47 protein-coding genes and 2 pseudogenes (1 of these 49 running past the window's edge) are annotated in these 57,671 nt (G+C 64.5%); 21 read left to right on the top strand and 28 right to left on the bottom strand.

The annotated features are described in order from the left end of the window. Positions 1 to 1,461, bottom strand: the 5' portion of a protein-coding gene (locus Q376_RS0107470) for a hypothetical protein (protein WP_027349794.1). The gene continues 1,236 nt to the left of window position 1, outside the view; only the first 1,461 of its 2,697 coding nucleotides appear in the window; the start codon lies at positions 1,459 to 1,461; the stop codon falls past the left edge of the window. Between the two features lie 1,025 nt (positions 1,462 to 2,486). Between Q376_RS0107470 and Q376_RS25340 the strand changes: the two are divergent. The 5 genes and pseudogenes from Q376_RS25340 to Q376_RS0107450 all read left to right on the top strand — a co-directional run. Then, a pseudogene (locus Q376_RS25340) lies at positions 2,487 to 2,774 on the top strand (transposase); the annotation flags it as partial. A 76-nt stretch (positions 2,775 to 2,850) separates the two neighbouring features. Further along, complete coding sequence (locus tag Q376_RS21775; protein WP_245598918.1) at positions 2,851 to 3,054, top strand: hypothetical protein; 204 nt, start codon at positions 2,851 to 2,853, stop codon at positions 3,052 to 3,054. Next, positions 3,029 to 3,154 carry a hypothetical protein gene (locus tag Q376_RS25515; RefSeq protein ID WP_281173351.1) on the top strand — a complete coding sequence of 42 codons (126 nt, stop codon included), beginning with the start codon at positions 3,029 to 3,031 and terminating at the stop codon, positions 3,152 to 3,154. Before Q376_RS21775 ends, Q376_RS25515 begins: the two co-directional genes overlap by 26 nt. Before the next feature lie 95 nt (positions 3,155 to 3,249). Then, the gene (locus tag Q376_RS25590) at positions 3,250 to 3,426 is read left to right on the top strand and encodes a helix-turn-helix domain-containing protein (RefSeq protein ID WP_342665962.1); all 177 of its coding nucleotides are present in this window, start codon (positions 3,250 to 3,252) and stop codon (positions 3,424 to 3,426) included. A gap of 157 nt (positions 3,427 to 3,583) precedes the next feature. After that, the gene (locus Q376_RS0107450; RefSeq protein WP_027349793.1) at positions 3,584 to 4,171 is read left to right on the top strand and encodes an NAD(P)H-dependent oxidoreductase; all 588 of its coding nucleotides are present in this window, start codon (positions 3,584 to 3,586) and stop codon (positions 4,169 to 4,171) included. Between the two features lie 37 nt (positions 4,172 to 4,208). Here Q376_RS0107450 and Q376_RS0107445 read toward each other — a convergent pair whose 3' ends face one another. Continuing rightward, on the bottom strand, positions 4,209 to 5,141 hold the full coding sequence (locus Q376_RS0107445) for an AraC family transcriptional regulator (RefSeq protein ID WP_027349792.1): 933 nt from the start codon (positions 5,139 to 5,141) through the stop codon (positions 4,209 to 4,211). A gap of 483 nt (positions 5,142 to 5,624) precedes the next feature. Between Q376_RS0107445 and Q376_RS21770 the strand changes: the two genes are divergently transcribed. From Q376_RS21770 to Q376_RS25505, 3 genes and pseudogenes are all read left to right on the top strand, one after another. After that, the gene (locus Q376_RS21770) at positions 5,625 to 6,791 is read left to right on the top strand and encodes an efflux RND transporter periplasmic adaptor subunit (RefSeq protein WP_081803445.1); all 1,167 of its coding nucleotides are present in this window, start codon (positions 5,625 to 5,627) and stop codon (positions 6,789 to 6,791) included. A 3-nt stretch (positions 6,792 to 6,794) separates the two neighbouring features. Beyond that, positions 6,795 to 8,486 (top strand): annotated as a pseudogene (locus tag Q376_RS25510) (efflux RND transporter permease subunit); the annotation flags it as partial. Positions 8,487 to 8,562: 76 nt separating this feature from the next. Continuing rightward, on the top strand, positions 8,563 to 9,933 hold the full coding sequence (locus Q376_RS25505; RefSeq protein ID WP_342665961.1) for an efflux RND transporter permease subunit: 1,371 nt from the start codon (positions 8,563 to 8,565) through the stop codon (positions 9,931 to 9,933). A 15-nt stretch (positions 9,934 to 9,948) separates the two neighbouring features. Here Q376_RS25505 and Q376_RS21760 read toward each other — a convergent pair whose 3' ends face one another. The 11 genes from Q376_RS21760 to Q376_RS0107380 form a co-directional block, all read right to left on the bottom strand. Continuing rightward, on the bottom strand, positions 9,949 to 11,301 hold the full coding sequence (locus Q376_RS21760) for an MmgE/PrpD family protein (RefSeq protein ID WP_052365046.1): 1,353 nt from the start codon (positions 11,299 to 11,301) through the stop codon (positions 9,949 to 9,951). Between the two features lie 91 nt (positions 11,302 to 11,392). Further along, positions 11,393 to 12,055, bottom strand: a complete 663-nt coding sequence (locus Q376_RS0107425; RefSeq protein WP_027349791.1) for an amino acid ABC transporter permease — start codon at positions 12,053 to 12,055, stop codon at positions 11,393 to 11,395. Positions 12,056 to 12,067: 12 nt separating this feature from the next. Next, complete coding sequence (locus tag Q376_RS0107420; RefSeq protein ID WP_027349790.1) at positions 12,068 to 12,739, bottom strand: amino acid ABC transporter permease; 672 nt, start codon at positions 12,737 to 12,739, stop codon at positions 12,068 to 12,070. Between the two features lie 53 nt (positions 12,740 to 12,792). Beyond that, positions 12,793 to 13,563, bottom strand: a complete 771-nt coding sequence (locus Q376_RS0107415) for a class II aldolase/adducin family protein (protein WP_027349789.1) — start codon at positions 13,561 to 13,563, stop codon at positions 12,793 to 12,795. Between the two features lie 24 nt (positions 13,564 to 13,587). After that, positions 13,588 to 14,343, bottom strand: coding sequence for an amino acid ABC transporter ATP-binding protein (locus Q376_RS0107410; protein ID WP_245598917.1), 756 nt, complete (start codon positions 14,341 to 14,343; stop codon positions 13,588 to 13,590). A gap of 31 nt (positions 14,344 to 14,374) precedes the next feature. Further along, positions 14,375 to 15,217, bottom strand: a complete 843-nt coding sequence (locus Q376_RS21755) for a substrate-binding periplasmic protein (RefSeq protein WP_052365045.1) — start codon at positions 15,215 to 15,217, stop codon at positions 14,375 to 14,377. Positions 15,218 to 15,310: 93 nt separating this feature from the next. Beyond that, complete coding sequence (locus tag Q376_RS21750; RefSeq protein ID WP_052365044.1) at positions 15,311 to 16,390, bottom strand: AbrB family transcriptional regulator; 1,080 nt, start codon at positions 16,388 to 16,390, stop codon at positions 15,311 to 15,313. Next, positions 16,374 to 17,669 carry a 4-aminobutyrate--2-oxoglutarate transaminase gene (gabT, locus tag Q376_RS21745; RefSeq protein WP_052365043.1) on the bottom strand — a complete coding sequence of 432 codons (1,296 nt, stop codon included), beginning with the start codon at positions 17,667 to 17,669 and terminating at the stop codon, positions 16,374 to 16,376. Before gabT ends, Q376_RS21750 begins: the two co-directional genes overlap by 17 nt. A gap of 17 nt (positions 17,670 to 17,686) precedes the next feature. Then, complete coding sequence (locus Q376_RS0107390; RefSeq protein ID WP_027349787.1) at positions 17,687 to 19,360, bottom strand: hydantoinase B/oxoprolinase family protein; 1,674 nt, start codon at positions 19,358 to 19,360, stop codon at positions 17,687 to 17,689. Beyond that, on the bottom strand, positions 19,350 to 21,425 hold the full coding sequence (locus Q376_RS0107385) for a hydantoinase/oxoprolinase family protein (protein ID WP_027349786.1): 2,076 nt from the start codon (positions 21,423 to 21,425) through the stop codon (positions 19,350 to 19,352). The genes Q376_RS0107390 and Q376_RS0107385 overlap by 11 nt, the downstream gene beginning before the upstream one ends. A gap of 15 nt (positions 21,426 to 21,440) precedes the next feature. Then, complete coding sequence (locus tag Q376_RS0107380; RefSeq protein WP_027349785.1) at positions 21,441 to 22,943, bottom strand: aldehyde dehydrogenase; 1,503 nt, start codon at positions 22,941 to 22,943, stop codon at positions 21,441 to 21,443. A gap of 334 nt (positions 22,944 to 23,277) precedes the next feature. Between Q376_RS0107380 and Q376_RS0107375 the strand changes: the two genes are divergently transcribed. Beyond that, the gene (locus tag Q376_RS0107375) at positions 23,278 to 25,548 is read left to right on the top strand and encodes a molybdopterin-dependent oxidoreductase (protein WP_211266618.1); all 2,271 of its coding nucleotides are present in this window, start codon (positions 23,278 to 23,280) and stop codon (positions 25,546 to 25,548) included. A gap of 68 nt (positions 25,549 to 25,616) precedes the next feature. After that, positions 25,617 to 26,387 carry an IclR family transcriptional regulator gene (locus Q376_RS0107370; RefSeq protein ID WP_027349783.1) on the top strand — a complete coding sequence of 257 codons (771 nt, stop codon included), beginning with the start codon at positions 25,617 to 25,619 and terminating at the stop codon, positions 26,385 to 26,387. Between the two features lie 184 nt (positions 26,388 to 26,571). Here Q376_RS0107370 and Q376_RS0107365 read toward each other — a convergent pair whose 3' ends face one another. Beyond that, a complete protein-coding gene (locus tag Q376_RS0107365; RefSeq protein WP_027349782.1) occupies positions 26,572 to 27,303 on the bottom strand; it encodes an IclR family transcriptional regulator in 732 nt (243 codons plus the stop codon). Positions 27,304 to 27,594: 291 nt separating this feature from the next. On the opposite strand from Q376_RS0107365, the gene Q376_RS0107360 reads away from it, so the two are divergent. The 5 genes from Q376_RS0107360 (at position 27,595) to Q376_RS0107340 (ending at position 33,260) form a co-directional block, all read left to right on the top strand. Next, positions 27,595 to 28,803 carry an extracellular solute-binding protein gene (locus Q376_RS0107360; protein WP_162177892.1) on the top strand — a complete coding sequence of 403 codons (1,209 nt, stop codon included), beginning with the start codon at positions 27,595 to 27,597 and terminating at the stop codon, positions 28,801 to 28,803. 101 nt (positions 28,804 to 28,904) lie between these two features. Beyond that, positions 28,905 to 29,975, top strand: a complete 1,071-nt coding sequence (locus Q376_RS0107355; RefSeq protein WP_027349780.1) for an ABC transporter ATP-binding protein — start codon at positions 28,905 to 28,907, stop codon at positions 29,973 to 29,975. Positions 29,976 to 29,987: 12 nt separating this feature from the next. Beyond that, positions 29,988 to 30,992, top strand: coding sequence for an ABC transporter permease (locus Q376_RS0107350; protein WP_081803443.1), 1,005 nt, complete (start codon positions 29,988 to 29,990; stop codon positions 30,990 to 30,992). Then, entirely contained in the window at positions 30,989 to 31,948 is a 960-nt protein-coding gene (locus Q376_RS21740; protein ID WP_081803442.1) for an ABC transporter permease, read from the top strand. The genes Q376_RS0107350 and Q376_RS21740 overlap by 4 nt, the downstream gene beginning before the upstream one ends. After that, positions 31,932 to 33,260 (top strand): NAD(P)/FAD-dependent oxidoreductase, encoded by a 1,329-nt coding sequence (locus Q376_RS0107340; protein WP_027349778.1) that lies wholly within the window; start codon positions 31,932 to 31,934, stop codon positions 33,258 to 33,260. The genes Q376_RS21740 and Q376_RS0107340 overlap by 17 nt, the downstream gene beginning before the upstream one ends. A 1-nt stretch (position 33,261) precedes the next feature. Here Q376_RS0107340 and Q376_RS0107335 read toward each other — a convergent pair whose 3' ends face one another. The 14 genes from Q376_RS0107335 to Q376_RS0107270 all read right to left on the bottom strand — a co-directional run bounded on the left by Q376_RS0107335 (position 33,262) and on the right by Q376_RS0107270 (position 51,053). After that, entirely contained in the window at positions 33,262 to 33,900 is a 639-nt protein-coding gene (locus Q376_RS0107335; protein WP_027349777.1) for an RraA family protein, read from the bottom strand. After that, positions 33,897 to 34,673 carry an IucA/IucC family C-terminal-domain containing protein gene (locus Q376_RS0107330; RefSeq protein ID WP_027349776.1) on the bottom strand — a complete coding sequence of 259 codons (777 nt, stop codon included), beginning with the start codon at positions 34,671 to 34,673 and terminating at the stop codon, positions 33,897 to 33,899. The genes Q376_RS0107335 and Q376_RS0107330 overlap by 4 nt, the downstream gene beginning before the upstream one ends. Then, positions 34,670 to 35,461, bottom strand: coding sequence for an ABC transporter ATP-binding protein (locus Q376_RS0107325; RefSeq protein WP_027349775.1), 792 nt, complete (start codon positions 35,459 to 35,461; stop codon positions 34,670 to 34,672). The genes Q376_RS0107330 and Q376_RS0107325 overlap by 4 nt, the downstream gene beginning before the upstream one ends. Positions 35,462 to 35,472: 11 nt before the next feature. Beyond that, entirely contained in the window at positions 35,473 to 36,441 is a 969-nt protein-coding gene (locus tag Q376_RS0107320) for a FecCD family ABC transporter permease (protein ID WP_245598916.1), read from the bottom strand. Between the two features lie 61 nt (positions 36,442 to 36,502). Further along, positions 36,503 to 37,492 carry a FecCD family ABC transporter permease gene (locus Q376_RS0107315; RefSeq protein WP_027349773.1) on the bottom strand — a complete coding sequence of 330 codons (990 nt, stop codon included), beginning with the start codon at positions 37,490 to 37,492 and terminating at the stop codon, positions 36,503 to 36,505. Further along, positions 37,489 to 38,406 (bottom strand): ABC transporter substrate-binding protein, encoded by a 918-nt coding sequence (locus Q376_RS0107310; protein ID WP_027349772.1) that lies wholly within the window; start codon positions 38,404 to 38,406, stop codon positions 37,489 to 37,491. Before Q376_RS0107310 ends, Q376_RS0107315 begins: the two co-directional genes overlap by 4 nt. After that, positions 38,396 to 40,261, bottom strand: coding sequence for an IucA/IucC family protein (locus Q376_RS0107305; RefSeq protein ID WP_027349771.1), 1,866 nt, complete (start codon positions 40,259 to 40,261; stop codon positions 38,396 to 38,398). Before Q376_RS0107305 ends, Q376_RS0107310 begins: the two co-directional genes overlap by 11 nt. Positions 40,262 to 40,265: 4 nt before the next feature. After that, positions 40,266 to 41,039, bottom strand: coding sequence for an HpcH/HpaI aldolase family protein (locus Q376_RS0107300; RefSeq protein ID WP_027349770.1), 774 nt, complete (start codon positions 41,037 to 41,039; stop codon positions 40,266 to 40,268). Continuing rightward, positions 41,033 to 42,901 carry an IucA/IucC family protein gene (locus tag Q376_RS0107295; protein ID WP_027349769.1) on the bottom strand — a complete coding sequence of 623 codons (1,869 nt, stop codon included), beginning with the start codon at positions 42,899 to 42,901 and terminating at the stop codon, positions 41,033 to 41,035. Before Q376_RS0107295 ends, Q376_RS0107300 begins: the two co-directional genes overlap by 7 nt. Positions 42,902 to 42,915: 14 nt before the next feature. Continuing rightward, on the bottom strand, positions 42,916 to 44,340 hold the full coding sequence (locus Q376_RS21735; RefSeq protein ID WP_043446688.1) for a DHA2 family efflux MFS transporter permease subunit: 1,425 nt from the start codon (positions 44,338 to 44,340) through the stop codon (positions 42,916 to 42,918). After that, on the bottom strand, positions 44,340 to 45,563 hold the full coding sequence (locus Q376_RS0107285; RefSeq protein WP_027349768.1) for a type III PLP-dependent enzyme: 1,224 nt from the start codon (positions 45,561 to 45,563) through the stop codon (positions 44,340 to 44,342). The genes Q376_RS21735 and Q376_RS0107285 overlap by 1 nt, the downstream gene beginning before the upstream one ends. Continuing rightward, positions 45,556 to 47,340 carry an IucA/IucC family protein gene (locus tag Q376_RS0107280; RefSeq protein ID WP_027349767.1) on the bottom strand — a complete coding sequence of 595 codons (1,785 nt, stop codon included), beginning with the start codon at positions 47,338 to 47,340 and terminating at the stop codon, positions 45,556 to 45,558. Before Q376_RS0107280 ends, Q376_RS0107285 begins: the two co-directional genes overlap by 8 nt. A 520-nt stretch (positions 47,341 to 47,860) precedes the next feature. Then, on the bottom strand, positions 47,861 to 49,963 hold the full coding sequence (locus tag Q376_RS0107275; protein ID WP_027349766.1) for a TonB-dependent receptor: 2,103 nt from the start codon (positions 49,961 to 49,963) through the stop codon (positions 47,861 to 47,863). Between the two features lie 256 nt (positions 49,964 to 50,219). Beyond that, positions 50,220 to 51,053, bottom strand: coding sequence for an AraC family transcriptional regulator (locus Q376_RS0107270; RefSeq protein ID WP_027349765.1), 834 nt, complete (start codon positions 51,051 to 51,053; stop codon positions 50,220 to 50,222). A 159-nt stretch (positions 51,054 to 51,212) separates the two neighbouring features. On the opposite strand from Q376_RS0107270, the gene Q376_RS21730 reads away from it, so the two are divergent. The 6 genes from Q376_RS21730 (at position 51,213) to Q376_RS0107240 (ending at position 57,454) form a co-directional block, all read left to right on the top strand. Then, positions 51,213 to 52,049, top strand: a complete 837-nt coding sequence (locus tag Q376_RS21730) for an alpha/beta fold hydrolase (RefSeq protein WP_081803441.1) — start codon at positions 51,213 to 51,215, stop codon at positions 52,047 to 52,049. Between the two features lie 287 nt (positions 52,050 to 52,336). Next, the gene (locus Q376_RS21725) at positions 52,337 to 52,840 is read left to right on the top strand and encodes a sterol desaturase family protein (RefSeq protein ID WP_211266617.1); all 504 of its coding nucleotides are present in this window, start codon (positions 52,337 to 52,339) and stop codon (positions 52,838 to 52,840) included. A 147-nt stretch (positions 52,841 to 52,987) separates the two neighbouring features. Further along, on the top strand, positions 52,988 to 53,899 hold the full coding sequence (locus Q376_RS23985; RefSeq protein ID WP_162177891.1) for a polyprenyl synthetase family protein: 912 nt from the start codon (positions 52,988 to 52,990) through the stop codon (positions 53,897 to 53,899). Next, positions 53,896 to 55,362: a phytoene desaturase family protein gene (crtI, locus tag Q376_RS0107250; protein WP_027349764.1), complete on the top strand. Its 1,467-nt coding sequence runs from the start codon at positions 53,896 to 53,898 to the stop codon at positions 55,360 to 55,362. Before Q376_RS23985 ends, crtI begins: the two co-directional genes overlap by 4 nt. Next, the gene (locus Q376_RS0107245; protein WP_043446683.1) at positions 55,359 to 56,300 is read left to right on the top strand and encodes a phytoene/squalene synthase family protein; all 942 of its coding nucleotides are present in this window, start codon (positions 55,359 to 55,361) and stop codon (positions 56,298 to 56,300) included. Before crtI ends, Q376_RS0107245 begins: the two co-directional genes overlap by 4 nt. Then, complete coding sequence (locus Q376_RS0107240; RefSeq protein ID WP_027349762.1) at positions 56,279 to 57,454, top strand: lycopene cyclase family protein; 1,176 nt, start codon at positions 56,279 to 56,281, stop codon at positions 57,452 to 57,454. Before Q376_RS0107245 ends, Q376_RS0107240 begins: the two co-directional genes overlap by 22 nt. The last annotated feature ends 217 nt before the right edge of the window (positions 57,455 to 57,671 follow it).

Below are 57,671 nucleotides of genomic sequence, written 5' to 3'. Positions count from 1 at the left end.
CCCCGAACCATGGTCCAGGATGTCCGCTACCCTGGGGTCCCCCCCAAATGAGTTCTTGGTGAAGGTAAAAGCGTCATTGAAGTTGCCTCCTCCTCCGCCAATGACCCCTCGCGCAGAATGCGTAATTTCTCGATAACTGTTCGAAAGGTTCAAAAGACCAATGCGAGCAAGGGTACCCGCTGCTCCCGAGAACATATTTTCGTTCCAGGACATAGCGATGTTGTTACAGCTTACGAAAGCAACTCTTGGATTCCCATTGAATTGGCACCACCGGGTCCTCACCCGGCCGCCGTTGGCGAGGAGGATGCAAACCCCATGAGCGGGCCCTTCGATCGCTATATTCTCCATGACTACGTCAGACCAGCCACCGGTTTCGGAGTTCTCGTTGAAATTACTGGAGACGAACCCGAACTGCACAGATGCTTCCTCATCCCTGGTATACAGGGATTCCATCTCACTGGTTGGGGTTCCCGTCGGCATCGTCGAAGGAAACACATCGGTCACCTTTCCAGCGTTCTGGAAAACGAAGGTCGATCTCCAAGGCCCAGCACCGATAAAGCCCTTGCATGCCCCTGGCAGTTCCCGATCCCTGATCGGTATTTTTCGATTGAGATAGTACGTCTTGAGATGGCAACCAATGATCCAGGCGGGGGTTCTAGCGAGATAGAATACTTCTCTGATAGCGGCCCAGTCGATCAGGTCGGTCAGCTCATAGGCATGGGGATACCTGACCCGCGCCTCTTTCAATGTGGCAAAGAAGGCACTGAGCGGGAGAGGCTGGCCAACCGCACCGAAGTATTCAGGCGATGCACACTTGAATTCCCTCTCCCAATATCCGTTGGCGCCCTCTGGCACTGCGATGGTGCCGTAGTCGGTGATGGCAGCCCCTTTTCTCCAAATGAAATTGCCGCCGGACTCCTTGACTGGATAGTCCTTCCAATAGGAGACAAGGTAGACGGCATCGCCATCGTATCGACCCGAGACCGCCAAGAGTTCATCGAAAGAGAAAAGCTGTCGCGACGCCCGGTAAACGATGCCCGCGCCTCGGGAGAGACTCAGCGCGGTATCCGAGAGGTCTTCCCGCGTGAGTCCCTGGAACACCCCCACGTGGCCCTCTGCCATGTCCTGGTCCAGCGATACACTGGTGTAATCGTGGACGACGACATAGACGATGCCACCGCTGACGAACAGGTCCCGAGCCTTGTATGCCTTCCCGATTTCATAATCCCCGGTGGGATTGACTACGCCGAGCCCGCCGATTGCCTTCTCCGCGAGCTGCCTCCAGCCTTTCGCCATCTTGGCCAGTGTCGGTAAAGGGCCGGATTCGGTCACCACGTCGGTCCCTTCATCCCCATGCACGAAGGTGTGCTGGAGGTCGCTGGCATCGTTTGAACGACGCGCGGCAAGCGATAGCTGTCCCGCATATTGCTCAAGGGCCTCGAGGGTGGTGCGGTCTGCCATGTGGGGTTTCTCCGTTATCAGCGGCGGTTAGTGCATGGTAATGGACCGTGTAGAGAATCTGGCCGGCTGAATCACCGAACATATGAGCGATGCTCTCTCTCCATGGCCTATAGCGACATCGGTGTGACCGGGTGGGTCAGCCATCACCCGATGCTCGGGCATCGATCACGTCAAGACCCTGCGCCGATGCATCGACGCGCCAGCCGATGATGGGCGTCGCGGTAATGAGCGGATCAGGCATAATGGCTCATCGCGAAGCTGGCCCGATATCCTCGATTCACTGAGCCAAGCTGCCAGCATAGACTGGCAGGATGGGGCAAATATGAAATCTGAAAGCAGTGAAAGCACAGCGCGTTTTAGTCGTCGCCAGTTTTTCGGGCTGGCGACGGCATCTCTAGCGGCAGCCTACGCCTGGCCAACGGTACAGCCGGAGGAATGGTCAGGGCTGGCCTTTCGGGCGAGGGATGTCACCGATCGACTCACCCTCGCTGCCGAACAGCTGCACCGCAGTATCCATGTCGTGGTACCCCGCATTTTTCGGGATACAGATTGATCTAGGCCACTGCGACCGAGGCACCTAGGCCAGATGAAGACCGCCGCGGCCCAGTTCCAGCGCCGCACGTCGAATGCGAGCCGCCTGACACTCCATCCTCCGACAAACCTCCAAGAATTGCTCTTCCATACGTCAAAGACGTATCAGATTAATGACAAACCCCTTTTGACCCAGCGACGCTCTCGATCCTGGCGAGTCGAGAACCGTTTGGGCCCTAACCCACCTCTTGCTCGCTTAGATGCGAGGGGCGGCCCCACTCGCGCTCCCCCTGAAAGGGGACGCGCCGCCACGAGATCGCGAAACCCTGGCCGATCAATCGCTTGCCCTCGGGTCGGCGCGCATGGACATCCCTGTCCGGGCGCGCCTTTTGCGACATCCATGTCGCAAACCCCGGTGCAATCGATTGCCGGCCAGCGCGCTCTCGGAGGCGGCTGGAAACCATCGTGGCATCTTCAAATATTTTGTCAGCAGTCTGTACAAGCGACGAAAGGAGACGGTGGAGCGAAGCTTCGCCGATGCCAAACAGCTACACGGCCATCGCTACGCTCGGATGCGGGGACTGGCTCGGGTGAGAGAGCAGTGTCTGCTTGCCGCAGCCTGCCAAAACCTGAAGAAGATGGCCCTGGCGCGGATGCGCCGGCTATTTTCATCCATTTTTGGGGCCTGGAGCGTTGTTCAACGGCGCTGTGAGGCGTTGATGAGCGCCATGACCGTCATCTACCGATTCCCTGGGTATCTGCACGCAAAGTGGGTGGCGTGAACTGAAATGACGAACCCTGCCTGTAAAAGCAGGGTTCGTCAGCAGTCTGATACGTCAAAGACGTATGGTCGATGGCATGTACACAATCATCGAAACCGCCACGTTCAGGCGCTATGCCACCGGCATCTGGCAAGAAGACGAGCGTTTGGCGTTCTTCTCGTGGTTGGCGGCCAATTCATTGACCGGCGATGTGATTCCCGCAACGAGCGGTCTGCGCAAGATTCGCTGGAGTCGCTCGGGGATGGGAAAGCCGGGTGATCTACTACAACACCCTGGATGACGGCACCATCTGGCTGCTGATCGTCTATACCAAGGCCAAATTCGACAACCTGCCTGCTACCTTGCTCAATCAGCTGAAGGAGGAGATCGAACATGGATAAGGAAATGGAACAGTTCGGACGTGACCTGCTGCAATCCGTACGCGAGATGAAGGCCGGCAAGGCGGCACGCGTTACGCGCGTGGAGGTGTCGGAGGCTGCCTCACGCGCGCCAGCGGGTCGGCGCTTCACAGTCAGAGTTCGCCAAGCTGATCGGCGTCAGCGTGCGTACCCTGCAGGAATGGGAGCAGGGGCGGCGCGGGCCCACCGGCGCCGCTCGTACGCTGCTACGCGTCGCCGTACAGCATCCCGAAGCGCTGCGAGATCTGTCGTAAGTACTTGCCGGAGCATCGGGTGATGGGGCCGACATAGGGAGCCGAGGTCGGCTGTTCGCCGCTTGACATGGTTATCTACCATAAGTAGCTTTGCCAACAAACCTACCAAAAGTAGGAAAGGTCTGACTATCTTCTCAACCATGGCAGGAGCTTCACCATGCATGCGCTCATCGTCGTCTCTCACCCCGAGCCCGAGTCACTCACCCATAGCATCGCTCTGCGTATCGCCGAGGGCGTGAGCATCTCGGCGCAGGGCAACTCGTTCGAGATCGCGGATCTCGCCGCGGAGGCTTTCGATCCTAGATTCAGCGCAGCGGATCTTGCCGCTAGCCGCGGCCAGGCAGCACTCTCCGCCGATGTCATCGCCGAACAGGCGAGGATCGATCGCGCCGATGCCCTGGTGCTGGTCTATCCCGTCTACTGGTGGTCGATGCCGGGGCTGCTCAAGGGCTGGATCGATCGCGTGTTCGTCAGCGGCTGGGCGTTCGACTTCGATGCGGATGCCCAGCTAGTGAAGAAGCTCGGCCACCTCAGTGTTCATCTCGTCGGTATCGGTGGAGCCGATAGGGAGACCTACACACGGCACGGCTACGCCGACGCGATGAAGACGCAGATCGATCATGGGATTTTCGACTACTGCGGTGCCCAGGTCCCGACCTCCATGCTGCTGCTGGAATCGGAAACGCGCCCGCCGGATGCCCACCTGGCATCCGCCCATGCCATCGGGCGAAATCTCTTCGACTGATCCCAGCAGTGCCCGACCGCAGCCGCGCCGGGGTGGGTCACCCCTCAGCGGAAACCAAACGCTGCCCGCGACCGTACCTCCGTGGCGAGGCACCCATGACTCTCTTGAACGCCGTGCTGAAGGCGCTTTCGGATTCGTAGCCGAGCGACAAGGCTATGGTGGAGATTGAGTCGTTGGAGTTCTCCAGCCGGTCGCCGGCGAGCAGCATTCGCCAGCGCGTCAGGTATTCCATCGGCGAGGCCCCGACCGTCTCTTTGAATCTCTGCGCGAAGGCCGATCGCGACATGCAGGCACGTTCCGCCAGTTCGTGCAGCTTCCAACGATGCGCAGGATTGGCATGGATCGCGTTGATCGCGGCGCCCAGCTGCTTGTCCGCCACGCCGAGCAGCCATCCCACCCCGCCCATCGTCGACGCTTGCTCCACATGCAGCCGCAGCGCCTGGACCAGCATCATCTGGGCGAGGTGCTGCAGCACCAGGAAGCTGCCCGGCTGCTGCTCGCGCAGCTCCTGCATCATCCGCTCGACCGACCAGCGCAGCGCCGACTGACCCGCCTCGCTGCGGATATGCCCGATGGGCGGCAGCAGTCCCATCAAGGTGCTTGCATGACTGCCGCTGACAGCGAAACGACTGCCGACGAGAAAGAAGTCCCCGCCGCCGTTGATGGTCACGACCCCGCCGGCGCGGGCCGGAGGGAAGAAGTCGCTGGCCGCGGCGGGCGTCACCGCCATATCGCTCGCGAGACGGAATGGACGCCCGCTCGGCAGTACGAAGCAGTCCCCCTGGGTCAAACGCACCGCCTCGGGAATGCCCTCCACAGCGAGCCAGCATCCGCCGGAAACCACCGCATAGCACTTGATGAGCTGGTGCTGGGCGGCGAACTGAACCGACCATTCACCACCTGCGTCGAAGCCGGAGGACACGTAGCTGCGCGGCTTCAGCAACGAAAGTACGTCTGAGAGCGGATCCATAAACTTTCCTGGACGATGGCAAGAACAGCTCGGACACCAAGCCCTGGATCGTACTATCGGGCTCGGCGGCCTTACCTGTCATGAAACCTCGCCGTTCCTTTCCACCGACTTACCATGTTCTCTCGATGGACATGTTCTTTCGAGGGAAAGGAACCGCCCGATCACCGCGCACGCCAGTGGCTGGACACGCAGCGAGAATGTCCCGCTCCTCGTCTGGATGATCGCAAATACAAGCAGGACTACCCCGCATAGACCCTGGCCGGTGCAACCACCTATCTTCGGCCCGGTCGCAAGACAAGGCGGCTACTCGGCCAAGCCCATGGCCCGCCTCGATTAGGATCGACGCCGCTTGCTCGGCAACCCGGTGCGCAAGCCACAAGCGTTGCAGGGATGCTTTTGATCCTCGCGCGCCGGTATGCAGTGAACACCCGTTTCATAGCTAAAAGAACGACGCCGCACAGCGCCATACAGGAACATGGATTCATGCATCCAATCCTCACCCGCCCCCTCACCCGCCCCCTCCACCGCTTCATCATCCGCGGTTTCACATGCCACCTCGTCGAGCTCCTCCGCTCAGTACGCGTCGCTCCCCTCCTGCTGCTCGCCGCCTGCGGCGCGCCGTCCGGTGATAGCGCAGAGGACCCGAGGGCCGAGGCGGTCCGGGTCTCCGTGGCGCTGGTGGAAGCCGCTGCGTTCGGCGAACGTTTCTCGCTTTCCGGCACCCTGACCGCCGAGCGCGAGGCGGGGCTATCTCCCCGCGTCGACGGACTGGTGGCGCGCGTGCACGTCGATGCCGGTGATCATGTCGAGGCCGGGCAGGTGCTGATCGAGCTCGATCCCGCCATCGCCCGCCAGGGGCTGCTGCGCGCCCAGGCCCAAACGGAAGAGGCCGAAGCCGCCTTGCGCGAGGCGCAGCGCCTGCACACCGAGGCGCAGCGTCTCGGCGCTGGCAGGAGCATTGCCGCCACCCAGATCGAAGCACGCGCCGCGGCACTGCAGCTAGCCCGAGCGGTAGCGGACTCGGCCCGGGCCAATGCGCGCGAACAGGCGGAGCAGGTCGAGCGGCATACGCTGCCGGCGCCGTTCGATGGCGTGGTGGCCGAGAAGCTCACCGAGGCCGGTGAATGGGTACAGCGCGGCACCCCGGTGCTGACCCTGGTCGCGACCGAGCGCGTGCGCCTCGATTTGCGTGTACCGCAGGAGCGCTTCTCCCAGCTGGACGGGAATGCGCAAATCCGCGTGTTCGCCGATGCGCTGGGCGACACGACGCTACCGGCGACCATCGGCGCGCGGGTGCCGGTCACCGATCCCCGTGCGCGTGCCTTCCTGCTGCGCCTGCTGGTGGAAGACCCCGAGGGCCGATTGCTCCCGGGTACCTCGGCTCGCGCCGAGATCGATCTCATCGCGCAAACGCCCGCGCTTGCGATCAGTCGCGACGCCCTGCTCCGCCAGCCCGACGGCGGCTACAGCGTATTCATCGTGGAGGACGATGGCGATGCAACGGTCGCTCGCCAGCGCAGCGTGCGGATCCTGCACGAACGCGATGGCCAGGTCGCCGTGGCTGCCGGCCTCAGCCGCGGCCAGCGCGTCGTGGTACGCGGCAATGAGGCCCTCGATGAAGGCCGCCCCGTCGAAGTGATGGAGCGCTGAGCGATGGGCTTCGATCGCATTCTCCGTCATGGCACCCTGATCGCGGTCGCGGTCCTGATCCTCTGCGTGCTGGGGATCAGCGCCGCGCTGCGGGTGCCGGTGCAGATGATCCCCGATCTGGAAGTGCGCACCATCAGCGTCGACACGAGCTGGCCCGGCGCCTCGCCGCAGGACGTGGAGAAGGAGATCCTGATCGAGCAGGAGCAGTACCTGCGCACGCTGCCCGGCCTGCGTCGCATGGTGTCGACCGCCAGCATCGGGGAAGCCAGCATCGTGCTGGAGTTCCCCTTCGGCGTCGACATCAACGAGGCGCTGGTCCGCACCAACAACGCGCTCAGTCAGGTCTCCGATTATCCGGAGAACGTCGACGCACCGGCATTGACCACGGTCTCGGTCTCCGAAGAGCCGTTCATGTACTTCCGCGTCGGCCCGAGCGCCGACAGCGGCGCAAACCTCGACCTGGCGATGATGCGCGACTTCCTGGAGGACGAGGTGCGGCCCCGCCTCGAGCGTGTCGACGGGGTCTCGCTGGTCGAGGTCAATGGCGCGGCCGAACGCCAGGTCCGCATCGAGATCGACCCATACCGCCTGGCCGAACGCGGATTGGACATGACCGATGTGCGCGATGCGCTGCGGGCACGCAACGTCGACCGCTCCGCCGGCGACCTGGACGACGGCAAGCGCAGCGTGCTGGTGCGCACGATCGGGCGCTTCCGCACGCCTGCCGAGATCGGCGAGCTGATCGTCGCCGAGCACGAGGGCGCCCTGATGCGCCTGTCCGATCTGGCCGAGATCCGGCTCAGCCACCACGAGCTGCGCGAAAGCGCCTACTACAACGGCCTGCCGACGCTGTTCCTGGCGGTGCGCCGCGAGACCGGCTCGAACGTGATCCAGACCAAGTACGCGGTGCTGCCAGAGGTCGAGGCGATCAACCAAGAGATAATGGCGCCGCTGGGGCTCGAGATCACGCTGGTCAGCGAGGATGCGCGCTACGTCGAGGAGTCGGTGGCCAACGTCTGGACCAACCTGCTCCTCGGCGCACTGCTCGCGACCCTGGTGATGTTCGCTTTCCTGCGTTCGGCGCACAGCACCTTCATCGGCGTGATCGCGATTCCGATCTGCACCATCGCCGCCTTCATCGGCCTGCTGCTGGCCGGGCGCACGCTGAACGTGATTTCCATGGCCGGCGTGGCCTTTGCCATCGGCATGACCCTGGACAACACCATCGTGGTGCTGGAAAGCATCGACCAGGCGCGGCGCCGCGGACTGGACCGCTTCGAGGCCGCCCTGGCCGGCGTACGCCGGGTCTGGCCCGCGGTGCTGGCCTGCACCCTGACCACCGTGCTGGTGTTCGCACCGACCCTGTTCGTCGAGGAAGAGGCGGGCCAGCTCTACTCGGACATCGCGATCGCCATCTCCGCCGCGATCCTGGCCTCGATGGTGGTGGCGGTCACGGTGCTGCCCGCGCTGGCCACGCGGCTGATGCCGCCACCGGGCGCGGGGAACGCAGCCGGCGGCGATGTGTTCGACCGCATCGGCCAGCGCCTCGGCGTGCTCCACGTCACCTGGCCGCGTCGCGTCGCGGTGCTGGCCAGCACGCTGGTCGCCTCCGTGCTGGCCGTGGCACTGCTGACGCCGCCGGCCGAGTACCTGCCCGAGGGCGAGGAGGCGCGAGTGTTCTCGCGCATGATCGCGCCGCCCGGCTACAATTTGTCCGAGATGGAGGGCATCGCCCAGGAGTTGATCACCGAACTGCGCCCGCGGCTCGACGATGCGCCCGAGCGCTATTGCCCGTGGCGAGACGGACATACCGGCGCTGCGCATCTTCGCCATGTTCGTGGATCCGCAGGGCATCAGCATCATGACCGACCCGAAGAACCCGGCCGAGGTCGACGCGCTGATAGGCGCCCTGGAGAGGCTCTACACCTCCTGGCCCGGCATGCGTGCCTTCGCCTCGCGCGGCTCGATCATTTCCAACGACGAAGGCGGCACCCGCAGCATCAATCTGGACATCGCCGGTACCGACCTGGCGCAGATCTATCGCGTCGCGGGCTTGGCCTATACCCGCGCCGCGACCCTGTTCGAAGGCGCCCAGATCGGCTCCGAGCCGAACGCGCTGAGCCTCGACCAGCCGATGCTCGAAGTCGTGCCGCGCTGGGAGCGTCTGGTCGAGGTCGGCCTCGACGGCGAGCGCTTCGGCTATTCGGTCGCCGCGCTCAGCGATGGCGCATTCGCCGACGAAATGATCCTGGACGACCGCCGCATCGACATCTATCTGTTCAGCAGCGCCGGCAGCGGGCAGCGCGTCGACCGCCTGCCCGATCTGCCGATCGCCACGCCGTCCGGCGCGGTGCTGCCGCTATCCGCACTGGGCGAACTACGCGAGTCCGTCGATACCGACAGCATCCGCCGGCTGGACGGCCGCCGCACCGTCACGCTGAACATCGTGCCGCCGCGCTCGGTGGCGCTGGAGACCGGCGTTGCGCGCGTGCGCAACGAGCTGATCGAATCGATGCGCACCGCCGGTGAGATTCCGCACGACGTGTCGGTGGACATCACCGGCGCCAGCGACCAGCTGCAGGCCACCCGCGAAGCCGTCTCGGGCAATTTCCTCATCGCCGTGCTGCTGTGCTACCTGGTGCTGGTGGTGGTCTTGCGCCATTGGGGACGGCCGCTGTTCGTCATGGCCACGATCCCGGTCGGCCTGGCCGGCGGCATCATCGGGCTGGCGCTGCTCAACGGCGTGGGCGCCGGGTTCGGCATTCACCAACCGTTCGACATGATCACGCTGCTGGGCTTCCTGGTGCTGCTGGGCGCAGTGGTCAACAACCCGATCCTGATCGTGCAGGAAGCGTACAAGCGTCTCGAGGAGGGGGCCGAATCGATTGCGGCGGCGGTGGACGACGCGGTGCGCATCCGCTTGCGCGCGATCCTGATGTCCAGCCTGACCACTATCTTCGGCGTGGCGCCGCTGGTACTGATCCCCGGGGCGGGCACCGAGCTCTATCGCGGCCTGGGCGCCATCGTGATGTTCGGCATCGCCTTCTCCACCCTGGTCACACTGACCTTCCTGCCGAGCCTGATGGTGGCGGCGCTTACGCTGCACGAGCGAGCCGGCGGGCTGCTGCGCAGGGCCCAATGAAACACCAACAAGGCCTCAGTTTCTCCGAATCCCCTCCAACAACGCATCGAGGCAGGAAACGTCCGCCAGCCGGCGCAGGCGCTCGAGCATCGCCACTGTGCGCTCCCTGGGCAGATTCGATGCTGCGCTGGCAAGAAACTTCGCCTCCAGCTCCGCATCGCTGAGCGGATCCTCCGGGTCGCCCTTGCGATGTGGCTGGAAATGCTCGAGAACTCGACCGTCCGATAGCTGGATCCTGATCCGTGCACTGCGCTTGGCCGGAAACGAGGCATCGATGGCGGCATCGACCTGCATTCGTACGCGCGGCATCAGCCTGCGTACCGCGGGATCATTGATCCGCCCGGACTCGAATGCGCTCATCCCGACATCGCCGTGGTGGAGCGCACGGGCGAGCACGTAGGCCATGCTGAAGCGTGCAGCCAGCGGATCGGCTGGCGCGGCGTTCGCGGTCATCGCCAGGGTCCGCTGATTGGTGAATACATCGATGCGTTCGATACGCTCCAGCGCACTGAACAATTCGGGGCGAAGCGCGAGCACCGCATCCACCGCCGAGAAGGTTTGCCCGCAGCATGCGTGGCGCTTGAAGGTGATGCTGGCGGTATTGCACACCTGCCCCAGATCGGCGAGCGCCAGCCGCCAGTCGGGCGATCCCCCCATCGCCGAGCCGAATCCTGCATCGCCCTCGAGGATATCCAGCGCCCCGGTCACACCGCGGCGGGCCGCGAGCGCCGTCCACACGCCAGTGTCGGCGGCGTGGCCAGCGTGCAGCGGCTTGGTCATCGCAGCGCTGCGGAAAGCTTGCTGCAGGCCGCTGGCGAACGTGGTCGCATTCGCCAGCGCGTGGGCGAACTGCTCCTCGTCGCATTTCAGCAGCATCGCGGCCGCCGCTGCCGCACCGATGCAGCCGACGGTGCCTGTGGTATGCCAGAAACGGTAGTGGCCCGGGTTGATCACGGTGGCGATGCGCGTGGAGATTTCGTAGCCCACCAGGATCGCCATCAGCAGCTCGTCGATGCTGGCGCCCCGGGACTCGGCGACGGCAAGTGCCGCGGCGATCACCGGGGCTCCTGGGTGGAAGAGCCCTTCCTTGTAGATGTCGTCCAGCTCCAATGCGTGGGCGGCTACCGCGTTGACCATCGCCGCGGAACGCATGCCGAGCTGCCTGCTGTCGAGTACCAGGGCGTCCGCGGCAGGCCCTTCCAGTTCCAGAGAGTCCTTCAGCAGGACGACGACCTCGGCATGCGCGCCCGCGATGGCGCAGCCCAGCCAATCCATCAATACCCGCCGCAAGGCGATTCGCTGCGCATCGCTCAGCGACTGCGCATGCTGGCCCAAGGCGTAGTGGGCGAATTGCTGACAAAGAGTCATGAGGAAGCCGCAGATCAGGGACGAAGGCCTAGCCTACTCAATCGACGGGAGCTCTGCACATGGAGAAATGAGGCCCCCTCCTCCCGGCTCGTCAGCTCTCGCGACTTTCCAGGCGATTGAGCAATTTGACGATCGGCAGCAGGATGATCAGATAGATCAGCGCGGCTGCGATCAAAGGCGTCGGACTGTAGGTATTACCCTGGGCGATACGGGCCATGCGCAGCAGCTCGGGCAGAGTCACCACACTGGCGATCGACGTCACCTTGATGGTTTCGAGGATGTTGGTGATCAGATCCGGCGCCATGTTGCGCACCGCCTGCGGAATGACGATGTAGCGCTGGACCTGGATGAAGCCGAGCCCGGTGGAGCGCCCCGCCTCGACCTGGCCCTTGGGCAGGCTGTCGATGCCTGCGCGGAACACTTCGGCGAAATAGCTCGATACGTTCAGCGTCAGCGCCAGGATCACCGAGCTGCGGGTGCCGATCTCCACACCGAAGAACGGCAGTCCGTAGTAGATCAGGATCAGCAGCACCAGCGAGGCGAAGGTGCGGAAGAAGTCGACGTAGAGGGTGATCAGCAGGCTCAGCCAGCCTATTCCCAACGCCCGCGCGCAGGCCAGCAAAAGGCCGACACCGATGCCCAACGGCACGATGATCGCCGATAGCAGCAGGGTCTCCTTCAGACCCTGCAACAGCATCGGGTAGATGGCGACGATGATGTCGATATTGAAAAAAGTCTGCTGGAAGCTACCCATCGTACGCGCTCCTCACTTGGCCCACTGACTGCGGTGTTCGAGCAACTTACTGGCGAATACCAGCGGATAGATCATGATCAGGTAGCCGATCGCGGCCATCATCAGCGGGGTGGTATTGGCCGCGCTGCTTTGCACGGTGATGGCGGTGCCCAGCAGCTCCGGCACCGCGATCGCCGAGGCCAAGGCGGTATTCTTGGTCACCGCGATCAGGCGTCCGGTCAGCGGTGGGATGGAGATGCGCATCGCCTGCGGCAGCAGCACGTGCTGCATGGCCTGGGCGAACGTCAGCCCGGTGGAGCGTGCCGCTTCGAACTGTCCCTTGTGGATGGCGCGAATGCTGGCCCAGAAGATCTCTTCGGCGAATGCCATCAGCACCAGTGAAAGAGACAGCCAGGCCACGGTGAATCCGCTCAGCCGCATCCCCGTATAGGGCAGGCCGAAATAGAGCACGATCATCAGCACCAGCGGAGGCAGGGCGCGGATGACGTCGATCGTCTGCTTGATGATGAAGTTCAGCGGACGAAAACCGAGACAGCGAGACAGCGCAAGCAGCAGGCCGCTGAGCACACCGGTGACGATGACCAACAGCGCAAGCCAGAGGGTCTTGGCGAATCCGACGCTCAATTCGGGCGCGTACCTGATCATTACGTCCCAATTGAAAAAGTTGTAGATGAACGCTTCCACGGGGCGGTTCTCTCGAATCGGATCGAAATAGCGAAAACCAACGATCGTTACGCTCAGCGCTCGTAGCTCTCGCGCTGTGCGGATATCTCACGCAGGGCCGCGGCCCATGCGGGTTCGATCCAGGGCGCGTACTCCTCTTCCCGATACTGCTTGGCGACGTGCGAACAGATGGCATCGGACGGTACATGCAGCTCGGCACCGCCGGACTGCGCCGCGAGCTGCGCCTGGCAGGCACGTTCGAGAAAGTAGATCTGGTCGAAAGCTTCCGGGATGGTCCTGCCGCCGACGAGCAGCCCGTGATTGATCAGGATCATGGCCTTGTTGGTCGGGCCCAGATCGGCGGCCAGGCGCTCGCGCTCGGCATGGTCCAGGGCGATCCCCTCGTATGGGTGATAAGAGAGACGGCCATAGAACTTCAGCGCATGCTGGCTGATCGGCAGCAGCCCCTGCTTCTGTGCCGACACCGCGATCCCGGCTGCCGTATGGGTATGGACGATGCAGGTCAGATCGGGGCGCGCCTTGTGCAGGGCGGAATGGATAGTGAAGCCGGCCGGATTGATCCAGCGGTTGCCGAGGCCCTCGGTCTCGATCACCTCGCCCGCCAGATCGACCTTCACCAGGCTCCCGGCAGTGATCTCGCTGAACAGCGAACCATAGGGGTTGATCAGGAAGTGCTCCTCCGGCCCCGGCACCCGAGCGCTGATGTGGGTGTAGATCAGGTCGGTCATGCGGAAATGGGCAACCAGCCGGTACAGCGCCGCCAGCTCCACGCGCACTTGCCACTCGCTCTTGCCCGCGTGCTGGTACTCGATAGGGATGGTCATGGGACTGCCTCCTGGACAATGGACTCAGCGATTGATCTGGGAGAGGAACTCGCGCAGCCGCGGGTGCCTGGGCCGCGCGAAGATCTCCTCGGCGGTGTCCTGCTCGACGATGCGGCCATCGGCCATGAAGATCACCCGATCGGCCGCTTCGCGGGCGAAGCGCATCTCGTGGCTGACCACCACCATGGTCATGCCCGACTCACGCAGCTCACGCATGGTGTTGAGCACGCCGCCCACCAGTTCGGGGTCCAGCGCACTGGTCGGCTCGTCGAACAGCACCACCTTGGGTTCGAGCGCCAGCGCACGGGCGATCGCCACCCGCTGCTGCTGCCCTCCGGACAGCTGCCCGGGATAATGCTCGCAGCGCTCCGCCAGCCCGACCCGCGCCAGCATCGCCAGGCCGATCTCACGTGCTTCCGCCTTGCCCTTTCCCGCTACCTTGCGCAGCGCCAGCATCACGTTCTCCAGCGCCGTCATGTGCGGATACAGGTTGAAGGACTGGAACACCATGCCGATCTTGGTGCGCAGCAGGTTGACGTTGACCTTCGGCGAGCCGATGTTGACGCCCTCGAACAGGATGTCGCCCGAGGTCGCCTCCTCCAGCCGGTTGCAGCAGCGCAGCAAGGTACTCTTGCCCGAGCCGGAAGGCCCGATCAGGAAGATCAGCTCCTGCGGCATCACCCTCAGGTCGATCCCGCTGAGGATCTCGAGCTGACCGAAGGATTTACTCAGCCCGACGACTTCCAGGATGGGTTTGTCGGTGATGGTCGCGGTAGTCATGGCGGCACTCTCGTGGCTGGAAAAAGAGCGCTCAGCGGCAGTTCGGGGTATGTTCGGTGGGGTCGTAGTTCGGGTATCCCGGTGCGCCGTAGCCGGGGTACACGGTCATCACAGCGCCGCCTTCGAGGGGTTCGAGCCCGGTCCACTTACGGTAGATATCCGCAAGCTCTCCGCTTCGCTTGATGCACTCCAGCGCCTCGTCCAACTCGTTGCGCAGTTCAACATCGTCGCGGCGGACCGAATAGCCGTAGACCTCGCCGTTGTCGATGACGAAACCGGACACCATCAGCATCGGCGCCTTCTTCGCCGCGTCCCCGGCCGAAGCGCTGTATACCAGCGCCGCATCCGCCTGGCCGCTGACCACCGCCTGGATGGCGTCGCTGTTCTTGTCGTAGCGATTGATGCTCCATCCATACTGGTCCTGCCGCTCGGTCAGCCACCTGTCGAACAGGTTGCCGCGATTGACCGCCACCACTTTGTCCCTCAGGTCCTCGGGCGAGGCGATCTTGTCGTCGGATGCGCGCTGCACGAACTGATAGGTCGCGTCGCCATAGGGTTCGACGAAGAGCATGCTCTGCGCCCGCTCCTCGGTGATCATCGCGGCGGACAGCACCATGTCGAACTTGCCGGCGTTCAACCCCGCGTAGGTGGTCGACCAGGCCTGGTCGATGATCTTGATCTCGGTGCCCATCTGCCGGCTCAGCGCCTTGGCTACATCCACGTCCATGCCCTCGAACTCGCCTGACGCGCCGACCGAAGCGAAAGGTGGATAGCCGACGTCGGCCGCGGCGGTGATGGTCTCGGCGGCCTGGGCGGAGAAAGCGCAGGCCAGCGCCAGCCCTGCGATGGTTAAGCGCGATCCTTGGATGATCATCGACGAATGCTCCTAGTTATTGTTGGGTAAGCCACGAATTGATCAACCGGCTCGATTGGAAAACGACTGCCGTTGGCGAGTGAGCCGATCGGCTCACAGCTTCTCCTTCACGCTGGCCGCCTTGTGAATCCCGCTGCGCCGCAGCCAATACAGCCAGAGCGGTGCGACCAGCATCAGCGAGATCAGTCTCAGCAGATGGTGGAAGGTGACGAACACCGGATCGATGTTCAGCGTCATCGCCAGGATCGCCATCTCGCCGATACCTCCCGGCGCGAAGGCAAGAATCGCGATGTGCAGCGGAACGCCCAGCAGCCGGTGGATCAGGTAGGCGAAGCTGGCCAGTACCGAAAGCGTCAACGCCGTCGCCACCAGGGTCTGGAGGGCGTAGCGCAGCAGCTGGGCCAGTTTCACCCCGGAAAACCGGGCGCCGATCGCGCTGCCGAGCACCCAGAGCATCACCTCGACTCCCCAGTACGGCAGGTGCAGCCGGGCCAGGTCGGCGGCGCCCAGTCCGGCCGCGATCAGCATCGAGGCGAGCAGCGCCGGGTTGGGCAGGCACAGCCATCTTCCCAGCGCGATGAACGCCGGCAGTGCCGCCAGCAGCCAGAGGCCCTCCACCCCCTCGGCCGTGGCCACCACCCCGGCCGGTGCGCTGGCGTACTGGACGAAGAACGGTGGCAGCACCAAGACGATGATCAGCGCGCGCAGCGACTGCGCCACCGCGATCCTCGGCGGATCCCCGCCGGCCTTGTCGCCCATCATGATCATCGCGGTCATCGCTCCGGGCGCGGAGGAGAACCAGGCACTGACCTTGTCGAAGCCGCAGCGTCGGTACCACCAGGCACCCACCAGGGTCGACACCCCGACGCCCACCAGCAGCGCCGCCGCCGATACCGGCCAATCGAGCATCCGGCCGGTAAGCTGGGGAGTCACTTGGCCGCCCAGCAGCAGGCCAAGCACCCCCAGGAAGTACTCCCGCAGGCGGTCCGGCACCGCGACGTCTCCGCCGCCGACGGCCAGCAGCAGGTTCGCCAGCAGCGGGCCGAGCATCCAGGCCAACGGCAGGTTCAGCGCATCGAACAGCATCCCGCCCAGCGCACCAACCGACAGCGCGCGCAGCAGCATCGACGGCCAGCGGCCGCCACGCACGAATCTGTCAGCGAGCCAGGGCATCGCCGCTGCTTTTCGCGTGCTCACGAACGGCAGCGGAAAACTTCTCCATTCCCTCATCCAATACGTCCAGCGGCATGGTCAACGGATGAAGGAAGCGAATCACGTTGCCATAGAAGCCACAGACCAGCGTCAGCACACCGTTTCTCAACGCCGCGGCCTGGATCGACTGGGCCATGGCCGGGGCCGGCTGGCCGGCATCGTCGAGCAACTCCATCGCAATCATGCTGCCCTTGCCGCGCACTTCGGCGATGTTGGGCAGCACGTCGCGCAGCGCCTCCAGCGCAGCGACGAGCCTGCTGCCGATCAGGTTGGCGCGCTCGACCAGGCCCTCCTCCTCGATCACCTCGAGCACGGCATGAGCGGCGGCGATCGCCAGCGGATTGCCGGCGAAGGTGCCGCCGAGGCCGCCGGGGCCCGGGCCATCCATGATCTCGGCCCTGCCGCAGACCGCCGAGAGCGGCACCCCACCGGCGATGCTCTTGGCCATGGTCATCAGGTCCGGCGCGACGCCGTAGTGCTCCATCGCGAACAGCTTGCCGGTACGGCCGAAGCCGGTCTGGATCTCGTCGGCGATCAGCACGATGCCGTGCTGGTCGCACAGCGCGCGCAGCCCCTGGACGAACTCCAGCGGCGCCGGAACGAAGCCGCCCTCACCCTGCACCGGCTCGAAGATGATCGCCGCCACCTGGCTTGCATCCACTTCGGTCTTGAACAGGCGCTGCAGCTCACCCAGCGCGTCTTCGGTACTGATGCCGTGCAGCGCGTTCGGATAGGCGACGTGATAGACCTCGGTCGGAAACGGACCGAAGCCGGTACGATACGGCTGCGCCTTGCCGGTCAGGGCGATACCCATCATGGTGCGGCCGTGAAAGCCGCCAGAGAAGGCGACGATCGCGCGCCGGCCGGTGCTGGCGCGGGCGATCTTCACCGCGTTCTCCACCGCCTCCGCACCAGAGGAGAAAAAGGTGGTCTTCTTGGGATAGTCACCAGGGGTGAGCCTGTTCAACTTCTCGGCCAGCTCGACGTAGGATGCGTAGGGGGTGACCTGGAAACCGCAGTGGATCACCTGGTCCAGCTGCGCCTTGATCGCGGCGACGACTTTCGGGTGGCGATGTCCGACGTTGTTCACCGACACACCGCTGACGAAATCGATGTAGCGGTTGCCTTCGATATCCCAGATCTCGGCGTTTTCCGCGCGCGCTACGTAGAACTCGCACCTGACCCCGACGCCACGGGGTGTGGCGGCGTTCTTGCGGGCGACCCACTCTGCGTTGCTCATCTGCTGCTCCTGTTGATTCAACTGTCGATACGAATGCCGTAGCGGCGCAGTGCCGCTTCGGGACTGACGAAACCGTCGCTGACGTCACGACGCACCGCCGCCGGGTCGCGCTCGGTGACCGGGCCGTAGCCGCCGCCGCCGGCGAGGCGAAGGCTGAGCACGTCGCCGCGCTTCAAGGTGCAGGTCTGCTTGGAATGCAGCGCGATCGCCTCGCCATCCGGATTGAGAATCGAGGCGGCCAGAGCGCCGGACTCGGCGCCGAACAGGCCGTAGGGTGCGCGAGCGTGGCGATCGCCCAGCAGCGAAAGCTGGACCTCGGCGGTACGGATCTCGATGTCCTTGCGCAGCCCGCAGCCGCCGCGGAACTTGCCCGCGCCGCCGGAATCCTGGATCAGCTCCAGGCGGTTGATCTTGATCGGGTTGTAGGTTTCATGGACCTCGACGGGGATGTTCGCGCAGTTGATCACCGGGGCGAGCCCTTCGACACCGTCGGCGTAGGCTCTGGCGCCGAAGCCGGCGAACACCAGGTCGTAGTAGATGAAGGCGTGGCCAGTACGCTCGTCGATGCCGCCGATGATCGGGTTGCTCCAGTGCGAGAAGCCGCCCATCGCCTTGTCCTTCAGCAGCGGCGCCAGCGCGCCGTTGATGACTTCGAAAATGCGCACCTGAATCGCCGCGCGCCCGCCGCTGGGCGCCGGGAACACCGGGTTGAAGAACGAGCCCTGGCGGCCGATGACCGCGACGGGGCGTATCGAGCCGTCGTTTTGCGGCATGAACGGATCGGTGAAGGCCCGCACCGCGAACATCGCGTGCGCGCGGGTAAAGTTCTGATAGGCGTTGATCGCCGCTGGCACCTGGTCGCTGCTGCGGGAGAAATCCACCACCACCTCGTCATCGATGATGGTCACGTCGACCGCCACGCGGATGGGCTCGCCGCCGATCTCGTAGCTATCGAGGCAGTCCTCGAAGCTGTAGACCCCATTGGGGATCTCGCGAATCAAGGCGCGCATCTTGGCCTCGGACCGATCGAAGATCTCCTCGATGCCGGCGGCGACGCCCTCGACGCCGAACTTGTCGAATATCGCCTGCACCCGCAGAACGCCTAAGTGGTTGGCATTGCGCTGCGCGCTCAGATCACCGCGGACATGCTCGGGCATCCGCACGTTGGCGCAGATGAGGCGCATGATCTGCTGGTCGAACTCGCCCTCGACGATCACCTTGACCGGAAGGATGCGAATGCCCTCCTGATAGGCCTCGGTGACGCCGATGACCTTCTGCGAACCCGGGGCGGCGCCGCCGACGTCGATCTGGTGCGCGATGTTGCAGACGAAACCGACCAACTCACCCTCGAAGAACACCGGGGAGACCAAAAAGAAGTCCGGAAAGTGGCCGGAGCCCATCGCCGAGTCGTTGAGCAGCACGCCGTCGCCGGGCTTGAAGGTTTCCAACGGGTAGTAGTCGATCACCGTACGTACCACGTAAGGCATCGCACCGAGGTGTCCAGGGGTGAAGTTGCCCTGCGCGATCAGGCGGCCTTGGCGATCGAAGATGCCGGTGGAGAAGTCGTCGGCCTCGCGCACCGCCTGCGAGAACGCGGTCTTGCGTAAGGTACTGCCCATTTCATCGGTGACCGAGACGAAGCTGCCCCAGAGCAGCGACAGCGCGATCGGATCGAGTGCGCTATGCGCCATCGCCCGCCCCTCCCAGGATCTCGATGACCAGGTTGCCGGCGGTCGACAGCGCAGCCGTGGTGCCAGGCGGCAGCACGGTGGTGGATTCGGCCTCCTCAATGATCGCCGGCCCCTCCACGCGCTGACCGGTACGCAGCGCCGAGCGCCTGAACACCGGGGTGTCGATGTAGCCGCCGGATTCGGGAAAGTAGGCCCTGCGGCCGTGCACGATGCTTTCGGTGCGAAGCTGTGCCTGCGCGCGCGCGGCCGTGCGGCCGTCTCGGGTCACCGTCAGGTGCCAGTCGGTAGCCTCGACCGGCGCATCGCCCTCGTCGTAGCCGTAGGTCCGCCGGTAGGCCGCGGCGAAGTTGCGCCGGGTGGCGGCCAGATCCGCCGCGCTATCGGCCGAGATCGCTACCGCCACCCGCAGTTCGGAGCCCTGGCCGAGGTAGCGGGCATTGACGAAGTAGCGATGCTCCAGATCCGCGCGCGCCAGCTTGCGGATATCGTCCACCGCCTGAGCGCGCAGGTTCTCCAGCAGCGCCGCGACCGCCTCCCGGACGCCGTCGGCCAGGATCAGCGGCTTGCTGATCGAATAGTCGAGACGTGGCTCGGCCACCAGCAGGCCGATCGCCGAACCAACGCCCGCGCCGACCGGTACGATCACCCGCGGGATGCCCACCGCCATCGCCAGGCGCACCGCATGCAGCGGGCCGGCACCGCCGAAGGCGACCATGGTGTACTGGCGTGGGTCACGGCCGCGCTCGACCGATACGATGCGGGTCGCCCGTTCCATGTTCGCATTGGCCAGGGTATGGATGCCCCAGGCCGCCTGCTCGACGCCCACGCCCAAAGGCTTAGCGATGTGCCGGCGAATGCCCTCGGCCGCCCGCTGATCCTGCAGCGCCATGGCGCCACCGTTGAAAAAGCCCGGGTCGAGATAGCCCAGGGTCAGGTTGGCGTCGGTCACCGTCGGCAGCTCGCCGCCGTTGCCATAGCAGATCGGGCCTGGGCTGGAACCCGCGCTCTCGGGCCCGATCTTGAGCAGGCCCATGTCGAGATGGGCGATGCTGCCGCCGCCGGCGCCTATCTCCAGCAGCTCGATGGCGGAGATGTTCAGCGGCAGTCCGCTGCCGGGCTTGTAGCGCAGCTGATCCACCTCGAAGGTGGAGAGAATCGCCGGTTCGCCACGCTCGATCGCACCGAGCTTGGCGGTGGTGCCGCCCATGTCGAAAGACAGCACATGGTCGGCGTCCTCCTGCTTGCCGATCGCCGCGCACATCAGCACACCCGCCGCCGGCCCGGACTCGACGATGTTGATCGGCTTGTCGATCGCCAGCTGCGGGGTGATCAGTCCCCCATTCGACTGAATGATCGCCAGTGGCGCCGCGATCCCGGCATCGCGCAGCTTGGCGCCAAGCTCGTCCACGTAGCGCCGCACGATCGGCTTGATGTAGGCATCCGCCACGGTGGTGCTGGTACGCTCGTACTCGCGGATACGCGGTGAGATGACCGAGGAGAGCGTCACCGACATCTTCGATCCACGCTCGGCGATCCGGCGCGCGATCGCTCGCTCGTGAACGGGATTGACGTAGGCGTGCAGCAGACAGACGGCGACGGAGAGATAACCCGCCGCCTGCAGCGCCTCCAGCAGCGTGTCGAGCTCGGCGATGTCGAGCGGCTGCTCGACGCTGCCGTCGAACAGCACCCGCTCGCTCACTTCATGGATGTCGCGGCGCGCGATCAAGGGCTTCGGCTTGTCGAGATGCAGGTCGAAGGTCTCGTAGCGCTTCTGCCGGCCGAGCAGCAGCACATCGCGAAACCCTCGCGTGGTCAGCAACGCCGTGCGGCTGCCCTTGCGCTCGATGATCGCATTGGTGGCGACGGTGGTCGCGTGCAGCACGGCCTCGACCTGGCCCGCCTCGATACCGGCCTCGTCCAGCAGGGTCCTGATCCCCTGCAGCACCGCCTTGGAGGGCTCATGGTGGGTGGACAGCACCTTGGCGAAGCGCCGCTCCCCGGTGTCGGCATGCTCCAGGACGAAGTCCGTGAAGGTCCCGCCGATATCGAAAGTGACTCTGTACATGCCCGGGACACCTGCTCAGCGGCGCACGAAGGGATTGGCGACCTGCAGGTCGCTCGAGATCCATACGCACTTGGTTTCCACGAACTCATGGATGGCCTGGATGCCCGACTCGCGCCCGACGCCGGAGCCTTTGTAGCCGCCGAAAGGCGAGGTGAAACTGGTGGCGCGATAGTTGTTGACCCACACGGTGCCGGCCTTCAGCCGCTCGACCATGTACAGCGTACGGTGCAGGTCCCGGGTCCAGACCCCGGCCGCCAGGCCATAGGCGGTGTCGTTGGCGATGCGCAGGGCGTCGTCGGCATCCTCGAACGGCATCACCACCAGCACCGGGCCGAAGACCTCCTCCTGGGCGATACGCATGTCGTTGCGCACGTGGGTGAAGATGGTCGGCTCGACGAAGCGCCCGGCGCCCAGCTCCGGGCGGGACCTGCCGCCCAGCGCGCAGACCGCGCCCTCCGCCTTGGCGATCTCGATGTAGTCGAGGATCTTGCGGAACTGACCGGGCGTGGCGATCGGGCCGACCTGGGTGCCCTCCTGGGTCGGATCGCCCAGCACCGCATCGGCGACGAACGCCACCAGACGCTCGACCAGTTGGTCATGGATCGAGCGCTGCACCAAAAGGCGCGAACCGGCCAGGCAGGTCTGCCCGGAGGCCGCGAAGATGCCCGACACCACGCCCTTGACCGCCTGATCGAGGTCGGCGTCGTCGAACACGATGTTCGGCGACTTGCCGCCCAACTCGAGGGTAACGGTCTTCAGCTGTTTCGCCGCCAACTCGTAGATCCGCCGCCCCGCGGCGTCACCGCCGGTGAAACCGATGTGCGAGACCAGCGGATGGGTCACCAGCGGCTCACCGACCTCCTCACCGAAGCCACAGACGACGTTGACGACCCCTTTTGGGAACCCCGCCAGCTCGAACAGCTTGGCGAACTCGATCATCGACGCCGAGGTGAACTCGGAAGGCTTGATCACCACCGTGCAGCCAGCAGCCAGCGCAGGGGCCAATTTCCAGGTGGTGAGCGACAGCGGCGAGTTCCATGGCGTGATGATTGCAACCACTCCCTTGGACTCGTATCGGGTGTAGGCGAACACCCCTTTCTTGTCGGTGGGGATGACCGAGCTCTCCACCTTGTCCGCCAGGCCGCCGTAGTAGCGGTAGTACTCGGCGGTATAGCGCACCTGGCCGGTCACCTCGGTGGCCAGCTTGCCGTTGTCGCGCATCTCGATCTCGGCGATTCGCGCCGCGTGCTCGACGATCAGGTCGGCCAGACGCATTAGGCACCGTCCCCGCTCGGTGGCGCTCATCGCAGGCCAGGCGCCCTCGCTGTGGGCACGATGCGCGGCCTGCACGGCAAGCTCGACATCCGCCGCGCCGCCGCGCGCGACTCTTGCCCACGGCTTGCCATCGAAGGGGTTGTCCGAGCTGAACCAAGCATCATCCAGTGACGGGCGCTCCTCACCGTCGATGAACAGGCCATAGCGTGGAAGGAGATCGGCAGAGGTCGAGTCACTGGGCATGACGGAGATTTCCTCTTCATCGGCGGCCGCTTCGAGTCATTCGAAGCGGATCAATGTGTTCCAAATATAGAAACGTGTTTTCAAATTAAGAGATGGCGAAGTAAGGCGTCAAGCACTTCCAGGCTACTTTTCTCCAATTCAATCGACGCCCGATTAATGTGCAAAAAACGCAGTGTTAGCACGATTTTGGCGCATCTTGTTTTTCCCCTGCCCTCTTGTCTTGGACTTCATCGCTGGATAACGTGGAACCAGGTTTCAAATAAAAAGGGGCAGGATCATGTCGTCCACAAGCTACATGGCGTTTCACTGGGGTCTGTACGAGGTGGAAAACGCCATGACCGATGGGTTGAGGGTGCGCCCTTTCCACCGCGATCCTGCCCCCTCTCCCATCGGCCTTCACGCAGCCGACCCTACCTTGTCCCGCGCGCGTATCCGCAGGCCAGCGATCCGCCGGGGCTGGCTCGAGGCCAAGCGCGGCGGCCGCGACGATGGCTTCCGCGGCCAGGACGCTTTCGTCGAAGTGGAATGGGACGAGGCACTGGATCTGGCCGCCTCCGAGCTCGACCGGGTGCGTGAGACCTTCGGCAACGAGGCGATCTTCGGAGGCTCCTACGGCTGGTCCAGCGCCGGGCGCTTCCACCATGCGCAGAGCCAGGTCCATCGCTTCCTCAACACCATTGGCGGCTACGTGCGTCACATGGACTCCTACAGCCTCGGTGCGGCGAGGGCGTTGATGCCCTATCTGGTGGCGCCGATGGACCGGCTGATGTCCGAGCACACCGACTGGGCGACCATGGCGGCCCACACCAGGCTGTTTCTGACCTTCGGCGGAGTACCGGCGAAGAACGCCCAGATCAGCGCCGGTGGAACTTCCGCTCATCGGATCCCGGGCGGCCTGCGCGCCATGGCGGAGGCAGGCGTACGTTTCGTCAACGTCAGCCCGGTACGCAGCGATCTCGACACCGGCGCCGATTTCGAGTGGTGGCCGATCAGGCCGAATACCGACACCGCGCTGATTCTCGGCATGTGCCATACGCTGCTGGCCGAGGAGCTCTACGATCGCGATTTCCTCGAGCGCTACTGCGTCGGCTTCGAGGTGTTCCGTGACTATCTCGACGGTACCCGCGACGGTGAGGCCAAGACCGCCGACTGGGCCGCAACGATCACTGGCCTGCCAGCCGGGGATATCCGCCAGCTCGCTCGGGATCTCTACGCCACCCGCAGCATGATCAACATGGCTTGGTCGCTGCAGCGCGCGCACCACGGCGAGCAGCCGTTCTGGGCGCTGATCGCACTGGCCTCGATGATCGGCCAGATCGGCCTGCCCGGGGGTGGCTTCGGCGTCTGCTACGGCGCTGAGAACCTGATGGGCAGCCCGCACCGCAGGATCAAGGGGCCGACACTCGCCCAGGGCCACAACCCGGTCGGTGGCTTCATCCCGGTGGCGCGTATCGCCGACATGCTGCTGCACCCTGGCGGGAGCTTCTCCTACCGGGGTGAAGACCACCGTTATCCCGACATCCGGCTGATCTACTGGGCCGGCGGCAATCCTTTTCACCATCACCAGGATCTCAACCGCCTGATGCGTGCCTGGCAGAAGCCGGAGACCATCATCGTCAACGAGATCTACTGGACGCCGCTGGCCAAGGCCGCCGACATCATCTTCCCGGCGACCTCTCCGATGGAGCGCAACGACATCTTCCATGCCACCCGCGAACCCTGCATCGCCGCGATGAAGCGAGCCCAGCCGGTGTTCGGCGAAGCGCGCGATGACTACGCGATCTTCAGCGCCCTGGCCGAGCGCCTGGGAGTCGCGGACGCTTTTTGCGAGGGCCGGAGCGCCGATCAATGGCTCAGGCACCTTTATGAAAACTGGCGCCGGCAGCTCGTCGACGACGACATCGAACTGCCCGACTTCGATACCTTCTGGGACACCGGGATCATCGAGCTCCCCCAGACCGGGGAGCCTGTGGTCATGCTCGCCGGGTTCCGTGACGACCCTCGGGCAAACGCGCTCGAGACCCCCTCCGGCAGGATCGAGATCTTCAGCCAGCGCATCGCCGGATACGGCTATGCCGACTGCCCCGGCCATCCCTGCTGGCTGCCGCCCGAGGAGTATCTCGGCAGCCCGGTGGCCGAACGCTATCCGCTGCATCTGATCACCGACCAACCGGCGACCCGCCTGCACAGCCAGCTCGACCACAGCCCCAACAGCCTCGATAGCAAGATCAGCGGGCGCGAGCCCATCTGGCTCCATCCGGACGATGCCGCCGAGCGCGGTATCGTCGACGCCAGCCTGGTGCGGGTATTCAACGATCGCGGCAGCTGTCTCGCCGGCGCGGTGGTGACGGATGCGATCCGCCGCGGCGTGGCCAAGCTCTCCACCGGCGCCTGGTTCGACCCGACCACCTGGTCGGCCGAGGGGTCGCTCGAGAAGCACGGCAATCCCAACGTACTCACCATCGACCTGCCGGCGTCCGCCTTCTCCCAAGGCTGCAGCGCGCAGAGCTGCCTGGTGCAGATCGAGGCATTCCTCGCGCCAACGCCTGAGCTCAGCGCGCATCTTCCACCGCGAGGGATTGAAAACTTCACCGAACCCCAATAGCCTGCGCGGCTCGATAGCCTGGACGAACGCTCGATGCCCATGCTCAAGACAACTGGGATGCAAGGTTCATGGACAAGGTTTTCCTGAAAGGTCTTGCCCTGCTCGAGACGCTGGCCAATCACGACGAGCCGCGCGGGATCACCGAACTCGCCAACGAGCTGGGGCTGACCAAGAGCAATGTGCACCGCCTGCTGCAGGCGCTGATCCACTGCGGCTTCGCCTACCAGGACGAAGATAGCCTCCGCTATGCCTGCACCTTCAAGATGTGGCAGCTGGGCACCCAGGTATGGAACCGTACCGACATCAAGCCCATCGCCCGCCCTCACTTGCTGGAGCTGAACAGGCTGACCCAGGAGACCGTGCATCTGTCGGTGCGCGAAGGCACCGACGTGATCTACGTCGACAAGGTCAACTGCGCGCATCCGATCGGCACCTTCACCCGGATCGGCGGACGCGCACCGGCCTACTGCACCGCTACCGGTAAGGCGCTGCTTTCGACCCTGCCGGATGCGGAAGTCGAATCTCTCGGCATCCAGTTCAAGCCCCATACCGACAAGACCCTGCTGACCCTGGAGCAGCTTAAGGCCGAGCTGGCGCGCATCCGTCGGCAGGGCTTCAGCACCAACCGGGGCGAATGGAACCAGGGCGTCGGCGGCGTCGCCGCCCCGGTATTCAACGCCACGCAGACCGCCTGCGCGGCGATCGGCATATCGGGCCCGCTGGAGCGGCTGACGCCGAAGATCCGCAAGGCCTATACCCAGCTGGTTCTCGACGCGGCGAGCGCGATCTCCGAGAGCTTGGGCAGAGGACCGCTGAACGGCGCAGCCAGAACGCCTTGATCCAGTTCTTCCATCCCGACATCTGAAACATGGATGAGCGAAGCGCATCGAGGGGCACGAACGGGCCAACAAGCCCGTTCGTGCCGAGCGGCGCCCATACGCGCCAAGGCCGAGTATCGGCTTGGCAATGAAGGGCGCCAGTCGAGGGATCGAGCGGCATGGCGTTGGTCGGATCCGGATCGTTTCAGCCATCGAGCAGGTCATAGAACGGGGAGCGCAGCGCCTTGCTCACCTCCCGTGCACTCTGCACCACCAAGGGCTTCATCTGCTCGATTCGCGCCTCGGTGAAGCGGGTGCGCGGCCCCGACAGCGCCAGGGCACCGATCAGCCCCTGGTCCAATGCGAAGACCGGCGCGGAGATACCCGCGATCCCAGGCCCCCGCTCCCCCAGGGAAACGATCGGCAGCGCCAGCAGGCGATCGGTGTCGGCGGGCCGGTCGCCGTCCTCGTTCTCGAACTCCTCGAAGACGTGGCCCGCCGCGCCCTTATTGACCTCCACCGCGTCGCCCTCGGCCACGTGCTCGCGCAGCAGCTGGTCGGTGTCTTCGCGAAACAGGCAGATACGCCGGTGCCCTTCGCGCCGGAAAAAGGAGCCGCTTTCCCCGGTCGCCGATACCAGCTGCCTCAGCGCCGGGCGGATCAACTCCTCGAGGCCGAGGTTCTGCCGATAGGCACAGCTGATGCGAAACGCCTCGGCGCCCACGGTGTAGCGCTTGTCGGGCATCATCGCAACGAACCCGGCATCGCGCAGCGAGACCAGAAGGCGCAGCGCCGAACTCTTCACCAGCCCGCTGCGACCGCTGATCTCGTGCAGGGAAAGAATCGACGTGCGGCTGTCGAAAAGCGACAGGATCCGCAGTGCTTTGTCCACCGCCTCGACCCCTTTCGTCTTCAACCTAGGGGTTTCTCCAGCCATCTCGTTCACTCCTCAGCGAGAACGGGAAAAAGCGGCACTTTACCCGCGCTCGTCGCTTGACGTTTCGTATTTGGTCGTAGATCATTCTACTCAATGATATTGCATTTCGCACAATGGAACAAATCGAACCAGCTACCGCTGGTCGATACCGACTCAACGAGGAATCAAGCCGCAGCATGAAGAGGTCGCGCATCGCTAAGCGATGAGACTTCAGAGGGCGAAGGCAAAAAAGGCAAAAGACCAAGACGCATGGCACGAGATACGCAGCACCACTTAACAAGGAGAATAATCGTGGCCTGTACTGACGAACTCGAATTGCAATGTGACATCCGCGCGCAGGACGACAATCCTGGCGAGGCAATCTCTCCAGTCTCCAACCGCGCAGCGGGATTCACCCGTCGAACCCTGCTCAAGACGGCCGCCGCCGGCACCGTTCTGGCCGCCGCGCCTTTCTATGTGAGGAATGCCTTTTCCTCTTCGGGCGAGCTCAACATCATGTGCTGGTCGGGGGAACTACCCGACGATGTGATGGCGGATTTCACCGCGGCGACCGGCATCCGGGTCAACAGAACGCCGTTCTCGTCGAACGAAGAGCTGATCAATAAATTGCAGGCGACCTTCGGCGAAGGTTTCGACCTGGTCATGCCCTCGTTCAATCGCGCACCGGAGTTCCAGTTCCTCGAGCTGCTGGCGCCTTTCGATACCAATCGCCTGAACATGGAGGCTTTCCTGCCTGCCATGCTGGAGGCCTCCAGCAATCTCTGGACCTGGGAAGGCGAGCTTCATCACCTCCCCCATTTGTGGGGCTCCGAAGGGCTGTCCTGGCGCAGCGACAAACTGGAGCTCAGTTACGAAGAGGCCAGCTACGGACTGCTCTGGGATCCACGCTTCGATCGCCAGGTCCAGATGCGCCCGGTCTCCGGTCTGCTGGGACTTGGGCTGTGGCTCGATGCGACCGGGAAGCTTCCGACCAATCGAATGCTCGACAGCTACAAAGACGAAGCGACGATGCGCAAGATCTACGACGAGCTGCTGGCCTACGCCGTAGCGCACAAATCGCAGATCAAGCAGTTCTGGGATTCGAGCGACAACGCCAAATCCGGCTATATCGAAAACGGCTGCGTGATTGGCCAGACCTGGGACGGTCCGGCGTTGGACCTGGCCAAATCCAACCAGCCAGTAAAATTCATTGCCCCTCAGGAAGGCGCGCTGGCGTGGATCGATGGCTTCTCATTGACCAGCGCGGCGAGAAACATCGAACAGATCTATGCCTTCCTCGACTACATCACCCAACCCGAAGTCGCAGGAAAAATCGCCACCGGCTCCAGCTACAACTCAAGCATCAAGGGTGCCGAGGCCTACGTTCCCGAGGCCGACAGGGCGCTGTTCTCCCAATCCTATCCTGCGAATGCGTTGGAAAGACTCTGGCGCTATCCATCGAGCCCCGCTTGGTTCATTTCGGCTAGAAATGAATACGCGGAGAAATTCAAGGTAGCTTGAAGGCGAAGAATCGCCCTCTCGATTGAGCTCGCGCGGAGCCTCTCCGACGCACCTGATCATTCTCGAGTTATCGATATGCCTTTTGCATAAAGGGATACGCCATGACTATTGCAGTCGAGTTGGAAAAAGTCAGCATCCAGTTCGGGAGCTTCACCGCGGTCGAAGAAACCGATCTCGAGATTCAGGAGGGAGAGTTCTTCAGCTTCCTAGGCCCTTCCGGCTGCGGCAAGACCACCCTCCTGCGCACGATTTCCGGTTTCACTCACCCGAGCTATGGAAAGGTTCGCATCGGCGGGGTCGATATGGCCGGGATCGGTCCCAACAAGCGCCCCACTGCGCTCATTTTCCAGAATCTGGCGCTGTTTCCGATGATGTCGGTGGCCGAAAACGTCGGCTACGGCCTGCGCGTGCGCGGCGTGGCACGCGGCGTGCGCGATGCCAAGGTCGCCAGGCTGCTCGACCAGGTGGCGCTGTCGCCGCACGCCGACAAGAAGATCAACGAGCTGTCGGGTGGTCAGAAGCAGCGTGTGGCGATCGCCCGGGCGCTGGCAGTGGAGCCCAAGGTGCTGCTGCTCGACGAGCCGCTCTCGGCGCTGGATCTCAAGCTGCGCCAGCACATGAGACGCGAGCTCCGGGAAATCCAGCAGCGCGTCGGTATCACGTTCATCTACATCACCCACGACCAGGGCGAAGCCTTGACCATGTCCGACCGTGTCGCGGTGATGAACGCAGGACGCATCGAGCAGGTCGGCGATGGACGCAGCATCTATGCCCAGCCCAAAACCTCCTTCGTCGCCTCCTTCGTCGGTGAGAACAACGCCATCCCCGGCACCATCCTTGCGACCGAGGGCGAGCTCGCGACGCTCGATACCCCAGTGGGCGTGTTGAGCGGGCGCAATCCCACCCGGCTCGGCGCAGGCGGGGAAGCGACGCTGTTCATTCGCCCGGAGCTGCTGCGCCTGAGCGATGGCACGCCGAGCGAGTGCGCGATTCCGACTCGGGTCGGCAGTGCAGCCTATGAGGGCTCGATGACCCATCTGCAGCTCGACGCGGCCGCCGGCACCCGGATCATGGCCTCGGTCATCGCCGCGCACGCATCCGCTCATCCGCAGGTCGGCCAGCCCTTGAGCGCGGGTTTCGACCCCCACCACGCCGTCGTACTGGCCGGCTGAGGAGACGATGCGATGAAAGGGCTCTCGATCACCTTCGCCGCCACGCTGATCGTGGTCGCGATATTCCTGCTGCTGATGATGCTCGAGCGCAAGAAAGGCGGGCGCGGGATGTCTTTCTTCGAGCGCAACGGCGTCTTGATCGGCACCTACCTGATCCTCGCCGTCGGCTTCTGGACCATCGTCACCATCATCATGCCGATGGTCTTCATGGTCGATCTCTCGTTCCGGCCGAAGCTGCCTCCTTCGCAGGTGGGCGGACCGCTCGACGAGTACACGCTCAAGAACTACCGGTACTTTCTCTTCGGCAGCTCGACCAGCGCTGAAGCATGGAACACCGTCCATATCCGCGCCTTCTTCGTCACCATCGTGGCCAGCATCATCCTGACCCTGGTGAACTTCGCGATCTGCTACCCGATCGCCTACTACATGGCCCAGGCGGCCACGCTGAAGAAACTGCGCATCGTATTGCTGCTGTTGATCATTCCCTACTGGGTCAACGACATCCTGCGCGCCTTCGCTTTTCGCATCCTGCTATCGGAAAACGGCTTCGTGAACGGCGTGCTCGACTGGATGGGCCTGGCGGGCGCTCCGTTCGACTTCCTCGGTGCGAACGTAGGGCTCTACATGGCCCTGTGCTACTCGCATCTGCTGATCATGATCTTCCCGCTCTACAACGCGATCGAGAGCCAGGATCACAATCAGATAGAAGCCGCCCGAGATCTCGGCGCGCCCTGGTGGCACATCCATCTCTTCGTGGTCATGCCCCATGCCAAGCCCGGCATCGCCTCGGGCATGACCCTGTGCTTCATGCTCACCGCTGGTGCGGTGGCGACGCCGATGGTGCTCGGTGGACCTCGCTCTCTATGGTTCACCCCGATCGTCTACGACCGCTTCTACCAGCTCTTCGACTGGCCCCAGGGCGCCGCCTACGCCTTCATCCTGCTGCTGGCCTGCATCGTGTTCGTGCTCACCGTGCTCAAGATCTCGGGCCTCAAACTGGGGGAAATCACGCGATGAAATCAGCCATGCTCAATCGCTTCATCGTCGCCGTCTACATGGTCTCCTTCTTCACCTTCCTGCTGGGCCCTTTGGCGGTGATGGTGGTGTCCGCGTTCAATACCCCCGCCTATCCGCAGGTGTGGCCGATCGAGGGCTTGACCCTCGAGTGGTTCCAAAGGCTCGCCAGCGATGCCGAAATACTGGAAGGCCTGAAAACCAGCGTGATCATCGGCATCTTCGTGGTGCTGGTGTCAGTGCCGGTGGGCCTGGCGGGCGCCATCTGCATGACCCAGATCTTCCGCTCGGCCCGCTCGTTCTACTACTTCGTGGTGGTGGCGCCGGTGCTCACCCCAGGGATCGTGATCGGGATCAGCACCGTCGTGTTCTGGCGTGACTTCAGCGGCCTGGCCGGCCTGCGGGAGCTGATGTACGACGGCATCGTACTGACCGTACTGGGCCAGTCGAGCTTCATTTCCTCCTACTGCATGCTGATCATCATGGCGCGTCTGCAGCGCTTCGAATCGGCCCAGGAAGAGGCCGCGCTCGATCTCGGCGCGAGCTTTCCGCAGGCCTTCCGGCACATCCTGCTGCCCTTCCTGCGCCCAGCGATCCTATCCGCGGCGGTGCTTGCGTTCCTGACCTCGTTCGAGAACTACAACACCACCACCTTCTCGATCCTGGCGGACAAGACGCTGACCACGGTCCTCGCCGGCCGGGTGCGGCTGGGCTCTTCGCCGGTGATCAGCGCACTCGCCACCATCATCGTGATGCTCACCCTCGTCGCCGCGCTTGCCTACGAGCTCATCAAGCGACGGGAGGACCGCCGCAACGCGCGCCGCAAGAAGACCGCCATGGCCGCGGAGGACGCGGAGCTCTCCCCGGGCGCCCCACGCCCTGCGCCCAAGTCCACTGACACTCCCCCCCTTCGCCCGTCACCATCGCCAAGGAATGCCATCCATGTCTCCTCGCGTTGAAGCTCTCCATTCGAACGACGCCCTGCCCGCTCGAGCCGATGTGGTCATCGTCGGCGGTGGGATCGTCGGCGTCTGCGCGGCACTTGCGCTGAGAAAGCGCGGCCTGTCGGTCGCGGTGCTGGAGAAAGGCGTGATCGCGGGGGAGCAATCCAGCCGTAACTGGGGCTGGTGCCGTGAACAGCTGCGTTCACTGCCGGAAGTGCCGCTGGCGATGAAAAGCATGGCGCTGTGGCGCAACATGAGCGACGCGATCGGCGAGGACAGCGGCTTTCGCCAAACCGGCATGATGGTAGTGACCAAGGATCCCAGCGAAGTGGCACGCTGGGAGGGTTGGCTGCGGAGCACCAAGGCGTACGGCATGGAGGGCGGCCTGCTCTCAGCGTCCGAGACACATGCCGCGCTGCCCGCCACCAGCGAGCGCTGGATCGGCGCGATCCACTCGCCGGTCGACGGTTGGGCGGAGCCTGCGATCGCGGCCCCCGCGATCGCGCGCAGCGCTCAACGACAGGGGGTGACGATCCACCAGCAATGCGCGGTGCGCGGGTGGGAAACCTCCGCGGGACGGATATCCCACGTGGTCACCGAGCGCGGTGAAATCCGCACCCAGGCCGTGCTGTGCGCGGCAGGCGCTTGGTCGACGATGCTATTGCGCCGCCACGGCATCGACTTTCCGCAATCGGGGGTGTATGCCACCGCCTTTCGCACCACGGCCGCGGCGCAAATCCACCCGGGTGGCGTCGGCAGCCCGAAGTTCTCCTATCGTCGCCGCATCGATGGCGGATACACCATTGGCCTGCGTGGGCGCGGACGGATAGAGCTGACCCCGATGGGCTTGCGCCAGGCGCGCCACTTCGCCCCACTGTTCATCCGTCGCCGGGGCGAGCTCACCATCCGCATCGGCAAGTCGTTCCTGAGCGGTCCCGGCGCCTGGAGTAGCTGGCAGCTCGATCGTCCATCACCGTTCGAGCGCCACCGCATCTACGATCCGAGCCCCGATCCGAAGCTCATCGAAGCCGGGCTCGCAGCCTTCCATGCGGCCTATCCGAGCATGGCCCACACCCGCGTGGCCGAGAGCTGGGGCGGGTTGATCGATGCGACGCCGGACATGGTCCCGGTGATCTCGCCAGTGGATGGCGTGCCCGGCTGCTATCTCGCCAGCGGCTTCAGCGGCCACGGATTCGCCATCGGCCCGGGAGCCGGCTTTCTCGCCGCCGAGATGATCGCGGGCGAGGTGCCCTCGGTCGACCCGACGCCGTTCCGGCTCGAGCGTTTCTTCGATGGAACGCAGCACCGGATTCATCAATGGGTATGAGCTAGCGCTTCGCCCCGGGGCCGTCGCGCTCGGCGAGCCTCGAGGCGAATTTCGCCCGGGATGCCTGGTCCTGCGCTTCCTTCGCCAGCAGTTCGGGCAAAAGCGCCTCGGCAAGGCTCGGGCCGAGGATGAACACGCCGTCATCGTCGCCGACGGCGAGGTCCCCAGGTGCCACATCCACACCGGCGATTTCTATCGCGCCGTTGACCTCCCCGCTCAGCCCGATCTTGCGCGTGGTCACCGCACTCACGCCCTGGCAGAACACCGGCAATCGCAGCCGGCGCAGGGCGCGCGCGTCGGTGACCGGACCCGCCACCACCACCCCTGCGAGGCCTTTGATCAGCCCAGCCATGGTGCGCAGCTCCCCCCAGCATGCGTAGTCGTCACCGACGCACTCGATCACCAGCACATCTCCCGGCCGGCTCGATAGCAGCGCCTCGCGCAGTACGCTGCCGTCGGGGGGAAAGACCTTGGCCGTCACCACGTTGCCGACCATGTGCAGGTCATCGAACAGCGCCTCGATACCGCGCAGGTAGCCTTGGCTGTTGAGGTGGCCGATGGTCGACGAGCCGATCCCCTGGTAGCGGCGGATCGACTCCTCGCCCATCCCTTGGCGACGTGGCGCGATGCGATAGCTCATCGTTTTTTCCTCGGCCGCAGCAGCGGGCAGGTAGAACAGTATTGCGCAGGCTCGGTGGCCTGGTAATAGAAGCAGCAGGTCCGGCGAAATCGAATGCTTCGCCGGCCGTCGTCGAGCGGCGTCGGTGGCCTACGGAAATGGCCCAGCGGGTTGTAGTCGAGGCCGAACATGGCGGCAGGCGCTTGTCTCAGCAACCAGTCGAAGTCCGTAGCGCAGCGCGCTCGGGTCGCCTCGTCGTCAAGATTTGCCATCCGCTTTTCGTAAAGCGAGTAGACCCGCACCGCAGTGTTCTCCCAGAGGATCCGCCGCGGCAGGCCGGTGACCCCGTAGAACGTCTGCCACAGCGGCTGCAGCAGCCCGGCGAACAGCGTGCCGGCGATCTCCTCGCGCCAGGCGTCCCGCTGGCCCTCGGGGTAACGGGAGGCCCGCAGTCGCTCGAGCGGCATGGATGAGGTCCAGCGTCCCGCGTCATGGCCGTATTCGATGATCGCGTTGTCCAGCGACAGGGTCAGCCCCTTGTCGAAGACCGACATCGCATAGAGGCAGGCGCCGGTGGCGAGAAAGGAGATCCGCTTGGCCAAAAGCGAAGCGGTGATCCGACGCGAGGGCGAGCCGATGATCGGCGCCAGGCGGTCCAGCACTTGCGTGCAGCTCTCTTCACGCAACAGCGAACGCGCCTCCAGCGAGCGCGCGCGGTCCCGCTCGCTGGCGGCCTTCAGCCGCAGCGTGCCGCTCAGCACCGCCCACTCCTCGGCGGTGAACGCCGCATTCACGGCGGTGCCTCCCGCCCGAACGGGATGCACAGGGGGGTGCCGAAGAACGGATCGGGGATCACCCGGCAGTCGAGATCGAACACGGTCTTGACCAGCGCCTCGGTGAGGATGTCATCAGGGCGTCCCTGGGCGAAGACGGTGCGCTGGTGGACGGCGACCATGTGGTCCGCGTAGCGACAGGCCAGGTTGAGATCGTGCAGCACCATGATGATGGTCTTGCCCTCGCCCCGGTTGAGCTCGCGCAGCAGGTCCAGCACTTCGATCTGGTAGGCAAGGTCAAGGAAGGTGGTCGGCTCGTCGAGCAGCACGATCCCGGTGTCCTGCGCCAGGGTCATGGCGATCCATGCACGCTGGCGCTGACCGCCGGAAAGCGAATCCACCGGGCGCTCGGCCAGCGCCTCCAGACCTGTACGCGCCAGCGCCCGAGCGACCATCGCTTCGTCCTCGCTCGACCACTGCTGCATCCAGTTCTGGTAGGGATAACGCCCCAGGCTCACCAGCTGCCGGACGCTGATTCCCTCCGGCGCGACCGGCATCTGCGGCAGGATCGCAAGCTCGCGCGCCACTACCGCGGTGGGCTTTTGCTGGATGTCCGCGCCATTCAGCAGCACCACACCCTGCACCGGCTTGAGCAGCCGGGCGAAGGACTTGAGCAAGGTGCTCTTGCCGCAGCCGTTACCGCCGATCAGCACCGAGACCTCGCCATAGGGCAGCTCGATGTCCAGCCCCTCGATGATCGTCTGGCGCTGATAGCCCAGTGTCAGGCCACGACTCGCGATGGCGCTCATGCCTTGACTCCTCAATGACGCTGCCTGATCAGCAGGTACAGGAAAAACGGTGTGCCCAGCACGGCGACGAAGATACCGGCGGGCAGGTCCAACGGCAAAAACAGCGTGCGCCCGGCCAGGTCGGCCAGCATCAAGAGGCTTGCGCCGCTCAGCGCCGACATCGCCGCCTGCCCGGCGAAGCCCGCGGCGACCAGCCGCTTGGCGATATGGGGGGCGATCAGCCCGACGAAGGCCATTGCGCCTCCCCAGGCGATGGCCGCGCCGGCCAGCGCCACGCTCACCATCAGCAAGGCGGCCCGCAGCCACTCGACCCGCACCCCGATTCCTCTCGCCAGCCCGTCGTCCAGCTGCTGCACCATCACCTGGCGCGACAGCACGACCAGTAGCGGCAGCAGGGCCAGCAGCCAAAAGGCCAGCGCACGCGCCTCGGCCCAATTGGCGCCGTAGACGCTGCCGGTGAGCCAGACGTAGGCCGAAAGCGTAGTGCTCAGCGGGCTGAACACCAGCATGAAGGTGGTCGCAGCGGCCAACAGCGCCGATATACCGACGCCGATCAGCACCAGCCGCAGCGGCGAGGCGCCCTGCTTCCAGGCCAGCAGATAGACCGTGAGCACCGCAAGCCCGGCCCCCAGCATCGCCGCCAGCGGGATGAACCGCTGCCCCAGCACCGCGGCGAACGAAGACAGGTAGAGCACCGCCGCCGCGCTGGCGCCGCTGGTGATCCCCAAAAGGTCCGGCGAGGCCAGTGGATTGCGAATGATCGCCTGGAGGATCAACCCGGAGACCGACAGCGCCGCGCCGACCAGCGCCGCCAGCAGCAGGCGCGGCAGGCGCAGCTGCTCGACGATGAAGACCAGGCTCTGATCCCCCTCGCCGAACAGCGCACGCAATACCGCCAGCGGCGAGAGCACGACCTTGCCCAGGCACAGCGAGGCGAGTGCCACAAGCGCAGTGACCGCTGCCGCGATCATCAATCGCATGAGCGTCGAGAGCTCGATGCGGCAGGAAAACCCGCCACGGCGCAGGACTAGAATCCTCGATCTAGCCATAGCGGCCACCCCGGCGTACCAGCGCGATGAAAAACGGTGCACCGAACACAGCGGTCATCACCCCGACGGGGACCTCCTGCGGCAGGATCACCACCCTCGCCAGCATGTCGGCCAACAGCAGCAGCGTCGCGCCGACCAAAGCGCAGCCCGGCAGCAGCCAGCGATGGTCGACCGAAAGCAACCTGCGCACCATGTGCGGCACCACCAGGCCGATGAAGCCGATGCTGCCGGCCAGCGCCACGGCGCTACCGGCCAGGGCGACGACCAATACGCTGATCAGCAGCCGGATCCAGCCGGTGCGCTGGCCCAGGCCGACCGCGATCTGCACGCCGGCATTCAATACGTTGACCTGTCCCGCCAGCAGCCACGCCCCACCAAGGGCTATCGCGGAGCAGATCAGAAGGGGTGCCGCGGTCGACAAGCTGCGCTCGGTCAGTGACCCCGCCAGCCAGAAAAGCACCGTATCCAGCCCGTCCTGGTTGATCACCAGCAGCGCCTGGCTGAAGGCGGAGAACATCGCAGTCATCGCCGCACCGGCCAGCACGATGCGCAGCGGCGAGAGACTGCCCTGCCCCGCATTGCCGATCAGCCACACCAGGCCGCCGGCGATGGCCGCTCCGAGGAATGCACACCAGAGCCACTGCTCAGGTGAGGAGAGCGAAAACACCGAGGTGAACAGGATCAAACAGAAGGCGGCCCCGGCATTGATGCCGAACAGCCCCGGCGAGGCCAGGGGGTTGCGGGTCAGCGCCTGCATCAGCGCACCCGCGACCGCAAGGCAGGCCCCTACCACGATGGCAAGCAGCGTGCGGGGCAGCCGCGTGCTGTTCACCAGGATATGGTCGAGATTCATCCCATCGGGCCGCACCAGTGCGATCATGGCTTCGGAGGGTGGAATCCAGCTAGCGCCGAAGGAGAGGCTCAGTACGCCACAGCACAGCAGTAGCACCGCCGCGATACTCAAGGTCCGGGCGTCGCTCATGAGGCGACGGCCGCGGTGGCGACCCGCTCGATATCGTCGAGCATCAGATTGGCGCCGAGAATGCCGCCGGAGAGGCTCCAGGCCACGCCATCGACCTGCCATACCCGCCCCCGCCGCGGCGCGCGCAGGCGCTGCCACAGCGGATGACCGACCAGCGCCTGGTAGCTGCGCTGCATCGAGGGGGTATCCGCGCGCAGGAAGACGAAGAAGATATCGGCGTCCACCACCGGCAGGCTCTCGCGACTGGTGAGCTTGATCGATACACCGCTGGCAGCGCGGCTGGCCTCGCTCCAGGTGAAGCCCAGCTGGTCGAGCACGGACCCTGAGAAGCTGCCCGGCAGGTAGCTGCGCACGTGGTCTTCGCGGATATCCAGCACCGACACCGTCAACGGCCAGTCATCGGCGAAGCGGCGCGCGAGCCGTTCACGCAGCCGCGCCACGCGCCGCCGCCAACCGGCCTGGATATCCATCGCCAGCTGGCGCCGATGCAGCGCCGCGCCCATCCGCAGCAGGGTCCGTTCGAACTCGAACACCTCATCGAGCATCAGCACCGGGCAGAGCTGCTCGAGCAGTACTGCGATGCGCTCGTGCCGAAAGCGCGAGGCGACGATCAGGTCAGGCGCCAGCAGCGCGATGTCCTCGAGGCTCGGCTGGGTCTCGAGTCCAACATGGGGCACCTCTGCCAATGCGGCGCGCAGGTAGCGATACATGGGCTTTTCACTCCATGAATCGACTACCCCACAGGGCGTCACCCCCAGCGCGACGGCGGTGTCGGTCGCGCCCTGGAACAGCGTCACCACCCGCATGGGTGGCGCGGCCTGCGCCGTCGGCGCCAACAGCCGCCAGGCCAGCAGGCCCATGGCCAGGCGAAAGGTTCCACGCCTGGAGTACGAATGCGCTCGATCAGCTGACACGGCCTATCCTGTGAAACGGGTTGATCACCTGCCCTTTGCCGAACGGCATGCTGCCCGGCCCTCCGGCGCGTTCGACCATCGGCCGCAGCAGCAGCTTGAGCGGCCAGTGCGGCGAGGCGAAGAGCCGATGATGCAGCATCTCGCGCGCCTCGTCATCGAAGCCGATGGCCGCGATCCGCTCTTCCATCACCTCGCGCAGCGCGGCCCACGAAGTCGCCGCCGGCAATCCATAGAGCTGCTCGAGGGTGTCGATGATCGCGCGCAGGTTGACCTGCATGCCAAGCGTCTGCAACCAGAAGAGCAGGTCCTCGGGGCGCTCATGGTAAAGCGTCTGGGCGTGCCCCTGCTTGATCCGGTAGCCCGGGTCGCTCATCCCGTTACGCTTGAGCCAGGGCACGTAGAGACGCAGCGAGTCATGGTCGCGCAGCAGCAGTCCCTGCACCTGTCCGGCCCGCCACACCAGCACGGCGTTCTGGCCATGGACCTCGCCGAGCATGCCGAGGCGGAACATGCGCAGGTTGACGTCGAAAAAGCGGTGGCACAGCTCGCGAAACAGCACCAGCACCGACGAAGCGTTGACCGGCAGTTCGCGATATTGCAGCCAGTCGTCGAAGAAATGCCGGTCGCTGCCGGGCAACGGCGAGCCCAGCGCCGCCATCGGCAGCAGTCGGCAAGCTGGATCGTCGAGCAGTTCGGGCGGATAGCTGCGCACCATCGCCGACAGGTGCCGCGGGGCCTCGTCGAACAACGTCGCCCCTGGCGGCATGAAGGCCCACCATTTGCTTTCGTCACATACGTGCAGCGTCTGGCCCAGCACTTCGTCCTGCTTGCGCGCCTGGCGCAGCAGGGCCTCGCTCAGCGAGCCATTGACCATCTTCACCGCCGGCAGGTAGCGCGAAGCCCCCAGCGAGTGGATCGCCATCGGCAGCTTGAGCTGATCGGTGCTGTGCCCGGGGCGCACCATCGAGCGTAGCGACGGGGTGGCATAGAAGGACGCGTCGTTGAACTCCAGCCGCTGGCAGTCTCCACGCTCGAATGCCTCGCCCAGCTGGGCCTCTAGCACCTGCTCGAATTGCCAAGGGTGCACCGGCAGCGCGATGTGGCTCTCGGCTATGCCACGTTTTTGCAGTTCGGCATGCAGCGCGGCCTGCTGCGATGGGCTGAGCAGGTAGTCGGCGGGGCTCTCTCCCTGCGATGCCACGCCATCGCCATACTGCAGCACAGCGCGCTCGACCGCGACCCAGTGGAGCGCCACCGGACTTGCGAACTCCGCCTGGTAGTGGCGGTACTGTTCGTCGGTCAGGCCCTGCTTGGCCTTGGCCAGCGGATGATAGGGCCGGTCGCGCAGCGAGGCCCACTGCTCCATCGCCAGGAAGAATGCGGCGTTGTCCCGCTCCAGCAGCTCGCCGGTATCGATCCGGTGGTCCAGCGACAGCTCGGTTTGCCGAACGCTGGTACGCAGCACCTCCATGAACAGCGCCAGTCCCTTCTCGTTGTCCGGGTAGCGCGGCGCAAGCGCCTTCAGCACCAAGGACATGAAGCGCTCGGGGCTCAGCTCATGCCAACGTTCGCCATGGCGTACGTACACCGGCGAGCCCGGGACCTTCTCCCACGACTGGGTGATACCGGGTCGCAGCGCGGCGACGATGAAGCGCTGCTCAGGCTCGTCGCAGCACCACTCCCAGATCCGCTGCTGCGGGTCTAGGGCTGCGAAGGCAGGCGGTCGTCCGGGCCCTCCCTCCCACTGCGCGGGGTCGGCGAGCCGCAGCGGCGCGCTGGCGAAGAACTCCTCCGCCAGCAGGCAGTCGATCAGATCCTGCATCACTTGCCGGGCGGCCATGTCGGTGGCATTCATTGGTTCATTCTCCTCCTGTCGAAGTGGCAGCCAGCTTGGCCTGCAGTGCACGGAAAGCGATCCCGCGCTCGTCTCCCAGCACGAAGCTCTTCACCCCGCGCTCGACCCAACGGGCGTGATCGTCCGGCTGGCGCGCGATCGCACAATAAGGCACGCCCGCACGCCTCGCCGCCTGCCAGGTCTCGGTCAGTGCCCGCTGGACCTCGGGCTGGTCGATGCGCCACGGCATGCCGAGCGACTGCGACAGATCGGCCGCACCTTCGAGGATCATGTCCAACCCCGGCACCGACGCGATCTCAGCGGCCCGCTGCGCGCCGGTGGCGCTCTCGATCATCGCCACGACCATGACCTGCTCGTTCGCGCGGGCGACGTACTCGGCCAGGCTGTGCTTGCCGAACGCACCAGGACGCCCGGCATTCAGGCTGCGCTGGCCGAGCGGATGGTACTTGCAGGCACGAATGGCGTCGGCCAGCTGCGCGGGTTGCTCGATCATCGGCAGCACGATGCCCTGGGCGCCTCCGTCGAGCAGGCGCAGCATCGCCTTGCCATCGAGATTCGCCACCCTCACCAGCGGCGTGAGGGCGTAGCTCTCCGCCGTGCGGATCATGTTCTCCACCGTTTCCGGATTGATCAGCACGTGCTCGGTATCGATGATCACGAAGTCGAACCCGGCCTCGGCGATCAGCTCGATGGCGGCCGGGGAAGGAATCGAGCTGATCAGCCCATAGACGGGTTCTGCAGCCGCAAGCTTCGCCTTCAGTCGATTGGGCCTCAGCATGCATTGCCTCCATGCGCGCACAGTGGATTGGGCACCGCTTTGAAGCGGCGCTCGCCGTCCCCCAGCAGCCGACGCTTGGTCAACTCCTCCACCTCGTAGCAAGGCGCGAAGACATCGAAGGTCGCGAAGCGCTCGCGATGCTGCGGGTGAGCGCTCTGGTAATCGGTGATCACCTCAGCGGTCATGCGCCAGAACTGGGCCTCATCGAGGCGATAATGCTGGCGCAGGAACACCGCAAGCTCCGCCAGGCAGATGAAGAAGAAGGCGTCGCAGGAGAAATCGCGCACCGCATCGACATCGTCGGTCAGGATGAAGGAGTTGCGGTTGATCTTGGCGTGGCTGGCGGGCAGCGGCACCAGCGTTGGACACAGCTCGGGGCGCGCCAGGTGGTGGGGCGAATAGCGCACGCCGTCGTGGAAGTCCTTCAGCGCGATGCGCCGGGGCCAGCCATCCTCGACGATCAGCACGATGTTCTGGCCATGGGACTCCATGCCAATGCCTTCGGCGTAGAGCATGTGAATGATCGGCGAGACGGTGACCTGCAGCATCTGCCGGGTCCAGGCAAGCAGGCCGTAGCGGCGGATCCAGGCGTCGATGAACGGCGTCTTCGCACCCGGTGCGTAGCGGTTCTCGAGGTGGCTCAGGCCATTGAAGGGCACTGCTTGTTCACCGTCGCGCAGATAGCCATGGATGCTCTCGCGCCAGATCGCACCCAGCGTGCCATACGCCTGTGCCATGCGGGTGGCCGGCAAGTGGGCGTAGTCGAAGCTGGCACCTGCGACTTCACCGAGAATGACGAAATCCAGCGCCTGCGCCGTCGGGTCGCTGGCGATCAGCCGCTGCAGCCAGTCGGTGATGATCGGTCCGTTCATCACCGTATGCTGGGCAAGGATGCGCGTGCTCGAGGTGTTGGTGATGCTCATCGCCAGCTTGACGTACGGGCGCCGCCTGTCGGTCGTGTTGGCCAGGGTGCGGATCGACTGCTGCGCCTGGTAGCGGTCCTCCGACTCGCCGAGGTAGACGATCTCCCCACTGAGCAGTTCGGCATGGAACACCGGCACGATGACCTCTTCCCACTGCCAGGGATGCACCGGTATCAGCTGGTAGTCGTCGATCGCGCGTCCCTCGTCCACCAGTGTCGCCGCCATTTCCCGCCAGCGCTGCGCACCGGCCTCTTGCTGGATGAAGGCGTTGAAATCCAACCGCTGCGAATGCTTGAACGAAGCGCAGGACCTGGCCACCGCCAGCCAGACGATCGCGATCGGCGTAGCGAACTCCGGGCCATAGCGCTGATTGTCAGCCAGCGAGAAGCCGATCCTCGATTTGTAGCAGGGGTGATAGCCGTGGGCATCCATGAAGTGGCGCTCGAGCTCATCCACGTCCAGCTCGTGCGCGGCGCCGGGCGGCTGGTAACCCTGGCTGCGCGCCTGCAGGTCCTTCAGCAGCGTCTGCTCCAGCTCCTCGACGAAACGCGGCAGATGCGCGCTGTCGCGAAGGTCACCGAGCAGCTCCGACAGCGCCTGGTGAAGCGAGGGCCGGCTGCGCTCGCCGCGGGCGTCGACCCGCTCCAGGCTGGTCGGGTCGAGGCGAATCAGCTCGAAGCTGTCGCTGCGCAGCCCGTTGCAGTGGTACTCGACGATCTCCTGCCGCTCGTCGGTGCCGGAGAGGATGAAGCGATGAAGATGCTCGTCCACCGGCTCGTGGCGATACGCCAGCACCGCTTCATAGCAAAGCGTCTGCAGCAGCTGGCCGACCACGCGCTGCTCGACCTGGCGGTGGAGCCCTGGGTCGACATTGGCCAAGGGGTGGCTGGGCATGGCTGCGGATGCTCGAGGCATCGCCCGTGAGGTGGTGGTGGTCATATCGGTTTCTCCAGTCAACGTTGTTCGACGCCTTTCAGCGCCGCTTCGCGGGCCGCATCCGGGGTCGCCACGGGAAAACGCCAGGCGCAGGGCAAGGCGAGCAGGACCAGGATGCCGGTGGCGATGAACACTTCGCTCACCGCAGTGGCAGTCGCTGCGTGCTGCGCGACCCACCCCGCATCGCCGTCGATGCGCAGCTCCAGCCACAGCGAGGCGAGCACGATCGCAAGCGACGACGACAAGCGCCGCGAGATGTTGTTCATCGCCGCCCCCTGGGTCACCAGCGCCTCGGGCAGCACCTCGAGCCCGGCGGTGGTGGCGGGTATGTAGGAGAGCCCAAGGCCCGCGCCGCGTATCGCCATCAGTACCAGCACCAGCGCAAGGCCCGCTTCGCTGCCCGCCATACCCAGCGCTAGCGTAGCGGCACCGGTCAGCATCAGGCCGACGGTCAAGATGCCGCGCGGCCCGTGTCGATCCAGCAGCTGGCCGCCGAGATGACCGAAGAGGCTGGCGAACACCGCGGTACATAGCAGTGCCAGGCCGGTCCAGATGGCGCTGTGGCCCAGCACCATCTGCACCAGCAGCGGCACCAGGACGAGGCATTCGAACATACCCACCGACTGCACCACGGCGATGATCACGCTGAGCCGGTAGCCCCTGAGCGTGAAGACCCGCAGCTCGAGCAGCGGTACCGGCCGGCGCAGCTCCCAGTGCACGAACGCCCAGAGGCAGAGCGCCGCGGCCAGCAGCATGGCCAGGTTGAGCGGGTCCGCCAGCGCTTCGGCGCGCTGCAGCCTGCCGATCGCGATCATCAAAAGACCGATACCGCCGGCGATCAGCAGGTAGCCCACCCCATCGAAGGGTTTTCGCTCCCCCACCTCGGCGGCCGGCAGCACCGCGAACCCGATCAGCAGCGCCAGCAGCCCGATGGGAACGTTGAGCAGAAACAGCCAGCGCCAGTCCGACCATTCCAGCACCAGGCTGCCGCAGAGCGGACCCAGCGCCGGCGCGAGCATTACCGCAGCGCCCCATAGCCCGGTAACGCGGCCGCGTTCGCCCTTGGGGTAGACGGCGAAGATGATCGCCAGCGCCAGGGGAATCATCAGCCCGCTGGCGATGCCCTGGACCACCCGTGCAACGATCACGAGCGCAATGGAGGTCGCCGCCGCCCCCGCCAGCGAGCCCAGTACGAACAGCGCCAGGCCCAACAGATACAGGCGCTTGCGTCCAATCCGCTGGCTCAGAAAGCTGGTGAGCGGCATGGTCATGCCCATGCTGACCATGAAGGCCGCGACGATCCAGGTCGCCATCAGCGGACCTAGCTCGAAAGCGTGGATGAACGCGGGCAGCGCCGGGTTCAGCGCGCTGTTGTTGAGGCTGACGGTGACCGTGCCCAGGAGCACGTTGACCACCACCAGCCAGCGCGGTGCCGCGATCATCAAAGGCTCCGCACGCTTGGGCCTTGCGACGTTCCTGCTTGAAGGAACAGCTGGGTCGGCCGTGGATGGCAGAGGAAATCCGCGTGGGAAATGTTGTAGCCATAGGCGCCGGCCAGCGGCAGCGCCAGCACGTCGCCGACGGCGATGCCGGCAAGCGGGCGGTCGCGGCTCAACACGTCCTTGGGTGTGCAGAGCTGGCCGACGACGGTCCACCGCCGCACTGGGGCTTCCGCGGCGACCGGTCGCTGCGGTAGGTGGATCACCGGATGATCGTGCCCTTGCGCCACCGGCAGGCGGAACTGATGGGTACCGCCACGGCAGACCAGGAAGCGCGTGCCGTGGCTTACCTTCGTATCCAGCACTTCGATGGCGTAGTAACCGCAGAAGGCGGTGATGAACCGGCCCGGTTCGAAGCGCACCAGCGGCGCGTCGTCGATCTCGGCCAGGCGCCGGCCGAGATGGCGGCACAGCCGCTGCCAGTCGAACTGGTCATCGCTTAGGTAATCGACGCCGATGCCGCCACCGACATTGAGGTGGGTGATCGTTTCGGGCTGAGCGGACAGCGCCTTCCACTGCCGCCAGCGTTGCAGATAGACCTCCAGCAAGCGCTCATGGCGCTCCACCTGCAGCTGGTGCGACATCGCGTGCACGTGGAACCCCTGCAGGCGCAGGTGGCTGGCGGCATCGACCTGGCGCACTGCCTGCGCCAGGTCAGACTCGTCGATGCCGAACGGCGTCGGCGTCCCCGCCATCGCCAACCTGGTCGAAAGCGAAGGCGGCAGCTGCGGATTGATCCGGATGAACACCGCCTGCGTTCTTCCAGCCTCACGGGCCAGGCGCTGCAGGCGCTCGATCTCGTTCAGGCTCTCCACATGGATCGCTTCGACATCGTGGCGCATCGCCGCGCGCAGGTCGGAATCCAGCTTGCCGGGACCAGAGAAGACGAAGCGCTTGGGCGTCGGGCAGTCGCGTACCCGCTCTATCTCGCCGCCCGATGAGATCTCGAAACCATCCACCCATGGCGCCAGCGTGGCCAGGATCGGGGCTTCGCTGTTGGCCTTGATCGCGTAGTACAGCTCGACGCCGGCGGGCAGCGCCGCCATCACCCGCTCGATATGTTGGCGCAGCGCGTCCAGGTCATAGATGAACATCGCCAGCGGATCCCCGCCGCTCATCCTCTGTGCCTCGATGGCATCGCGCACGGCAGCCGGCAGCCTATCCATGGGACACCTCCCCAGCCCAGGGCGAGGACAGCTCGACATAGCCGGCATGGCGATCGGCCCGCGCCGCCAGGCGAACCTTGAGGTTGGTCTTGCACGCAATCGCTTGACCGGCGATCAGCGCGTCCAGCTCCGGCGCGGCGCGGGTGAGTTCGTTGCGGATATCGACCAGCCGTTTCGCCACCCGCTGCCACATCCGAGATGCCAGGTGAGGTCGCTCCCAGCTCAAGGCCAGCACCGCTTCGGACAGGTTGTTGACGAACAGGCAGTAGCTGATGCGCTGCCAACCCTGCTTGCGCGAGTAGCTCAGCGATCGCCGGACGCGAGGGTGGAGGTCTTCGTCGAGCTGGTGGACTCCCCTCTCCTCGGTCAGCTTGACCCCTTCGAAATCGCGCAGCAGCAGCTGAACGGGGCGCCCGTTGTCGTGGACCAGTACGCAGTTCTGCAAATGCGGCTCCATCACCACGCCGTGGTTGAAGAACAGCGCAAGCACCGGACGCAGTAGCAGCGTCTGGTAGCGATCGAACCACTCGAGCAGCTGGCCATCACTGGGCGCGCTGCGCTTGAAGCGACCCAGGAAGTCGTGCACCAGCGGCTTCAGCTGCTCGTCGCGAGCGAACAGCGTGCCGGCCATCAGGCTGCAGTCGGCGCCGGTGCGCAGGCAGAAGTTCTCACGCAGGATCGCGCCGGTCTGCTCGCGGAACCAATGGTCGTCATCCGCCCCGGACGCCGCCGGTGCCCAGCTCAGCGACGCGGGCTCGGCGACCACCGTGAGCCCGCCCAGGGTCGCGGTGTGCAGCCGCTGCAGGCGCCGGAACAATCGGTCGATGACCAGCGCGCTTTCCAGCTCGTACCAGGCGTTCTTGCGTACGCAGTTGGTGATGCGCACGTTCAGCGAGCCCTTGATGAAGTAGTCGTGCCCGTCGACGTACCAAGTCCGCATCGACGCCGTCGGGCAGGCCCGCGCACCGCGCCGACCGTGATCGATGATCCCGCCCGACGCCACCAAGGGGCGCACGCGGGGATCATCCAGGAACAGCTGCGCCTGTACCGGGTGCAGGCAGAGAATCGCGTGTCCGGGCCGCGCCAGCTGCTGGTCGGCGAAGCCAGACAGTACCTGCGCGTCGCTCAGCTCATTGGCCGAGATACGCAGCCCATCCAGCGGCACCTCGATCAGGTGCAGGTGCGTGCTGACCCGGAACTCCGGCGCATAGGCCTGCTGCGAGAGCTCGGCCGGCCATAGGCGTGCCTTGGGCGCGGGATGATTCGGATGACCGAACCACAGCCCTTGCTCGCTTGCGATGTAGTCGCTGAGGGGATCATCGCGCCGCGGCTGGAGGTTGTGATCGACGATAGCCGCTGTTAGGTGCTGGCTTTGCAGGATCTGCTCCAGCAGCTCGTGGTTCTCGGCATCCGCCATATGCTGGCAGGCGCACAGCAGCTGCTCGACGAATTCGGAAAATGACGGGCAGCTCCAGGGACCACCGTTGCTGCGTGAATAGACGTCCGAGAGGTAGCGCTGGCTCCCGAGCGTATCGTGCCGGTCGACCATGACGAAGAACTCGCGCTCGCAGGGCAGTTCGATCACCAGCGGAAGACCTTTCCAATCGATACCCTCCAGGTAGCTGCCCGGCGCGATGCCGTTCATCTCCGACGGCCAGGCATAGCTCAGGCGGTTTTCCGGCAGTGCGAACTCCTTGATCAAGCAGTTGAGTAGAGCGTGCGAGGCGGCCAGCTCGCTCACCACACGAGATACAGCGGTGCGATCAGGGTCGTTCATGGTTGCTCCGTAGTAGCCATTAGGGAGATGGCAGTTGCTTCATTCATCGATGACATCGAATGTCCAAGCGGGCTGACGAACGGACGGCGCTTCCCCGCTCGTGCCCCTCGATGCGCTTCGCTTCCTCGGGATGCTCGGACGGCCGGCGAGGACGACCCATTCCACCGTTCGTGGTGAGCCGGCGAGGACGACCCATTCCACCGTTCGTGGTGAGCCGGCGAGGAACGAGCCGAGTCGAACCACAATCCCCGGCGCCGAACCCGGTCCCTCGACAGGCGTCCCCCTACGCGATGCCGGCTCGAAGACTCGGCGAGTGGGACGCCGCTCGGGACGAACGGGTTGGGGCAATGGCGTCCTGCGTGCCTAAGCGACATCAGACCGCCTGGTCGATATCGCCGCTATTCGTGTCAGCATTTCCAATGAAATCCGCTCCTTCTACGATGAGTCGGCGCGTGAGCAATGAGCTGGCGCAAGAATCTCTCGACCATGCGCCAGAATGACTATAAATAAAGGACGAACTTCAGAAGTCTACGGAATATCCCACCGTCAGCGTCCTTCCACGACCAGCGAAGTACCGCCGGGGTTCGACTAATGCACTTTGGGAGTAATAGGTGATGTATTGCTTGTCGAACAAGTTGGCCAATGCGACATTGATTCTTCCCGTTGACAACTTATAACCCACCGCGGCATCCATCAATAGATAGCCATCGAACTCCCTGTTCGCGTCATCGAAGCTACGATCGAAAGCATAGTTCGCCTGAACGAAAGAGGACCATTGCGGTGACCAATTCGCCGCCCAGCTACCAATCAGTCTATTAGGCGAAACATTCAAGCCATCGAGCTTGGCATCGAGACTTCCATCGTTGTCGCTGTCGTAACGGCCACGCATGTAGGAATAAGCCAAGGAGAATCGATGCGCTTCTGACAGACGATAACCGACCGATGCCTCGACACCATCTATCTCGGTTTTCTGTCGACGCGTCACATAGGCATCGCCAACCCGATCGACCCGGCTACCCAAGTCCGAGGAGGACTTGTAGTAACTGACTTCGGCATCCCACGGTCCGCGTTCGAAACGCACGCCGGCTTCGATATTGTCGGTGACGATCGGGCGAAGGTCATCGAAATCGCCGAAGGACATGCCGTCGGTATTGATCAGCCGCAGCGCGCGGCCCACGTCGGGGATCGCGAAGCCTTCCGCATAGCTTGCAAAGAAGCTCAATGGCTCGATGGGCCTCCACACCGCACCATAGTTGAAGAGTGTGTCATTGAAACTGCGCTTTCCACCGTCGACATCGACATTGTTGGCAGCCCAGGTGGTGCGATAGTCATCGGCTTTCAGTCGGGCATATTCATAGCGAGCGCCGGCGGAAAGCTTGAGGGTGTCGATCGGTGAAAATTCAACCTGGAGGAATGGGGAAAGATCCGTATAGGAAACCTCGGGTACATAGGTGCGGCCGGTGCCCCAAAGGTCCTGCTTGGAATCATCGAACAATGTGTCGAAGCCAACCGTGAGCTTGACTCGATCCTGCCAAAGACTATCGTTGGTCAGCGCCACCTTGGTGCCATACTTGGATGTCACCGCACGGGACTGATCATACAGCGTACCCACTGGGGCGATGTTAGGATCCTGGAACGATCCGGAGTTGTCGGCGCCGAACAGTGCTTCATAGTCCTGGTAGTAGACCATGGCCGTGAGCGACATGCCGAAGAAGTCATAGTTGTCGTAGGTCAGGCCCGTCGTCCAGACGCTGTTGAACGGCGCTTTGCCTGGAGGCGTTCCCCGAACGGAGCCCGTTGGAATACCGGCCTCCCTGTCCCCTGTCACGCTGAGGTAGTCATTATCGCCATCGATGCGATAACGGTTGATGCTCAACTGCAGTCGCTGATTCTCGTCGAACCAATAACCCAACTTGCCGAGGACATCGTAGCTGCGCGAGTCCATCACATCACCCTGGGTGTTATCCACACCGACGGGATCTCCTCGGCCATCGAGAAACAGCCCCTGGTCCTCGTAACTGAGCGAGAACAGATAGTCCAGATTGCCCGAATTACCGTCGACACCGTAGGTCGTCTTGTAACTCATGGTCTCGGATTTGAGCTGGGAGGTCGGCGTGGTGGCTTCGATGCTGAAATGCTGATTGAAAGAGCCGGGGGCCGGGCGCCGGGTGACCAGGTTGATCACGCCCCCGGTCGCACCTACGCCATTACTGGCATTGGCGCCATGGATCACTTCGATGCGCTCGAGCATCGAGAAATCCACCGTATGCATCTCCCGCCCGGTGGGGCGCAGCGGGTTCGATTGCGGGATGCCGTCGATCATCACCAAAGGTGCACGTCCGCGGAACGTCTCGCCGCTCCCGCTCATCTTCTGCCTGCTGGGTGAGAAGGCGGGCAGCAGATTGCTCAATACCTGAGAAGAGTCCGAAGTGATGTTTAGCTGCTGCTGGATCTGCTCGCGATCGATGATCGTCACCACCTGCGGGGAGTCTCGCGCTTCGGTATCGGTACGCGTCGCGCTGACCACCAGCTCGTCGAGGCGCTGGGGAGTCTCCCCCTCCTGAGCCTGGGCCGCGGGCAGATAGGCCAAGGAGACGATTGGCCACAGAATTCTAATTTTCATGAAAAACTTCCTATCCCTGTCACATCCCTGAAACCCTGCATCGAGCGGGCCGATACCCGTTCGGATACCTGGCCCGTCACCGAGGGTGCCGCATGGCAAGGCGGAAGCTAAAATATATTCTAAATGATAACCATTGTATTTTTGTTAACGCCTCGGGAGCCCAGCTCTCACGGGCATAGACCTTGGTCTAAAAGCATGGTCGTGCGCAGACGCTCGGGCCCGTCGCCCGAGCTGTACGTCGTGGCAAAAGCGTCGACTAGGCGACTCGCTCGATCATTTCCCGCCATTGTCGTGGGGACAAGCCGCTGCTCGCCTTGAAGGCCCGGGACAGTGCGGCCTCGCTGGCATAACCAACGTCATGGATGATCAGCTTCAGCGGACGCCCCTGGCGCAATAGCTGCTGGGTGATACCTACCCGCCAACGCTGCAAGTAGAGGCCGGGCGTACAGCCGACGATCTCGCGGAAGCTGTTGGCGAACGCACTGCGCGACATGCCCGCGCGGGCCGCCAGGGCGTCGAGCGACCACGGCTGCGCCGGCTGCTCGTGGATGGCGACCAGTGCGTGACGCAAACGTGGATGCGCAAGTCCCGCCAGCATGCCCACCTGGGCCTCTCCTCTCTCCATCAGGTGGCGCAGGATCTGGATCAGGACCACCTCGAACAGCCGGTCGACCATCGCTTGGCGACCACAGTTGCGCTTGAACGCCTCATCGAACAGTAGCGCCAGTACGCCTTCGACACCCTCCAGCTCATCCAACGGAAGACAGGTGAACGCAGGCAGTGCCGCGGCAATCGGATTGGCGGCCGCTGCGTCGAAGCTCAACCGGGCGCAGACGAAGTCGGCTCCGCGCGCTGGATCGGTGATGAACCTATGCGCCATCGGCCGGGGGTAGAGCAGCAGGCTGGGCCGGGTGATGCGCAACGCGACGCCGCCCTCGTGGCTGACATCGACCTCCCCTTCACGGATCAGATGCAGCTGGCCAGTGTCCCCATCGGGACGCAGGTCGTTGGTACCGCACAGGGCGCCTGCGTGGAACGTCTTCGCCCTGACGGAGAAGTGCGCGAGCAGTGCCTCGAGCCGATCGGGCATGAAAATACTCCTGATCAATTTTTTAGCATTTTAAGCCACCAATCGTACAGTAAACAGCGGCAAAGTGAGCACTGCCATCCCGGCATCACTTGGCAATGACTTAGCGATGGCGATCCACAAAGCGCCACAGCGACTCTCACATCACCCGAGGACATCGAAATGAGCGTCAACTACATCACTACCCAAGACGGCGTGCAGCTTTACTACAAGGACTGGGGGCCCAAGAACGGCCCGGTCGTCACTTTCAGCCACGGCTGGCCGCTGAACTCGGACAGCTGGGAATCCCAGATGCTGTTCCTGGCCTCCCAAGGTTATCGGGTCGTGGCCCACGACCGCCGCGGACATGGGCGTTCGAGCCAGCCTTGGGACGGCAACGACATGGATCATTACGCCGACGACCTCGCCGCCGTCATCGAGCGGCTGGACCTCAAAGAGGTGACCCTGGTCGGTTTCTCGACCGGCGGCGGCGAGGTGGCGCGCTACATCGGCCGCCACGGCACCGGGCGGGTCAAGAAAGCCGTGCTCGTGAGCGCCGTGCCGCCGCTGATGCTGAAGACCGCGGACAATCCGCAGGGCCTTCCGATCGAAGTCTTCGATGGCCTGCGCCAGGCATCGCTCGACAACCGCTCGCAGCTGTATCTGGATCTGGCATCCGGCCCCTTCTTCGGCTTCAACCGCGCCGATGCGCAGCCCTCCCAGGGCCTAATAAATTCGTTCTGGGTCCAGGGCATGCAAGGGGGGCACAAGAATACCTACGACTCGATCGCCGCATTCTCCGCCACCGACTTCCGCGAAGACCTGCGCAGGTTCGATGTTCCTACTCTGGTGATCCATGGGGACGATGACCAGGTCGTGCCGATCGATCCCGCTGGACGTGCTTCGGCCGCCTTGATCAGCGACGCGGAGCTGATCGTCTATCCCGGCGCTCCCCATGGCCTGAGCGACACCCACAAAGAAAGGCTCAACCAGGACCTGCTCGCCTTTCTCGAGCGTTGACCGGCGGCATCGTGCAAAGCGGGGCTATCATCGGTTGCCTGAAGCAGATCGAGCAGCCCCGGGATCGACGAGGGCGTCGCAAATCGCGGCGCCTTCGCCGGCCCAGCGGCAGCCAGCCCACCGGTATCCAGCGCCAGGAAAAAGACCATCCGCTGGGCTATGGTAAATCCAAGCCATCGGCACCAGCCTGTCTATGGCATCTTTTCGATCCATGAGAAGGACCGACAACGCCTAGCAACGATCCGATCCCAGTTGCCGCCGCTGCATGCTTCGTACGGGAGCCCACCATGCCGATTCTGCTCGACGCGATGATCCCAGCGCTCATCATTATATTCACGATAATGGCCATGGAATGCATCGCTACTGTCGTTCATAAGTACATCATGCATGGATGGGGGTGGGGCTGGCATAAATCACACCATGAACAGCATGACCAGGTATTCGAAAAGAACGATCTTTTTGCTATCGCCTTTTCCGCACTCGCCATCATTTTGTTCGTCATCGGGATGTACAACTGGGTAATGTGGTGGATAGCGATCGGTGTCACCGCCTACGGGGCCATCTACTTCCTCATGCATGATGTGCTGGTGCATCGCCGATGGGGACCGGTCTATTTACCCCGCAAAGGCTACTTGAAACGTATTTATCAGGCCCATCGGCTGCATCATGTCAAGAACACCCGAACGGGCTGCGTCTCTTTCGGTTTCATCTATGCCAAGCCGATCGATAAGCTGCTGAAGAATCTGCGTATCGAACGCAAGGGGCAGCCTTCACCTGATCAAGATAAATGAACGAACGCTGATGGGGCCCTATCGTTCATGCTCCTCCTCTACAAGCTGATTTAAGCTGGGAAAGTTTGGTCTCCAGGGCCGCTGCTATGCTGTATCCATGCTCGGGCGCGGGAAGCCCCCATGAAGACCCGTCAAGGAGAGGCCATGATGACAGCGCGAGCAACCGCCCGCCCTTCGCCGCTGCAGAAATTCGAAGACGATCTCGTGGCCACCATGAGGATGGGTCTCGACGAGGGTGCCGAAGCCATCGACAGTGGGCACCTGGTCGCTGCGTTGACTCATCATATCGACGGCGGGGGAAGCAGGATTCGCGCCCGCCTCGCCCACCGCTGCGCACTGCAACTGATGATCGAGGAGCCTGATGCACTGCGGTTGGCCGCGCTTTGCGAGCTTTTGCACAGTGCATCTTTGATCCATGACGACCTTTCCGACCACGCCCGGACACGCCGCGAAGCACCCAGCGTGAACCATGCCTTCGGAGACGACACGGCGCTCTGCCTGGGCGATCTGTTCATCAGCGCGGCATATGCGATGACCGCACGCCTCGAACGTGCCGACTTGCCTCTGGCGGCGCTGCTGCAGCTGATCCACCGCGCCATCACCTCGACCATTCACGGCCAGCTGTCGGCATCACGATCGACTACCAATCCCACGCTCGAGCATTCGATTGCCGCGGCCTGCGCCAAGACGGCACCGCTTTTTTCCCTGGCGCTGGAGCTGCCCTTGATGGTGGCGGGAGAACACAAAGCGCAGCCGCTCGCTCGCCGCGCCTGCGAGCGCTTCGCCCTCGCCTATCAGTTGCTCGACGACCTCGACGATTACGATGAGGACGTCGCACTCGACCCGGAGCGGGGCAACGGAAACTTGGTGCGCTGTTTCGAACGAGAGCTGTCGGGCAGTGCCAAGGAACACGCAATGACGCTGCTGCATCGATGCCTGGACCAAGCGAGCGCAGAGGCGGACCTGCTGCCGCACGACGTCGGCGGCGGACTGAAGAGCGCCGTGCGGCAACTGGCGGCCAGGGCTCTGCATCGCACCGGCCAGAGAGCGTCCGCATGAGCCGAGCGCTGGTGATCGGCGCAGGCTTCGGGGGCATGGCGGCGGCGCTCAGGGCCCGCGCCAAAGGATACGAGGTCACCTTGATCGAGCGCTGCGAACGGCTCGGCGGTCGCGCCCAGGTGTTCGAGCACGAGGGCTATCGCTTCGATGCCGGACCGACGGTGATCACCGCGCCCTTCCTCATCGAGGAATTGTTCTCCCTGTTCGGGGAGCGACTGGAAGATTCGCTCGAGATGATCGCCCTGGATACCTGGTATGCGTTTCGGTTTTCCGACGGCGATCGCTTCGCCTACGGTAACGACCTGAGCCGCACCGAGGCACAGATCGCGAGGATCTCTCCGCCAGACGTCGAGGGCTATCACCGCCTGATGGAAACGTCGCGCGAGATATTCGAACTCGGCTTCGAGCAGCTGGCCGCACGCCCTTTCGATCGCTTCGCCACCATGGCCGCGCAGGTGCCGGCGCTGTTGAAGCTACGTAGCTACAAGAGCGTATGGGGCTTGGTCGCCGACCATATCCAGCATGAGAAACTGCGCGAGGCGTTCACCATCTCCCCACTGCTGGTCGGCGGCCATCCGTTTCGCACCACCAGCATTTATGCGTTGATCCTCTATCTCGAACGCAAATGGGGGGTGCATTTCCCGCGCGGCGGCACCGGGGCGCTGGTCGATGCACTCGCATCGCTGATCACACGACAAGGCATCACGGTACGTACCGGCACCACCGTGCGGCGCATCCTGGTACGCCACGGCAGCGCCATTGGCGTCGAGCTCGAGGACGGCGAGCGCCTGGAGGCGGACGAGGTGATCAGCGATGTCGACCCGACCTATCTCTACACCCAAATGCTCGATGCGGTGGCGCCGTCGGCAAGGCTGAAACTTCGCGTCGCCGACTATTCGATGGGCCTGTTCGTGCTCTACTTCGGCACCAACCGCCAATGGCCCGAGATCGACCACCACACCATCTCGCTGGGCCCGCGCTACCGCGGCCTGCTCGACGACATCTTCATTCACCGCAGGCTCACGCCCGATTTCTCGCTCTACCTGCATCGTCCCACCGCCACCGATGCCAGTTTCGCTCCCGCAGGCCACGACGCTTTCTACGTGCTCGTGCCGGTCCCCAACCTGCTGGGCAACGTCGACTGGCACGCCGAGAAGGAGCGCTTCGCCGAGCGGATCATCGCGACGCTCGACGCCACCCTGCTGCCGGGCCTGCGGGAGAGCCTGACCGTGCAGTTCTCGATGACCCCCTTGGACTTCGAGCAGCGCTACCTGAGCCGGCATGGCAGCGGCTTTTCGATCGCGCCGCGGTTCAGGCAGTCGGCATGGTTTCGCTTTCACAATCGCGCCGAGGGTCTCGCGCATCTATACCTCGTAGGTGCAGGAACCCACCCTGGCGCTGGAGTGCCGGGGGTCCTGTCGAGCGCCAAGCTGGTCGGTGAACTGCTGCCGGAGGCATCATGAACGACCAAGACAGAACGGATGCCGATGATGCCCTGGCCACCCTCGGACGACACGGCAAATCGTTTCGCTTCGCAAGCCTTCTGATGCCCAAGCGCGATGCCGAGGATGCCGCCCGGCTCTATACGGTCTGCCGTCACATCGACGATCTCGCCGACGAATCCGAGCCCACCGCCCGGCCGGCCGCATTGGCGCGGCTTGCCAGAATACGCCGGGAGTTGGCCGGCGGCGCAGCGCCCACCGATCCGCTGGCGATCGTCCTCCACCAGCTCGCCGAGCGTCGCGGTGTCGACCTAGAAGCGGCGGACCACCTGGTCTCGGCGATGATCTCGGACGCCGAGCGCCCGGCGCTGATCGAGGATCGCGCCGAACTGATACGCTATTGCTATGGAGCCGCGGGCAGCGTCGGCGTGATGATGGCGCCGCTGGTCGACGCGCCTCGCCATGCGCAACCGTTCGCCGTCGATCTGGGACTCGCCATGCAGATGACCAACATCGCGCGCGACATCGCAGAAGACGCAGCGATGGGGCGCCGCTACCTGCCAGCGAGCTGGGTCGATGGGCTGTCGCCCGAGCGCATGCTCGCCGGACGTGAAGAGCCGAAGATTCGCGCCATCGTCTCCAGCGCCATGGCGAGGCTGCTCGAACTGGCGGAGTGCTACTACGCCAGCGCCGCCGAGGGAATCCAAGCCATACCAGGCCGCAACCGGGTAGCGATCAGGATCGCGGCGGTGGTCTATCGCCAGATCGGTCTCGAACTCGCCGCCACCCAGCACAACTGGTGGCAGGGACGCATGCGGATCGGCATCGCCGGCAAGCTGCGCTGCACGCTGAGCGATGCGCTCGGGCGCCGCGGCATACGTCCGCGCGGCGTACCCCATGATCCCCTGCTGCACCGTGTGATCGCGGACAGGCCGGGATGCGCAGCAGCGCCGGAATGAACCTCGATGCCGAAGTACTGATCCTCGGCGGCGGCTGCGCCGGGCTTTCGCTCGCTTACCGCCTGGCGAGCCAGCCCAGTTCGCCGACGGTGATACTGATCGAAGCGCGACGTCGCTACGTCAACGACCGCACCTGGTGCGGCTGGCGGATCGAACCGCATCCGTTCTCCCACTGCCTGGTCACCCAGTGGCATACGCTACGACTGCGCGATATCGGGCGCGAGATCGAGTTCGACTGCGCCGACTACCCCTACGAAATGATCGACGCCGGATGCTTCTATACGAGCTGCCTGTCGCGCATCGATGCAGCAGCGCACATCGAGCGGCGCGTCGGCCGGGTGGCGGGAGTGGACGCCCACCGCAGCCACCTGGAGGTGAGCTTGGAGAATGGGTCGCGGCTGCGAGGGCGCTGGGTGGTGGATACCCTGCCCCGCCCGGCGCGTCTGGTGGCACCCTGGCGCTGGCAGGATTTCGCCGGGCTGGAAGTGTCGTCGCCGCGCCTCGAGGACGCAGAGCCGACATTGATGGACTTCTCGATCAAAAGCGAGATCGCCGAAACCGACCAGCTCGATTTTCTCTATCGCTTGCCCATCGCGCCCGGCCGGACACTGTTCGAATGGACTCGCTTCGCCCGTCCGGCAAGCGACCCCCATCTGCTCGAACAAGCCCTGCACCGCTACCTCAACCAGCTGCTCGACGGCGATTACCGCATCCTGCGCCACGAACACGGCAGCCTGCCGATGGCGCCGCCGAGCGGCAAATCCAGCCGCGCCGGCGGCCGCCACATCCTCGCCGGCGCCTATGCCGGCGCCATGCGCGCATCGACCGGATACGCCTTCCACGCCATCCAGCGCTGGAGCGATCACTGCGCTCGCGCCCTGTCACGCGGAGAAGCGCCCCGACCGGCCCCGTCACGACGCGCTATCGCAGCGCTCGACCGCATCTTCATGACCGCGCTGGAGCGTCATCCCCCCGACGCCGCCGCACTCTTCTGCCAACTCTTCGAACGCTGCCCCAGCGATGCGCTGGTACGCTTTCTCGCCGGCCACCCGTCAATCTCGGACGTCGGGCGGGTGATCGGTTCGCTGCCCAAACTCCCCCTGCTCACCGCAGCGCTCGCAAGCGTAGTGCCGAGTTCGAAATCACCACGCTAGCCACCGGCTCATCGTTCGCCGGCTATCCGAGCATCCTGGGGAAGCGAGGCGGCATCGAGGGGCACGAACGGAAGTAGAACCGAGTCCAACGCGGCATCATCACCCACCCCGTTCCTCCCGAGCGGCGCCCTACGCACCAAGGTCTAGCTCCACCTCGGCAATAGGAGGCGCCAGTCGAGGGATCGAGCGGCGGCGGTGAGGCCGTGGTTCGACTCGG

Origin of the sequence: Halotalea alkalilenta DSM 17697 (genome assembly GCF_000621205.1) — a bacterium.
Classification (GTDB): Bacteria; Pseudomonadota; Gammaproteobacteria; order Pseudomonadales; family Halomonadaceae; genus Halotalea; species Halotalea alkalilenta.
Note: the sequence above shows the minus strand (reverse complement) of the source record. Positions and strands in the feature narration are given on the sequence as shown.

Excerpts from the sequence above, each read along its gene's own strand:
- Q376_RS0107425 (WP_027349791.1), bottom strand. The coding sequence starts at position 12,055 with ATGGGTAGCTTCCAGCAGACTTTTTTCAATATCGACATCATCGTCGCC.
- Q376_RS0107340 (WP_027349778.1), top strand. The coding sequence starts at position 31,932 with ATGTCTCCTCGCGTTGAAGCTCTCCATTCGAACGACGCCCTGCCCGCT.
- Q376_RS0107385 (WP_027349786.1), bottom strand. The coding sequence starts at position 21,425 with ATGTACAGAGTCACTTTCGATATCGGCGGGACCTTCACGGACTTCGTC.
- Q376_RS0107280 (WP_027349767.1), bottom strand. The coding sequence starts at position 47,340 with ATGAACGACCCTGATCGCACCGCTGTATCTCGTGTGGTGAGCGAGCTG.
- Q376_RS21750 (WP_052365044.1), bottom strand. The coding sequence starts at position 16,390 with ATGCCCTGGCTCGCTGACAGATTCGTGCGTGGCGGCCGCTGGCCGTCG.
- Q376_RS0107370 (WP_027349783.1), top strand. The coding sequence starts at position 25,617 with ATGGACAAGGTTTTCCTGAAAGGTCTTGCCCTGCTCGAGACGCTGGCC.
- crtI (WP_027349764.1), top strand. The coding sequence starts at position 53,896 with ATGAGCCGAGCGCTGGTGATCGGCGCAGGCTTCGGGGGCATGGCGGCG.
- Q376_RS21735 (WP_043446688.1), bottom strand. The coding sequence starts at position 44,340 with ATGATCGCGGCACCGCGCTGGCTGGTGGTGGTCAACGTGCTCCTGGGC.
- Q376_RS0107390 (WP_027349787.1), bottom strand. The coding sequence starts at position 19,360 with ATGGCGCATAGCGCACTCGATCCGATCGCGCTGTCGCTGCTCTGGGGC.
- Q376_RS0107375 (WP_211266618.1), top strand. The coding sequence starts at position 23,278 with ATGACCGATGGGTTGAGGGTGCGCCCTTTCCACCGCGATCCTGCCCCC.
- Q376_RS0107295 (WP_027349769.1), bottom strand. The coding sequence starts at position 42,901 with ATGACCACCACCACCTCACGGGCGATGCCTCGAGCATCCGCAGCCATG.
- Q376_RS0107325 (WP_027349775.1), bottom strand. The coding sequence starts at position 35,461 with ATGAGCGCCATCGCGAGTCGTGGCCTGACACTGGGCTATCAGCGCCAG.
- Q376_RS21740 (WP_081803442.1), top strand. The coding sequence starts at position 30,989 with ATGAAATCAGCCATGCTCAATCGCTTCATCGTCGCCGTCTACATGGTC.
- Q376_RS0107365 (WP_027349782.1), bottom strand. The coding sequence starts at position 27,303 with ATGGCTGGAGAAACCCCTAGGTTGAAGACGAAAGGGGTCGAGGCGGTG.
- Q376_RS25505 (WP_342665961.1), top strand. The coding sequence starts at position 8,563 with ATGCGCCCGAGCGCTATTGCCCGTGGCGAGACGGACATACCGGCGCTG.
- Q376_RS0107245 (WP_043446683.1), top strand. The coding sequence starts at position 55,359 with ATGAACGACCAAGACAGAACGGATGCCGATGATGCCCTGGCCACCCTC.
- Q376_RS0107285 (WP_027349768.1), bottom strand. The coding sequence starts at position 45,563 with ATGGATAGGCTGCCGGCTGCCGTGCGCGATGCCATCGAGGCACAGAGG.
- Q376_RS0107410 (WP_245598917.1), bottom strand. The coding sequence starts at position 14,343 with ATGACTACCGCGACCATCACCGACAAACCCATCCTGGAAGTCGTCGGG.
- Q376_RS0107320 (WP_245598916.1), bottom strand. The coding sequence starts at position 36,441 with ATGCGATTGATGATCGCGGCAGCGGTCACTGCGCTTGTGGCACTCGCC.
- Q376_RS21755 (WP_052365045.1), bottom strand. The coding sequence starts at position 15,217 with ATGATCATCCAAGGATCGCGCTTAACCATCGCAGGGCTGGCGCTGGCC.
- Q376_RS0107450 (WP_027349793.1), top strand. The coding sequence starts at position 3,584 with ATGCATGCGCTCATCGTCGTCTCTCACCCCGAGCCCGAGTCACTCACC.
- Q376_RS21775 (WP_245598918.1), top strand. The coding sequence starts at position 2,851 with ATGTACACAATCATCGAAACCGCCACGTTCAGGCGCTATGCCACCGGC.
- Q376_RS0107445 (WP_027349792.1), bottom strand. The coding sequence starts at position 5,141 with ATGGATCCGCTCTCAGACGTACTTTCGTTGCTGAAGCCGCGCAGCTAC.
- Q376_RS0107275 (WP_027349766.1), bottom strand. The coding sequence starts at position 49,963 with ATGAAAATTAGAATTCTGTGGCCAATCGTCTCCTTGGCCTATCTGCCC.
- Q376_RS0107270 (WP_027349765.1), bottom strand. The coding sequence starts at position 51,053 with ATGCCCGATCGGCTCGAGGCACTGCTCGCGCACTTCTCCGTCAGGGCG.
- Q376_RS0107300 (WP_027349770.1), bottom strand. The coding sequence starts at position 41,039 with ATGCTGAGGCCCAATCGACTGAAGGCGAAGCTTGCGGCTGCAGAACCC.
- Q376_RS21760 (WP_052365046.1), bottom strand. The coding sequence starts at position 11,301 with ATGACTCTTTGTCAGCAATTCGCCCACTACGCCTTGGGCCAGCATGCG.
- Q376_RS0107355 (WP_027349780.1), top strand. The coding sequence starts at position 28,905 with ATGACTATTGCAGTCGAGTTGGAAAAAGTCAGCATCCAGTTCGGGAGC.
- Q376_RS21730 (WP_081803441.1), top strand. The coding sequence starts at position 51,213 with ATGAGCGTCAACTACATCACTACCCAAGACGGCGTGCAGCTTTACTAC.
- Q376_RS0107335 (WP_027349777.1), bottom strand. The coding sequence starts at position 33,900 with ATGAGCTATCGCATCGCGCCACGTCGCCAAGGGATGGGCGAGGAGTCG.
- Q376_RS0107350 (WP_081803443.1), top strand. The coding sequence starts at position 29,988 with ATGAAAGGGCTCTCGATCACCTTCGCCGCCACGCTGATCGTGGTCGCG.
- Q376_RS23985 (WP_162177891.1), top strand. The coding sequence starts at position 52,988 with ATGACAGCGCGAGCAACCGCCCGCCCTTCGCCGCTGCAGAAATTCGAA.
- Q376_RS0107240 (WP_027349762.1), top strand. The coding sequence starts at position 56,279 with ATGCGCAGCAGCGCCGGAATGAACCTCGATGCCGAAGTACTGATCCTC.
- Q376_RS0107380 (WP_027349785.1), bottom strand. The coding sequence starts at position 22,943 with ATGCCCAGTGACTCGACCTCTGCCGATCTCCTTCCACGCTATGGCCTG.
- Q376_RS0107305 (WP_027349771.1), bottom strand. The coding sequence starts at position 40,261 with ATGAATGCCACCGACATGGCCGCCCGGCAAGTGATGCAGGATCTGATC.
- Q376_RS0107415 (WP_027349789.1), bottom strand. The coding sequence starts at position 13,563 with ATGACCATCCCTATCGAGTACCAGCACGCGGGCAAGAGCGAGTGGCAA.
- Q376_RS0107315 (WP_027349773.1), bottom strand. The coding sequence starts at position 37,492 with ATGAGCGACGCCCGGACCTTGAGTATCGCGGCGGTGCTACTGCTGTGC.
- Q376_RS21770 (WP_081803445.1), top strand. The coding sequence starts at position 5,625 with ATGCATCCAATCCTCACCCGCCCCCTCACCCGCCCCCTCCACCGCTTC.
- Q376_RS21725 (WP_211266617.1), top strand. The coding sequence starts at position 52,337 with ATGCCGATTCTGCTCGACGCGATGATCCCAGCGCTCATCATTATATTC.
- gabT (WP_052365043.1), bottom strand. The coding sequence starts at position 17,669 with ATGAGCAACGCAGAGTGGGTCGCCCGCAAGAACGCCGCCACACCCCGT.